Genomic DNA, 55,495 nt, shown 5'->3' with positions numbered 1-55,495 from the left:
GTCGACGACGGCCGGGTCACCGCCGTGCTGGAGTTCCACAGCGCCACGCCGCTGCCCTTCTTCGGCGTCCGCCGGGAGAAGTGGCAGGCCATCACCCGGCTGCTCGGCCACGCCCGGCGGGCCGCCCTGGCCACCTCCGCGCTGCGCGAGACCCTCGACGACCGCGCCGCCGTCACGACCGTGGTCACCCGGGTCGGCGAGGCCACCGACGAGGCCTCGGCCCTGCGGACGGCGCTGGAGAGCGTGCGCACCTCCTTCGGCTGGGCCTACGGCTCGTTCTGGGCGCTGGACGAGGCGGAGAACGTGCTGCGCTTCCGGCTCGAGTCCGGCTCGGCCGGCGAGGAGTTCCGCGAGGTCACCCTGGCCGCCAGCTTCGCCGAGGGCGTGGGCCTGTCCGGCCGCGCCTGGAAGCGGCGCGACCTGGTCTTCGTCCGCGACCTCGCGGAGGTGACCGACTGCGTGCGCCGGCCCGCCGCCCTGCGCGCCGGCGTGAAGTCCGGCGTCTGCTTCCCCGTCACCGCCGGGGGCCGGGTGATCGGGACGATGGACTTCTTCGTCACCGAGACCATCGAGCTGTCCGAGTCGCGGGCCGACGCGCTGCGCAACGTGCAGCAGCTGGTCAGCCAGCGGCTGGACACCCTGCGCCGGGCCGAGGCCGACACACAGCGCTCCCGCGAGCTGCTCGACAGCGTCGACCGGCTGCGCGAGGCCGCCGCCGCGGCCGGGCAGGTCGCCGAGAAGGCCGTGTCCCAGGCGTCGGCCATGACCGCCGAGGTCGCGGCCCTCACCGAGGCGTCGGCGTCGATCGGCGAGGTCATCCGGATCATCTCCGGCATCGCCGACCAGACCAACCTGCTCGCGCTCAACGCCACCATCGAGGCCGCGCGCGCCGGTGAGCTCGGCCGCGGCTTCGCCGTCGTCGCCAGCGAGGTCAAGGACCTGGCCCGGGAGACCGCGGCGGCCACCCAGCGGGTGTCGGACCAGATCGCCGGCATCCAGACCAGCAGTGACCAGGTCACCGCCGGCATCCACGCGACCAGCGAGGTCATCGGTCAGCTCGACGCGGTGCAGGCGCGGATCACGGACGTGCTCGAGGAGCAGGTCCGGATGGCCCGCGCGATCGAGTCGGCCACCTGAGCCGGGGTGCGGGCCGGGCACGGGGGCCGGCCCGCACCCCTCCGGTCCCCCGCCCCTCGGTCCCCCCGCCCCTCGGTCGGCCCGCCCCTCAGTCGGCCCGGCCCTCCGGCCGCCGCGCCTCGCGGAGGATCGCCGCGGCCGGCCGGGGCCGGCTCGGCGCGCTCGGGGCGGAGAAGCCCGACCGCTTGTGGCTGCCGTCGCAGAACGGCTTGATGCCGGACTTGCCGCACCGGCACAGCGCCACCGTCCTCCGGCCCGGGTCGATCTCGGCGCCGTCCTGGTCGACCAGCCGGAAGTCGCCGCGCACGATGAGCGGGCCGTCGCGGTAGGGCGTGATGGTGGCGCCGGGGGCGGCGTCCTCGTCGGTCGGGTCGGGGTCCTCGGCAGGGACGGCTGCGCTCACTCCTCCAGCGTGCCCCGCCGCGGGGTGCGGCACACCCGGCGCGATCCTGTGTCAGGTGCCGTACACACGCGTACCCTCGGCCGCGTGCCGGGTCCGGTCGAGATCGACGCACCGGCGCCGTTCGGCGTCGTGGTGCTGGCCGCCTCCGCGGGGGGCGTCCGGGCGCTGCGCACGGTCCTCGCCGGCCTCCCGCGCGACTTCCCCACCCCGGTGCTCGTGGTGCAGCACCGCGCGGCGGGCACGACCGACGTGCTGGTCCCGCTGCTGCGCGCCGCCGCGGACCTCCCCGTCCGGGCGGCCGCCGGCCCGCTCCAGGCGGGGGTGTCGGTGCTCCCGGCCGGGACCACCGGCGTCCTGGGGCCGGACGGGGACCTGGCCCTGGTCGAGCACCCCACGCTGGGCACGGCCGACCGGCTGATGGCCAGCGCCGCCGGCGCGTACGGGCCGCGGGTGCTGGCGGCCGTCCTCACCGGCCGGCTCGACGACGGCGCGGCCGGCGTCCGCGCGGTCCGCCGCGCCGGCGGCCGGGTGCTCGCCCAGGACCCGGCCGACGCCGAGGCGCCGGGGATGCCCAGCGCGGCCCTGGCCACCGGCTGCGTGGAGCACGTCCTGCCGCTGCGGCTGGTCGCCCCCGCGCTGGTCGCCTACGCCATGGCGCCCGGTGCTGCCGAGCTGCTCGCCGTACCGTTGCCGCCGTGGGCGCGGCTGGGTGCCGGCGCCCTGCCCGCCTGACGTCCCCCGAGCCCGCGGGGAGCCCCACCCGGCGCCGGAGGTGCACCGTGCCTCCTCCTGACCCTGCCCCCGACGAGGCGCGGCCGGCCCCGCAGCGGACCGGCGCGAAGGACCCGCGGCGCAACCTCATCCTGCGGGCCCTCCCCGACGCCGAGTACGAGCGCCTGCTGCCGGCCCTGCAGCCGGTGACCCTGCAGGTCCGCGACCAGCTGTACCGCCGCGACGGCGACATCGACGCGGTCTACTTCCCCGTCGACGGCGTGCTGTCCGTGGTCGCGTCGGTCGAGGGCGAGCCGGCCGTCGAGGTGGCCACCATCGGCTACGAGGGCGTCTCCGGCCTGCCGGTGTTCCTGGGGACGCCGACCAGTCCCCACGACTGCTTCTGCCAGGTGGCCGGTGACGCGCTGTGCGTCGCCACGGCCGACCTCCGCCGGTTCCTCTCCGGCGACGGCGCCCTGCACGACCTGCTGCACCGCTACACGCAGGCGATGGTCGTCCAGCTGTCGCAGAACGTGGCCTGCAACCGGCTGCACAGCACCGAGGAGCGCTGCGCCCGCTGGCTGCTGCAGACCCGCGACCGCGTCGGCGCCGACGAGTTCCAGCTCACCCAGGACTTCCTGGGCCAGATGCTCGGCGTGCGCCGGGGCACCGTCTCACTGGTGGCCGGGCTGCTGCAGCAGGCCGGCCTGATCCGGTACAGCCGGGGGCGGATCACGGTGGTCGACCCCGAGCGCCTGCACGAGGCCGCGTGCGACTGCTACGACGTCGTGCAGGCCGAGAGCCGCCGCGTCGGCCTGGTCCCCGAGCCGCCGGACGGCGACACGACCGGTCACTCCCCCGGCGACTGACCGTAGAAGACCCGCTCGACCACGGCGCGGGCGTGCCGGGTGGTGCGCCGGTAGTCGTCGAGGAACTGCCCCGGGTCGACGTCGGGGCCGTACCCGCTGGCCCGCGCCACGCCGGCCAGCTCCAGCCCGGGCCGGGGCAGCTGGTCGCCGGGCCGGCCGCGGACGAGGAAGACGGCGTTGCGCGCCCGGCTGGCCAGCTCCCACGCGTCGCGCAGCGACCCGGCCTGCTCGACGGTCAGCAGGCCGTTCCCCGACAGCTCGGCCAGCGCCCCGACGGTGGAGGGCACCCGCAGCCCGGGGACCGCCGCGGCGTGCTGCAGCTGCAGCAGCTGGACGGTCCACTCGACGTCGGCCAGGCCGCCGCGGCCGAGCTTGGTGTGGGTGGCCGGGTCGGCGCCGCGCGGCAGCCGCTCCCGCTCCACGCGCGCCTTGATCCGGCGGATCTCGGCCACCTGCTCGGCCGACAGCCCGCCCTCCGGGTAGCGCAGCGGGTCGACCAGCTCCACGAAGGCCGCGCCCAGCCCGGGGCTGCCGGCCACCGGCGCCGCGCGCAGCAGCGCCTGCACCTCCCACACCGACACCCAGCGCTCGTAGTACTCGCGGAAGGCGTCCAGGCTGCGCACCAGCGCGCCCTGCCGGCCCTCGGGGCGCAGGTCGGCGTCGACCTCGAAGGCGGGGTCGGGCGCGGGCTCGCCGAGCAGCCGGCGCAGCGTGTGCGCGACCGCGTTGGCCGCCTGGGTCGCCCTCGCCTCGTCCGCCCTGCCGTCCCCCGGCCCACCATCCCCGACGGCCCGCGGGCGGTGGACGAACAGCACGTCGGCGTCGGAGCCGTAGCCCATCTCGCCGCCGCCGAGCCGGCCCATGCCGATGACGGCGAGCTCCATCGGGACGTCGGCCGGGTCGATGCCGGCCTCGCGGGCCCACGCGCGCACGGCGACGTCCAGCCCGGCCTGCAGCGTGGCGACGGCGACGTCGGTGAGCGCCTGCCCGACCCGGACGACGTCGAGCAGGCCGAGCAGGTCGGCCGAGGCGATCCGCAGCAGCTCCTGCCGGCGCAGCCCGCGCAGCACGGTGATGCCGGCCTGCGGGTCGGCGGCGCGGCCGGCGGCGGCGCGCCAGGCCCCGGCCAGCGAGGCGGCGCTCCGCGGCTCGAGCTCGTCGTCGTCGGCGAGGATGCGCAGCGCCTCGGGGGTGCGGGTGATCAGCGCGGCCACGTACCGGCTCGACCCCAGCAGGCGGGCCAGCCGCTCGGCCACCTGGCCCTCGTCGCGCAGCAGCCGCAGGTACCACTGGTTGCCGCCGAGGGCCTCGCTGACCTGGCGGTAGGCCAGCAGCCCGGCGTCGGGGTCGGCGCAGTCGGCGAGGGTCTGCAGCACCACCGGCAGCAGGTACTTCTGCATCGACGCCGACCGGGACACCCCGCCGGTGAGCGCGCCCATGTGCCGCAGCGCGCCCTGCGGGTCGGCGAACCCGAGCGCGCGCAGCCAGTCGCCGGCGGCCTTGCTGCCCAGCTGCGCGGCCTCGGCCGGCACCCGCGCCACCGCCGACAGCAGCGGCCGGTAGAAGAGCTTCTCGTGCAGCCGGCGCACCTCGCGGGTGTGCAGCGCCATCTCCGCGCGCAGCACGTCGACGGCGGTGCCGCGGGCGTCGGGCTTGTAGCCCAGCGAGCGGGCCAGCCAGCGCAGCTGCTGCTCGTCGGTGGGAAGCAGGTGGGTGCGGCGCAGCCGCAGCAGCTGCAGCCGGTGCTCGACGGTGCGCAGGAAGCGGTAGGAGGCGATGAGCGTGTCGGCGTCGTCGCGGCCGACGTAGCCGCCGGCCCGCAGCGCCTGCAGCGCCGGCAGGGTGCCGCCGGTCCGCAGCCGGACGTCGGCCCGGCCGTGCACCAGCTGCAGCAGCTGGACGGCGAACTCGACGTCGCGCAGGCCGCCGCGGCCGAGCTTGATCTCCCGGTCGGCCTGGGCGGGCGGGATGTTGTCCTCCACCCGACGCCGCATGGCCTGCACCTCGGCGACGAAGCCGGGGCGGTCGCCGGCCTCCCACACCATCGGGAACAGCTCCTCGACGTAGCCGCGGCCGAGGTCGGGGTCGCCGGCCACCGGGCGCATCTTCAGCAGCGCCTGGAACTCCCACGTGCTCGCCCACTGCCGGTAGTAGGCGGTGTGCCCGGCCAGGGTGCGGACCAGGGCGCCGGCCTTGCCCTCCGGGCGCAGCGCGGCGTCGACCTCCCAGGCCGCCTCGCGGCAGATCCGCATGAGCGCGGCGGCCACCCGGGTGGCGCTCTGCAGGGCCGGGGCCTCGGGGTCGCTGGGGTCGACCGGCTCGGCGACGAACACCACGTCGACGTCGCTGACGTAGTTGAGCTCCCGCCCGCCGGTCTTGCCGAGCGCGATGACCGCCAGCCGGCAGGCCGCCGCGCCCTCGGGCTGCTCGGCGACGGCGAGGGCGAGGCCGGCGGTGAGCACGGCGGCGGCGACGTCGGCGAGCTCGGCGGCGACGTCCTCGGCCGACAGCCCCTCCCCCAGGTCGCGGCCGGCGAGGTCCAGCACCGCCCGCCGGTAGGCCAGCCGCAGCGCGGCGACCCGGTGCGGCGAGGCGTCCGGCGCGGCCTTCCCGAGCCGGACGCCCCACGGCGGGTCGTCGGGGTCGGCGCCGACGGCGGCGAGCATCTGCCGCTCCAGGGCGTACGCGGCGGGGCGCACCGCGCCGCGGCCGTCGGAGTCGAGGACGGTCCAGTCGTGGGGATGGGCGGCGAGGTGGTCGGCCAGGCCCGCGCTGGCGCCGAGCACCGACAGCAGCCGGCTCCGCAGCGCGCCCGAGCCGCGCAGCCGGGCGAGCAGGCCGGCGGCCGCCCCGCCCGTCTCGTCGGCGGCATCCAGGGCCTCCACCAGCCGGGTCAGCGAGCGGACGGCGAGGTCGGGGTCGCCGGCGCGGGCCAGCGCGGAGACGACCGGGCCGGCCTCGGGGTCCGCGGGCTCGTTGCGGTCGAGGTCCCACAGCCCCAGCGCCGGGTCGGACAGCAGCAGCGCGGCCTTCTCGCCGTCCTCGAAGCCGAAGCGGGCCAGCCGCACGACCGCGCGGCGGGGCACCTCCCGGGATGCGGTCACCGGCTCAGACCGCGGCGCCGCGGCCCGCGCGCACGAGGTCGGCGAAGCGGGCCGCGAACGGCGCCCAGACCTCCGCGAGGTCCGGGTGCACCGCGTCGGTCAGCCGGCAGAGCGTCTCGCGGTCGTACGGGCTCGCCGCGACGCCGACGGTGTCCCGGTCGGCCCACTCGCGGACGATCTCCGGTGTCGTCTCGACGTGGAACTGCAGCCCGTAGACGTGCCGGCCCACCCGGAAGGCCTGGTTCGCGTAGACCGGGCTGCTCGCCAGCAGGGTGGCACCGGCCGGCAGCTCGCTGATCTCGTCGTGGTGGAACTGGATGACGTCGGGCGAGAGCGGGAGCGGGCCGAACACCGGGTCCCCGGCCGCGGCGTCCCGCTTGGCCACGAGCAACGCCCCGACCTCCGGGCCCTCGATCCCCACGCGCACCCGCCCGCCGCCGGCCTGCGCCAGCAGCTGGGCGCCCAGGCAGACGGCCAGCGTCGGGACGTCGGCGGCCAGGGCGCGGGCCAGCAGCTCGCGGACCGGGCCCAGCCCGCTGGTGGCGTCGTCGTCGAGGCTGGACTGCGGGCCGCCGGTGACCAGCAGCCCGTCGAACCCGGTGAGGTCGGCCGGCACCTCGTCGCCGGCGTCGAGGTGCCGCTCGTCGAGCTCGAGGCCGGCGGCGCGCAGCCAGTCCCCGAGCCGCGCGGGCGGGGCGGTGTCGCTGGGGACGACGACGAGCAGGCGGGCGGGGGTCTCCGGCACGGTGCCGAGGTTAGTTCACGGACCTCGTCGCCCCCCGCGCCTCGCCCGCTCGGCACGTCCCCTGCGACGAGGCCGTTCCCGGCGGTTCACAGGCCGGGCAGGTAGCGCTTGAGCTCGAAGGGCGTCACGTTCTGCCGGTAGGAGTTGAACTCCTCCCACTTGTTGCGGAGGAAGAACTCGAAGACGTGCTCGCCGAGGGTCTCCGCGACCAGCTCGCTGCCCTGCATCGCGGTCAGCGCCTCACCCAGGGAGACCGGCAGGTCCTCGTAGCCGGCGGCGCGGCGCTCGGTGTCGGTGAGCGACCAGACGTCGTCCTCGGCCTCCGGCGGCAGCTCGTAGCCCTTCTCGATGCCGCGCAGCCCGGCGGCCAGCAGCACCGCGAAGGTCAGGTACGGGTTGCACGCGGAGTCCGGCGAGCGGACCTCGATCCGCGCCGACTGCCCCTTGTTCGGCTTGTAGGAGGGCAGCCGCACCAGCGCCGAGCGGTTGGCCCGGCCCCACGTGGCCGCCGTCGGCGCCTCGGTGCCGGCCAGCAGCCGCCGGTAGGAGTTGACCGTCTGGTTGGTGACGGCGGTGTACTCGCGGGCGTGGGTGAGCAGGCCCGCGATGAACTGGCGCCCGGTGGCCGACAGCCGGATCGGGTCCGAGGGGTCGTGGAAGGCGTTGCGGTCGCCCTCGAACAGCGACACGTGGGTGTGCATCGCCGAGCCCGCCAGGTCGGTGAACGGCTTGGGCATGAACGTCGCGTGCACGCCCTGGGCCAGCGCCACCTCCCGGACGACGTGCCGCAGCGTCATCACGTTGTCGGCCATCGACAGGGCGTCGGCGTAGCGCAGGTCGATCTCCTGCTGGCCGGGGGCGACCTCGTGGTGGCTGAACTCCACCGAGATGCCCATCGCCTCGAGCGCGAAGACCGCCTCGCGGCGGAAGTCGTGCGCCACGTTGTGCGTGGACAGGTCGAAGTAGCCGCCGGTGTCGGCCGGCTCCGGCGGCCGCCCGTCGGTGGGCAGGTCCTTGAGCAGGAAGAACTCGACCTCGGGGTGGGTGTAGAAGGTGAAGCCCATGTCGGCGGCCTTCGACAGCGCCCGGCGCAGCACGTGCCGCGGGTCGGCCCACGACGGCGACCCGTCGGGCAGCGTGATGTCGCAGAACATCCGCGCGGTGTCGCTGGGCTGGCCCTTGGTCGCGGGCATCACCTGGAACGTGGCCGGGTCGGGCTTGGCGAGCATGTCCGACTCGTAGACGCGCGCGAAGCCCTCGATCGCCGAGCCGTCGAACCCGATCCCCTCGGCGAAGGCCGCCTCGATCTCCGCCGGCGCCACGGCGACCGCCTTGAGGTAGCCCGAGACGTCGGTGAACCACAGCCGCACGAAGCGGATGTCGCGTTCCTCCAGGGTGCGCAGGACGAACTCCTGCTGCCGGTCCATGCTGGCCATGATCGGGTCCGCTCGTTTCGTCGCCGTGTCGTCCGTGCACAGCCTGCCCGGTCCGGGCGCCGGGCACACCGGTGGGGCGCCCCCCGTCGCCCCGTGTCGCCGGCGTCTAGGCCGGCGGTCCGACGACGAGCGACTCCAGCGGCGCGTCCGGGTCGGTGAGCGCGGCGGCCGGCACCCGCTGGCGGCTCCGGATCAGCGCCTGGAGGGGCCCGGTGACGTCCCAGACGTCCACGTTCATCGCCGCGGTGACGCGACCGTCCGACGTCCAGAAGGCGATGAACCCCCCGTCCTCCGGATCGCCGCGGCAGACCACCGTGTCCCCGGGCGCGCCCAGCCCGCAGTACTCCATCCCGAGGTCGTACTGGTCGGTGAAGAAGTAGGGCACGCGGTCGTAGCTGACGTCCCGGCCGAGCATCGACCGCGCGGCGGCCGGGCCCTGGTGGAGCGCGTTGGCCCAGTGCTCCACGCGGACGTAGCGGCCGTAGAACGGGTGGAACGCCGACGCCACGTCGCCGGCGGCGAACACGTCGGGCGCGGAGGTCCGCAGCGCGTGGTCGGTGACCACCCCGTTGTCGACCTCGAGGCCCGCGGCCGCCGCCAGTCGCGTGTCCGGCACGACACCGACGCCGACGACGACCAGGTCCGCGGACAGTCCCACGTCCCGGCCGGTGACCACCGAGGTGACCCGGCCGCCGGCTCCCCGGATCTCGCGCACGACGGTCCCGGTGAGCAGGTCGACGCCGTGCCGCCGGTGCAGGCGGGCGAAGACCTCCCCCATCCGCTGCCCCAGCACCGCGTGCAGCGGCGTGGGCTGCGGCTCGACGACGGTCACCGCGTTGCCGTGGGAACGGGCGGCCGCCGCCACCTCCAGCCCGATCCACCCGGCGCCCACGACCACGACCTGCCGTCCGCCGCCGGCCAGGTCGGCGCGCAGGCGGTCGGCGTCGGCCAGCGTCCGCAGGTACCGGACGCCGTCGAGGTCGGCGCCGGGGACGGGCAGCCGCCGGGGCGACGAGCCGGTGGCCAGCAGCAGCCGCGACCAGGCGAGCTCCTCGCCGGTGTCCAGGGTCAGCCGGTGCCCGGCGGGGTCGAGCGCGACGGCGCGCACGCCGGGCCGCAGGTCGACGTGGTGCTCCGCGTACCAGCCGGGCGGGAGCACCTGGGCCGCCTCGCGGGGTGCGGTGCCGAGCAGGTAGCCCTTCGACAGCGGCGGCCGCTCGTAGGGGACCTCGGGCTCGGCCGCGACCAGCACGACGCGGCCGTCGAAGCCCTCCGCGCGCAGGGTCTCGGCCGCCCTGGCACCGGCCAGGCCGCCGCCGACGACCACCAGGGGATCCGCAGCTGCCATCGGGACCGTCCTCGGGCCGGGACACCGATCCTCCGCCCCGGCGGCGGACCGCGGAACGGATCCGGCTCCGGAGCGACCCCGGAGCGGTTCAATGAGGGCACCGCTCGGCGGAGGTCCCGGCCACGGGCGCGACCCGCGCGCCCCGCCCGGACGCCGACGGTGGAGGACGCGATGGACGTCGTTCTCACGATCGCCCTGGTCGCGCTCGCGCTCCTGCTGGTCCTGGCGGCCGGCAGCGTGCGCGTGGTGACGCAGTACGAGCGCGGGGTGGTGCTCCGGCTGGGGCGGCTGCTCGGCGAGCCCCGGCCGCCCGGCCTCACCTTCATCCGGCCCGGCATCGACCGGCTGCACAAGGTGAACACCCAGATCGTCACGATGCCGGTGCCGGCGCAGGAGGGCATCACCCGGGACAACGTGACGGTGAAGGTCGACGCCGTCGTCTACTACCGGGTGTTCGACCCGGTGCGGGTCGTCGTCGACGTGCAGAACTACCAGGCGGCGATGGCCCAGGTCGCGCAGGCGTCGCTGCGGTCGATCATCGGCAAGAGCGAGCTGGACGACCTGCTGTCCAACCGCGAGCGGCTCAACCAGGGCCTGGAGCTGATGCTGGACACCCCGGCGATCGACTGGGGGGTGCACATCGACCGCGTCGACATCAAGGACGTCGCCCTGCCGGAGTCGATGAAGCGGTCGATGTCCCGCCAGGCGGAGGCCGAGCGGGAGCGTCGCTCCCGGGTGATCACCGCCGACGGCGAGCTCCAGGCCTCGCAGAAGCTCGCGCAGGCCGCCGGGGTCATGGCCGCGCAGCCGGCCGCGCTGCAGCTGCGCCTGCTGCAGACGATGGTCGAGGTGGCCGCGGAGAAGAACTCGACGGTCGTCCTGCCGTTCCCGGTGGAGCTGCTGCGCTTCCTGGAGCGCGCGGCGCCACCGCCGCCCCCCGCGGAGGTGCCCGCGCCGCGGCCGGCGCCGAACGGCGCGGTGGTGCCCCCCGACGGGCGCTGAGGCTCGGCCGCGGACCGGCGCGGCGCCGTCCGCACGGAGGCCGTCCGGGTCGAACACGACCTCCAGCACCACGCCCACGGGGTGTCGTGCCACTCCCGGTACCGCGCGCCCTGGGTGACGGCGACCTCGACGAGGCCGTCCTCGTGCGCCCGGCGCCAGGTCGACGCCGGTTCCTCCCCGCCGAGCACCTCGACGGGGAGCCACTCGGCCACGGCGGGAACGCCAGGCCGGTCGCCGGGCGGGGTCCACCTCCCCGTCCCCGGTCTGGCCGGTCCCGGGGGCCGGTTGTTGGATGGGACCGTGACGGTGCAGCTGAGAGTCGCGATGGCCCAGGTCGACACCCGCGTCGGCGACCTGGACGGCAACGCCGCGCTCGTCGTCGAGTGGGCGCGGAGGGCCGCCGACGACGGCGCGCACCTCGTCGTCTTCCCCGAGATGACCCTCACCGGCTACCCCGCCGAGGACCTCGTGCTGCGCGAGTCCTTCGCCCGCGCCAGCGAGCAGGCGCTCACCGGCCTCGCCGCCACGCTGGACCGGCAGGGGCTGGGCGGGCTCGCCGTCGTCGTCGGCTACCTGGCGCACACCGAGGGCCCGGTCGCGGTCGACACCGCGCCGAGCGACGAGGAGACCCTCGACGAGGAGCGCCCCGGCGACGCCAACCCCCGCCGCGTCCAGCCCCGCAACGCCGCCGCGCTGCTGCACGGCGGGCGCGTCGTGGCCCGCTACGCCAAGCGGCACCTGCCCAACTACGGCGTCTTCGACGAGGCCCGCTACTTCGTGCCGGGCTCGGAGCTCGCGGTGGTGCGGTTCCGCGGCGCCGACGTCGCGCTGACCATCTGCGAGGACCTCTGGGTCGAGGGCGGCCCGTGCGGCGTGGCCGGGCGGGCCGGCGTCGACCTCGTCGTCTCCCCCAACGCCTCCCCCTACGAGCGCGCCAAGGACGACCTGCGGCTGCCGCTGGTCCGCCGCCGGGCCGCCGAGGCCAACGCGCCGATCGTCTACTGCAACCAGGTCGGCGGGCAGGACGAGCTGGTCTTCGACGGCGACTCGCTGGCCGTCTCCGCCGACGGCGAGCTGCTCGCCCGCGCACCGCAGTTCGTCGAGCACCTGCTCTGCGTCGACCTCGACCTCGACCCGGCCCGGGTGCCCGAGCGGCGGGAGGGCCGGATCGGGCCGATGACGGTCACCCGCACCGTCCTCTCCGAGGAGCCGGTGCCGGCCTTCGCGCCGCGGCCGGGCTCCGTCGCCGAGCCGCTCTCCGACTGCGAGGAGGTCTGGCGGGCGCTGGTGCTGGGCCTGCGCGACTTCATCGACAAGAACGGCTTCCCGTCGGTGGTGTTCGGCCTGTCCGGCGGCATCGACTCGGCGCTGGTGGCCGCGCTGTCGGTGGACGCGCTCGGCGCCGGCCGGGTGCACGCCGTCGCGCTGCCCTCGCGGTGGTCCACGGAGCACTCGCTGGCCGACGCCGAGGACAGCGCCCGGCGGCTGGGCCTGCACTTCTCCACCGTGCCGATCGCGCCGATGGTGGACGCCTTCGAGTCGCAGGTCGAGCTGTCCGGGACGGCGGCGGAGAACCTGCAGGCGCGCATCCGCGGCACGCTGCTCATGGGGCTGTCCAACCAGCACGGCCACCTGCTGCTGGCCACCAGCAACAAGAGCGAGGTCGCCGTCGGCTACTCGACGCTCTACGGCGACGCCGCCGGCGGGTTCGCCCCGATCAAGGACGTGCCCAAGACCCTGGTGTGGGAGCTGGCCCGCTGGCGCAACGCGCACGCCCGCGACCGCGGCGAGACCGAGCCGATCCCGCAGAACTCGATCGACAAGCCGCCGTCGGCGGAGCTCGCGCCCGGCCAGAAGGACAGCGACTCGCTGCCCTCCTACGAGGAGCTCGACGCCGTCATCGCCGACTACGTCGACCGCGACCTGGGGATGGCCGCGCTGCTCGACCGCGGCCACGACCCGGAGGTCGTGGCGCGGGTGCTGCGACTGGTCGACGTCGCGGAGTTCAAGCGCCGCCAGTCCGCGCCCGGGACGAAGATCAGCCTCAAGGCGTTCGGCCGCGACCGGCGGCTGCCCATCACCAACCGCTGGCGGGAGAGCCTGCCCAGCGTCCGCGAAGGAGCCCAGGCGTGAACGAGCTCGCGAGTTCGACGGGGAGCACGGCATGAGCGAGTCGGTCCTCTACGGCGGGACGTCGACCGCCCGGGTGCGCATCCACCACCTGCAGCAGGCCAAGGAGCGCGGCGAGCGGTGGGCGATGCTCACCGCCTACGACACCTACAGCGCGCAGGTGTTCGAGGAGGCCGGCATCCCGGTGATGCTGGTCGGCGACTCGGCCGGCAACGTCGTGCTCGGCCACTCCTCGACCGTGCCGGTCACCGTCGAGGACCTGCTGCTGATGACCAAGGCGGTCACCCGCTCGACGAAGCGGTCGCTGATCGTGGCCGACCTGCCCTTCGGCTCCTACGAGGCCTCGCCGCAGCAGGCGTTCGCCACCTCCGTGCGGATGATGAAGGAGGGCGGCGCGCAGGCGGTGAAGCTCGAGGGCGGGGTGCGGGTCGCGCCGCAGATCCGGATGCTCACCGAGAACGGCATCCCGGTGATGGCGCACGTCGGCTTCACGCCGCAGAGCGAGCACGCCCTGGGCGGGTTCCGGGTGCAGGGCCGCGGCGCGGGCGCCGAGCAGCTGCTGGCCGACGCGCACGCCGTCCAGGAGGCCGGCGCGTTCGCCGTCGTCCTGGAGATGGTGCCCGCCGCGATCGCGGGTCAGGTCACCAAGGAGCTGTCCATCCCGACGATCGGCATCGGCGCGGGGCCCGACTGCGACGCCCAGGTGCTGGTGTGGCCGGACATGGCCGGGCTCAACGGCGGCCGGGTGCCGAAGTTCGTGAAGAAGTACGCCGACCTGCGGGCCGAGCTGCTGCGCGCGGCCCGCGAGTACGCCGACGAGGTGCACAGCGGCGTCTTCCCCGGCCCGGAGCACTCCTTCGACTGATCAGGCCCGGCGGCCGCCGACCGTGCGCCGGGCCCGCGCCAGGAGCAGCCCGTAGCCGACGGCGTTGAGGCCCAGCGCGACGGTGTAGACGCCGGCCTGGACGCCGGCGGAGCGCACGTCCAGGCCGAGCGGGCCGAACAGCACGTGGCCCAGGAAGCCGTCTGCGTAGGGCGCGGCGCCGGCCCGCTCCCGCAGCGCGAGCTCCAGCGTGGTGAGCGGGCACGGCGCGCCGGCCAGGTTGACCGCCAGGACGCCGAGCGCCACCGGGGCGTGCAGCCACACCAGCCGGGGCCACCGGAGCGCGAGCAGCGCGCCGGTGAGCATGAACAGGACGACGGCCGCGTGCAGGACCGCCACCGCGCTCGCGAGCAGCACCGCCCCATCCTCGCCGCCGGCCGGGCGCGGCGGAACGCCTTCCGCGCCGCGGCGGGCGGGGCCAGCCTGACCGCATGCGCGTGCTGGTCGTCGCCTCCCCGCTGACCGGCCACGTCCTGCCGCTGGTCCCGCTCGCCCTGGCCCTGCGCGACGCCGGCGCGGAGGTGGTCGTGGCCACGGCCGGGGACGCGGTCGCGAGCTGCCCGCCGGAGCTGTCCCCGGTCGACGTCGCGCCCGGGCTGCGGCTGGGCCCGCTGTTCGGGCGGATCATGCTGCGCCGGCCGCGGCTGGCCCGCCGCGAGCTGGCCGGGCGGGGCGGGACCGAGGCGGTCGGGCTGCTGTTCGGCACCCTCGGCGCCCGGACGGCCGACGGGGTCCTCGCCGCGGCCGCCCGGCACCGTCCCGACCTGGTGGTGCACGAGTCGCTGGCCCCGGCCGGGGCGGAGGCCGCCGCCCGCCAGGGGGTGCCGTCGGTGCTGGTGGAGGGCAACCTGTTCGACGCCGGGCGGCTGCTCGCCGCGGCGCTCGGGACCCACCGCCCGGCCCGTGGGCTCGGCGAGCTGCCGCCGCCGCGGCAGGTGCTCACCTCCTCCCCGCCGAGCGTGGTCGGCCCGCGCTCCGGCACGCCGCTGCGGTTCGTGCCGTGGACGCCGGACCGGCCCGTCGACGCGGAGCTCACCCGCCCCGGCGCCCGGCCGCGGGTGCTGGTCAGCCGCAGCACGGTCGCCACCCCCGGCCCCGACCGGCTGATGCGCGACGCCGCGGCCGCCGCGGCGGGCACCGGCCTCGACGTCGTCCTGGTCCGGCCCGACCGCCGGGCCACCCGCCGGCCGCTGCCGGCGGAGGTGCGGACGGCGGGCTGGCTGCCGTTCCCCCGGGTGGTGCCGGCCGCTGCCGGGGTGGTGCACCACGGCGGCGCGGGCACCGTCCTGACCGCGCTGGCCGCGGGCGTGCCGCAGCTGGTGGTCCGCGGCGCCGGCGACCGCCGCACCAACGCCGACCTGGTGGCCGCGCGCGGCGCCGGCCTCGCCGTCGAGCCGGGCGGGATCACCCCGGCGCTGCTGGAGCGGCTGGTGGCCGACCCCGCCCTGGCCGCGGCCGCCCGCGAGGTGGCCGCCGAGATCGCCGCGATGCCCGCACCGGCCGACGTCGTCCCGGACCTGCTGGCGCCGGCCGGGCGGTGAGCGCGCTCAGACGTCGGTGACGCGGACCCCGGCGTGCGCCTTGTACCGGCGGTTGACCGAGACCAGGTTGATCGTCAGCGCCTCGACCTGGCGGGCGTTGCGCAGCCGGCCGGCGTAGATCCCGCGCATCCCGGGCAGCCGCCCGGCCAGCGCCTGCACCTGGTCGGTGGCCGCCCGCACGTCGCCGACGACCATGACGTCGCCGTCCAGGGTGGGCCGCGACAGGTCCTCGAGCAGCACCGCCGACAGGTGGTGGAACGCGCCGACGACGTGCGAGTCGGGCAGCAGCGCCGCCGCCTGCTGGGTCACGCTGCCCTCCTCGACGTCGAGCACGTAGGCGCCGAGCTCGTCGAAGCCCATCGGCACCACGCAGTCGACGACGACCTTCCCAGCCAGCGGGCGCGCCAGCTCGGCGAGCGTGGCGGCGTGCCCGGCGTAGGGGACGGCGACGATCACCAGGTCGGCGGCGCCGGCGACGTCGAGGTTCGACCCGCCCTGCACCGAGACCTCGCCCCCGCCGGCGGCCGCGGCCCGCTCGGCCACCTGCGCGGCCACCTCGCGGGCGCGGTCGGCGTCCCGGGACCCGAGCAGCACCCGCTGCCCGACGGCGGCCAGCCGGACGGCGAGCCCGCGCCCCTGCGGGCCGGTCCCGCCCAGCACCCCGACGACCAGCTCCTCGACGGGACGGCTCTCCGCTGCGGTGGTCACGCTGCCTCCTCCCGGGCACCGGCGGGTCCGGCGCACCGGGCCCGATCATGCCGGGCCGGTCGGGAGCGGCCGGTCAGCAGGGGGCGGTCAGCCAGGGCCGGTCAGCGGCCCTCCCACTCGCGGTCCTCCTGGTCCAGGCGCTCGTTGCGCTCGGCCACCGACTGCAGCGCGTGCTCGGCCTCCTCGCGCGTGGCGTAGGGCCCGAGGCGGTGCCGCTCGGCGCAGCCGTCCCGGGTCTCCACGGTGTGGTGCTTCAGGCAGTAGAACCACGGTCCCTCGGCCACGTGCGCCTCCTGTCAGCCGGTCCCCGCGTGCAGGGGACACCCGATCACGACATTCCCCCGAACGGGGCCGCCATGCTCGCCGCGGCCGTCACTCCTCGACCATCACCTGGTCGTGCCGCGCGTAGAAGGCGGTCATCTCCTCCGGGGACGGCCGCAGCCCGCTCCGGCGCATCTCCGCCATCTCGGCGAAGAACGACTCCCGCGCGATGCCGGGGGTGAACAGGATGAGGAAGGACGCCGGCTCGTCGGAGTCGTTGCGGAAGCCGTGCACGCCCCGCTCGTGGGCCAGCGCGAAGTCGCCGGGCCGGCACGGCTGCCAGCGCCCGCCGGCGTAGAGCGTCAGCTCGCCGGAGAGCACGTAGAAGGACTCGGAGAACGTCTGGTGGTAGTGCGGCGCCGCGCCCGCCGACCGGGGGCCGAGCCGGTACTCGACCAGCCCGAACCGGCCGGCGGTGGCCGCGCCCGGCGCGACCATGCGCAGGGCGGCCGGGCCGGCCTCGGCGAGCGGGTGGTCGGCCAGCGGGCGGACGTCGACGAGGCCGGGATCCGGGTGCGACATGCGGGCAGCCTGCCAGCGACGGCGCCGCGCCGCCGCCCTGCGCCGCACCCCCGGTCCCCCCGGGTGGTGGGGCGCCGCGCCGCGGACCTCCCGCGATGCCGCCCCGTGCGGCATCCTGCGCCGGTGACCTCCGTCCGGCCGCCCGACCGCGACGCCCCGACGTCGGACGACGTGCTGGGGCCCGGCGGTCCCGAGAACCGGGTCGCCGCGCTGCTGCTCGCCGTCCTGCTCGTCGTCGGGGGCCTCACGGGCCTGGTCAACCTGGCCCTCGACGGCGTCGTCCGCGAGGGCGCCACGGGCGTGACCTACGGCGCCACGATGGCCGCCTGTGTGCTCGCCGCGGTGCCGCTGATCGTGCGCCGCCGCGTCGGGCTGTGGCACACCTTCGGCCTGGTGCTGCTCGGCGACCTCGTCTACGCCGTCGTCGCGCTGTGCATCGAGGACCCCGTCCGGTACGCGACGCCGCTGATGCTGCTGTTCCCCTCGGTGGTGGCCGCGTGGTTCCTACGGCCGTGGATGCTCGGCGTGCACATGGCCGTCACGCCGGTCGCCGTCGCGGTGGCGGTGCAGCACAGCTACGCGAGCACGGTCGGGTTCGCCGTCCAGGTGGCCGTCTCCGCCGGGATGCTCGACCTCGTGGCGGTCGGCGTGCACCTGCTGCGCCGCCGCGAGCGGCGGCTGCTGGCGGCCACCGAGGCGCAGTCCCGGCGCGACCCGCTCACCGGGCTGGCCAACCGCCGGCACCTGGTCGAGGAGGCCTCCCGGATCTGGCGGCAGGCCCGCCGCGAAGGGCTGCGGGTCGCCGCGATGGTCATCGACCTCGACCACTTCAAGCAGGTCAACGACCGGCACGGGCACGCCGCCGGCGACACCGTGCTGCAGGCCGTCGCCGAGGCGCTGGCCGACACCGTGCGGCCCAGCGACGTGCTCGCCCGCATCGGCGGGGAGGAGCTGGTGGTCCTCGGCCTGGTCGGCGACCCCGGCGAGGCCGCGCACCTGGCCGAGCGGCTCCGGCTCGCGGTGCGGGCCACCCGGGACCGGCACGGGCACGCGGTGACCGCCTCGATCGGCGTCGCGCTGACCCGGCCGGCCGACGGCGAGGACGCCCCCGGCGCGCTGTGGCGGCTGGTCGACCGGGCCGACGCGGCCATGTACCGGGCCAAGCAGGCCGGCCGGGACCGGGTGGCCACCGTCGCGCCGCCGCTGCCGCGGCCCGCCCCGCCCGGCGAGCGGCTGGACCCGCCGACGGTCCCGGGGGCCGCGCGGCCCGGCGCGGCGCCCACCGGGGCCTGACCTCCCGTTCCACCGGGTGCGGGCGGCGGTTCTCTGCTTCCCTGTCCCCATGACGCTGGTCGTCCCGGACCCGACGCGGACGGTGCCGTTGCCGCGGCGCGAGCAGGCCGACGTCCGCGACCGGTGGCTGACCCAGCGGCTGCTCGACCTCCTGCCCGGCCTGATGGACCGCACCGGCATCGACCTGTGGCTGGTCGTCGGCCGCGAGGGCGGCGAGGACCCGGTGCTGCCGACCCTGCTGCCGGCCAGCTGGCTGTCGGCCCGGCGGCTGGTCGTCCTGGTCCTGCACCGCAGCGACGACGGCGTCACGCCGGTCGCGGTCTCCCGCTACCCGGTCGGCCAGTTCCTGCCCGGCTGGGCCCCGGGGGACGACGGCGGTGCCGGGGACGGGGGCGACGACGAGGACGCCCAGTGGGCCGCGGTGCGGCGGATCGTCGCCCAGGCGGCGCCGCGGCGGATCGGCGTCGACGTCTCGGCCGGGTGCCCGCTGGCCGACGGGCTGTCGGTGGCCGAGCACCGGCGGCTCACCGCGGCGCTCGGCGACCTCGCCGGCCGGCTGGTGTCCGCGGAGGACCTCGTCGTCGGCTGGCTGGAGACCCGGCTGCCCGAGGAGGTCGCCGCCCTCGACGCCCTGGCCCGGTACACCGACCGGGTGCTGGCCGAGGTCCTCTCCCCCGCCGTGCTCGTCCCCGGCGTCAGCACCGCGGCGGACCTGGCGTGGGAGGTGCACGAGCGCATGGCCGGCCGGGGGGTGCCGCCGTGGTTCCACCCCGGGGTCACCGTGCAGCGGGCCGGCGTGCCGCTGCTCGCCGACGGCGGGGTCGAGCTGCCGGCCGTGCCGCAGGACGCCGTCCTGGAGCCGGGTGACCTGGTGACCTGCGACGCCGGGCTGAGCAGCCTCGGCCTGGTCACCGACCTGCAGCGCAGCGCCTACCTGCTGCGCCCCGGGGAGGACGGCCCGCCGGCGGGGCTGCGGCGGGCGTGGGCGGCGGGGCGCCGCGCGCAGGAGCTCACCGCCGCGGCGCTGGTGCCGGGGCGCACCGGCAACGAGGTGCTCGCCGCCGCCCGGGCGGCGCTGGCCGCCGAGGGCCTGGAGGCCGACGTCTACTCCCACCCGGTGGGCGTGCACGGCCACGGCGCCGGGCCGGTGGTCGGCCGGTGGGACGACCAGCGGGGCGTGCCCGGCGAGGGAAACCGGGTGCTGCACCCGGACACCGTGTTCGCCCTGGAGCTCGCCGTCCGGGTGACGGTGCCCGAGTGGGGCGGCCAGTGCCTGCGGCTGGCGCTGGAGGAGGAGGTCGTCCTCACGTCCGCGGGCGCGGCGCCGCTCGGCTCCCCGCAGCGCGAGCTGTGGGTCGTCCCCGCGGGCTGAGCCGGCGCCTAGCTCTCGCGCGCCTTCGCCGTCGCCCGGTCGCTGGCCTTCCGGATCGCGTCGACCAGCTCGTCCTTGGTCATCGACGAGCGGCCGTGGACGTCCAGGCGCTTCGCGACGTCCATGAGGTGCTCCTTGGTGGCGTTGGCGTCGACGCCGCCCTCGGTCTCCCGGTCGGTGCCCGCGCCGCCCTCGGCCCGGGAGTCGCTCGGGCCCTTGTGGTCCTTGGGCTCCCAGTGGTCGCCGACCTTCTCGTGGGTGTGCTTGACCGCCGCCCACGCCACCCGGTTGGCCCGCTGCTCGTCGCCGTCGTAGTTCTCGACGGCGGAGTCGTGCGCCTTGGCGAAGGTGCGCTGCGCCTTCTCGTCCGAGCGCTGCAGCGTGCTGGGGATCTCGTCGGCCTTCGCGTCTCCGCTCTTCGTCGTCTTGGGCATGCCGGCGCAGGTACCCGCAGGTGGGGCGGTCAGTCGTCGGGGCCGAGCCAGGTGACGCCGTGCTCCCGCGAGGCCCGCCGGTAGGCCTCGTCGGACGAGCTGCCGGTGGCGCTGGCCTCGGCGAGGGTGCGGAAGAAGCCCTCGAAGCCGGCCGGGGAGGTCATGCACAGCAGCCGGCCCTCACCGGGCACCACCCGCCGGTGGGAGTGCGGGACGCCGCGCGGGAGGAACAGCGTCCCGCCCGGGCCGACGGGGAACTCCCGCTCGCCGCACACGAAGACGTGCTCGCCCTCGATCACGTAGTACAGCTCGTCGGTGTCCCGGTGCACGTGCCGGGACGTGTCGAGGAGCGGGGTCTCCTCCTCGAACAGGGTGAAGGCCCCGGCCGTGGTGTCCGCGGACGCGCGGACGACGATCGTCGTCCCCCAGAACACCAGCCGCTCCCCGCCGTCGTGGTCCCGGGCGAAGGGCGGCGCGGCGGTCTCGGCCATGGCGGGACGCTACGCCGGGAGCCACCCGGCGTCAGCGGTCCGCGGCGTCCCCCGGTCGGGGAACCAGCCAGCGCGACCAGTGCGCCCGCTGCGCCTCGGTCAGCGGCGCCGAGGCGTCGGCGGCGTAGTCGAAGTTGACCAGCACCATCTCCGCCCGCAGGGCCACCTGCCCGTCCTGGGTGAGCTCCTGGCACATGCCGATGGAGCTGCGGCCCAGCCGGGTGATCGAGGTCGACACCGTCAGGTGCTCCCCGATCCGGTAGTGCACCTGCCGCAGGTAGTCGACCTCCAGCCGGGCGAGGATGATCCCCCCGCCCGGCGTGGGGTCGACCATGGCCAGCCGGGCGTCCTCGAGCAGGCCGAGGACGCGGGCGTGGTTGACGTGCCCGTAGACGTCGGTGTCCGACCAGCGCAGCTGGACCGGGTGCTCGTGCCGCTCGCTCAGGGCAGGTCCGCCGTCTCCGCGGACTGGCGGTGGGCGCCCTGGGCGTCGTCCGGGTCGGGGTGCACGGTGCGCTCCTCCGACTCGGCGAGGATCACCTCGGCGGCCACCTCCTCCATGCCGCTGCCCTTCATGCCGGCCTCCTCGGGGAGCAGGTCGGCGCGGGTCTCGACGTTGTGCTCGGTGACGTTGGCCAGGGCCTCCGGGCTCGGCTCCTTGTTCGTGGTCACGCGGACCTCCTCAGAAGCGCTGCTGCTCGGTGCCGATGCCCAGCGCGCGGGCGACGTCCTGGACGTTCTCGAACGTCTGCCCGGCGGGGAGCCGGCGCAGGTCGGCGAGCACGCGGTCCTCGGCGTTGGACTCCTCGGCGCGGGCCACGAGCGCGTCGCGGTCGGCCGGCCACACCTCCTTGCCGAGCGTCTCGGCGATCGCGGCGCGGCGGTCGACGTCGGCCGGGCTGGTGCCGGCCGGGGTGCCCTCCTGGTGCGGGTCGCTCATCGGGTCAGCCTCCGTCACTGGGGGGTCGGGGTGGAGTCGTCGGTGTAGCGGAGGATCGCCGCGACGGGGATGTCGCCGGGCATGGCGGCCCGCGGCACGACGACGACGCCGGCGGTGCTCGCCACGGCGGCCGCCAGCAGCGCGCGCTCGGCGGGGACCGACTGCGCCTCCTGCACGCCGAGGGCGTCCATGTCGGCCCGGTCGATGCCGAGCTCCAGCGGCGAGGCGCCCACGAGCAGCTGCTCGTCGTCGGCGGGGTCGGCGAGGACGAGCGTCTCCACCTGGGCCTTGCGCAGCGCCTCGACGACGTTCGCCGTCCCGGTCACCGCCAGGCCGTGGGCGCCGGCGGAGCTGATCTTCTCGACGGTGTCGGCCTCGTCCCGCGCCTCGTGCTCGGCGACGAGCTCGGCGGCCTTCCGCTCGACCGGCTCGCGGTCGGCGCCGGCGGCCCGGCCGCCCTCGTCGATGGACACGATCAGGTCCGACCACAGCCCGCTGGCCCGGTCGGTGAGGATCTGGCGGGCGCGCATGTCTCCGGCGAGCAGCACGAACCGCGGCTGGTGGCGCCGGACCACCGAGGCGACGTGCTCGGCGACGTCGTCGGCGTTGTGCACCCACTTGTTCTCGGCGTTGTGCTGGTACCGGTGGTGGGCCCAGCCGCCGCCCTGGAACTTGCGGATCTGGAAGGTGTCGCCCTTCACCGTCTCCTCCTCCTCGGCGTGGCCGGGGAGGCTCGCGACGGTGAGGTCGGCGCCGGTGCGGTCGGTGAGGACGACGACGTGCGGGACGCGCCCGGGCAGCGCGCGCAGCACCGGCAGCAGGTCCGGCTGCGGCGACCACTCGGCGAGCTCCTGGCGCGGCACGTCGGCGAGCTGGGAGTCGAAGACGACGGTGCCGTCCGCGGCGACGACGACCGCGCGACCGCGGATGGTGCCCGCCTCGCCGCCGTCGTTGCCCTCCAGCAGCCGGCCGCGGACCGCCTCGACGACCGCCTCCGGCGCACCCTGCTCGGCGAGCTTCTCGGCGACCGCGCGGACGCGGAGGTCGAGCTCGGTGTCGGCGTTCTCGGTGGTGTGCGTGACGTCGGCGGTCACGGTGGCGAAGGGACCTGCGGCCTGGAAGACCGGTGCCAGGAAGGACACGTCCATGAGGTGGGGACCACTTCCTCTGTGCTGATCGGTGGCGGTTCGGCGCCCGCGACGGGACGCGCTCCGCTCGCCGCCTACCCACCGACCCGAGTGCCACACACCGTGTCGGATCCGGGAGGCGCGGGTAGGCGGTCCCGCATGACCGAGCACGACCAGCTGCCGCTGCCCGACTACGACCACCTGCCGGTGGAGGGACTGATCTCGCGCATCCGCACGCTGGACGCCACCGGCCTGCAGACCGTGCTCGACTACGAGCGCGCCCACGCCGACCGGCTGCGGGTGGTCACGGCCATGGAGAACCGGCTGCGGTCGCTGCACGAGGGCGCCCAGCCCTCCGGCGGCGACCCGGCGTCCCCGGCGGCCGACGACCCGGTGCACGCCTCCGCGGGCTCCAAGGTGTCCGAGGCCACGACCGGCCCGGCGATGAACCCGCCGTCGCAGGGCGACCCGACCAACCCGGCCCAGCCCCGCTCGACCGGCTGACCTCCCTCCGATCCGGCGGCGGCCGCGCACCCCACCGGGGGCGCGGCCGCCGCGGCGCTCAGCTGAAGGCGTCGACGATGTCCATGGCGGCCGGGCCCAGCAGCACGACGAACAGGACCGGCAGGATGCACAGCATCAGCGGGAAGATGACCTTGACCGGGATCTGCATGGCCTTCTCCTCGGCCCGCTGCCGGCGCTTGAGCCGCATCTCCTGCGCCTGCGTGCGCAGCACGTCGGCGATCGAGACGCCGTAGACGTCGGCCTGCACGACGGCCCGGATGAACCGTCGCAGGTCCTCCACGCCGGTGCGCTCGGCCAGGGCGAGGTAGGCCTCCCGGCGGGGCTGGCCCACGCCGATGTCCTGCAGCGTGCGCACCAGCTCCTCGGCGAGCGGGCCGCGCCCGTTCCGCCCGGCCCGGGCCATCGCGGCCTCGAACCCGAGACCGGCCTCCACGGCGATGGTCATCTGGTCGAGGGTGTCGGCCAGCTCCAGCCCGATGGCCTGCTGGCGCTCCTGGCCCCGGCTGTACAGCAGCAGCTCCGGGACGACGTAGGCGACGACCGTCGTGGCGAGGGCCATGAGCACGGTGAGCGGCCCCGGACGGCTGCTCACGACCAGCAGCCCGAGCGCCGCGGCGATCGCGGCCAGCACCAGCTTGGCGGCGACCAGCCGGGGGACGGGCCAGGCCGCCGGCCGCCCGGCCGCACCGGCCATCCGGTCCAGCCGGGCCACCGTGCCCGCCGGTGTCAGCACCGAGACCAGGCGGCCGAGCGGTCCCGGGCGGGTCCGGGCGGCCCGCGGGCCGGCGCCGGCCACGTCGAGCCCGCGGGTGAGGTTGGCGCGGGACCGGGCGGCGGCGTCCTCCGGACGCGCGACCAGCGCCCAGCCGAGCAGGGGCACGCCGAGGGCCACGGCCAGCGTGGCGGCGAGGACGGGAGCGGGGACGGTGGTCATCAGAACCGGATCGCCACGGTCTTCTTGAGCCACAGCCCGCCGACGACCAGCAGGACCACCGACACGGCGATCATCACCCAGCCGGCCAGGGACTCGGTGAACGCGGAGAGGTAGACCGGGTTGGTCACCGTCAGGAAGGCGACGATGCCGACCGGCAGGGCCATGAGCACCCAGGCCGACAGCCGGCCCTCGGCCGACAGGGCCTTCACCTGACGGCGGATGGCGTTGCGCTCGCGGATCGTGTGGCCGACGGTGTCGAGCACCTCGGCCAGGTTGCCGCCGACCTCCCGGTGGATGGCGATGGCCTGGGCGGTCCAGCGGAAGTCGTCGCTGTCGACCCGCGCGGCCACCTCGTCGAGCGCGACGCCGAGGTCCCGGCCCACCCGGGTCTCGTTGACGATCCGGGCGAACTCCTCGCCGATCGGGGCCGGCGCCTGCTCGGCCACCGCGTCCACGGCGCGCAGCAGGCTGTGCCCGGCCCGCAGGCTGCTGGCCATCAGCTGCAGCGCGTCGTCGAGCTGGTCGGCGAACCGGGCCTGCCGCCGGCCGGTCCGCAGCCGGACCAGCACCCGCGCGCCCAGCGGGGCGAGCAGCGCGAGCAGCAGCCCGGCGAGCACGCCGCCGAGCAGCCACCCGAGCGCACCGAGCACGAGCGTGGCCAGGCCGGTGAGCAGCACGACCTCCGCCAGGCCCGTCGCGATGCCGGCCCGCTCCAGGGCGGCCGTCCCGGCCGCGACCCCGCCGCGCCGCGCGATCACCTGCTCGACACCGCCGGAGGCCTGCGCGGCCACCTTCGACAGCAGGGTCGGTGGCGGCGCGACCGACGGGTCCAGCCGGGCCAGGGGCACCCGGCGCGGGCCGGCGGGCACGACGCCGAGCGCCAGGACGGCCAGCCCACCGGTCACCAGCACCAGCCCGAGCAGCAGCAGCGCCGGGGACATCAGGCCCACCGCCGTGCGTGCACCGGCTCGGGCGTCCCGAACACCGCCGGGGAGACCCGGATCCCGAGCTCCTCGAAGCGGTCGGTGAACCGCGGCCGCACCCCGGTCGCGACCGGCTTGCCGAGGAACCGGCCCGAGGGGTCGACGCCGGCCGAGTAGTCGAACAGGAACGCGTCCTGCAGGGTCACCGTCTCGCCCTCCATGCCCTGCACCTCGGTCACGTGGGTGACCCGGCGGGTGCCGTCACGCAGGCGGGTGAGCTGGACGACGACGTCGACGGCCGAGGCGATCTGCTCGCGGATGGCCCGCAGCGGCAGGTCCATGCCGGCCATGAGCACCAGGGTCTCCAGGCGCGCGATGGCGTCGCGCGGCGAGTTGGCGTGCACCGTCGACAGCGAGCCGTCGTGGCCGGTGTTCATCGCCTGCAGCATGTCCAGCGACTCACCGCCGCGGCACTCCCCGACCACGATGCGGTCGGGGCGCATCCGCAGGCTGTTGCGGACCAGGTCGCGGATGGTGATCGCGCCCTTGCCCTCGATGTTGGGCGGGCGCGACTCCAGGCGGACGACGTGCTCCTGCTGCAGCTGCAGCTCGACGGCGTCCTCGATGGTGACGATCCGCTCGCCCTCCGGGATGAAGGAGGACAGCACGTTGAGCAGCGTCGTCTTCCCGGTGCCGGTACCGCCCGAGACGATGATGTTGAGCCGGGCCTCGACGCAGGCGTGCAGCAGCTCGGCCATCTCCGGGCTGAGCGTGCCGAAGCCGATGAGGTCGTCGACGCCGAACGGGTCCTTCGAGAACTTGCGGATGGTCAGCGTCGACCCGGAGAAGGCGAGCGGCGGGATGATCGCGTTGACCCGCGAGCCGTCGGCCAGGCGCGCGTCGACCATGGGCGAGGACTCGTCGATCCGGCGTCCCACCTTGGAGACGATCCGGTCGATCACCCGGCGCAGGTGCTCCTCGGAGGTGAACCGGGCGGCGCTGCGCACCAGCTTGCCGCCCTGCTCGACGTAGACCATCTCCGGGCCGTTGCACATGATCTCGGTGACCGTGGCGTCGTCGAGCAGCTTCTGCAGCGGGCCGAAACCGAGCACGTCGTCGGCCAGCTCCGCGGTCAGGCGGGCCCGCTCGTCGGGCGAGAGCGGCACCTTCTCCTCGTCGACGACGGTGTCCAGCTCGCCGAGGACGATGCCGCGCAGCGCGTCCTCCGACAGGGACGGGTCGTTGAGCCGCGCCCCCATGCGCTCGAACAGCGCCTTGGCGACGCGGTCCTTGAGCCGGGTGAGGGCGTCGGTCGGCGGCGCCGGGGCGACCGGGGCCGCGGGCCGGGGCGCCGGGACGGCCGGCGGCGTCGCCGCTGCGGGCGCCGGCTTCTGCAGCGCGACCGGCGCGGGCGCCGGCTCCGCCGGGCGGCCCTTGGCGGCGGCGAGGCGGGAGGCGAGGTTCACGACGCCGCCCGGTGCTTGGCGCGGTAGCGGCCCGGCTTGACCAGCGGGGTGGCGGCGAACCGGGAGACCAGCCGGCGCAGCTCCTTGGCCGCCGCGTCCTTGCCGTTGCTGGCGAGGATCGGCACGCCCTGGTTGGTCGACGCCGGGACCGCGGGCGACCGCGGGACGACGACGTCGACCCCGGTGCCGATCGCCGACTCGACGTCGCGCTGCGACAGCCCGTTCTTCGGGTCGGCCATGTTCATGACCACGTGCCGCCCGGCCGGGATCATGCCGAGCTCGCCGAGCACCTGCACCTCCTTGCGCAGACCGCGGACGCCGGGCACGTCCATGCTGCTGAGCAGGACCACGTCGGTGGCCCCGTCGATGGCGGCCAGCGTCTGCTCCGACAGCCCCGGCGCGGTGTCGACGACGACGTAGCGGAACTCGCGGGCCAGGGCGTGGAGCAGCCGGCTCACGTCCTCGGCGGTCACCGTGTCGCCGGCGGCCGGCGACTCCGACCCGCAGACGGCGAACAGCCCACTGGGGTGCTGGGTGAGGAAGGTCTTGAGGACCATCGTGTCCTGGCTGGCCGGGCCGTGGACGGCGTCGGGCAGCGTGTACTCGGGCACCAGGCCGAGCGCGGAGGCGACGTCGCCGAACTGCACGTCGAGGTCCACCAGCACGGTGCCCTGCGGCGCCGCGGTGGCCAGGCCGACGGCGAGGTTGGTCGCCACCGTGGTCTTGCCGACGCCGCCCTTGGGCGAGGCGACCGTGATGACCCGGCCGGTGAACCGGGCGGTCTCCTCCAGCGGCCGCAGCACCCGCCGCCGGTCGGCGGCGGCCGCGCCGGCGCGCTCGACGGCCGCGGCGAGGTCACCCGACTCGGCGCGCGGTGGCACCAGGTCGCGGATGCCGGCCCGCATCGCCGCCTGCCACAGCTCCGGCGTGGGCTCGGCGACGAGGACGACGCTGATGCCGGGGCACTGCACGTCCAGCCGGCCGGCCAGGGTCAGCACCTCGTGCAGCGGCGCCAGCGGGCCCACGAGCAGGACGTCGGGCAGCTCGCCGTCGGTGAGCAGCTCGAACAGCCGGCCGGGGTCGCCGGGCAGCCGGCCGGGCGGCAGGACCTGGACGTCGCCGTCCACGGCGACCTCGACCCGGGACCGGAGGTCGTCGTCGGCGCCGGCGAGCACGACGCGGCTCATTCGGTCGCCTCCGCGGCCACGGCGCCGAGGGCGGCCAGCAGGTCGCCGTAGACGTTGCCCTGGGTGACCACGCGGGTGCCGGAGGTGTCGGTGCCCTCGCGCTCGAGCGCCAGCCAGACGGTGGCGTGCTCCATGCCGAACACGACCCGCTCGGCGTCCCGGGCCGGCAGGGCCATGGTCACCATCACGTTGCCGGTCGGGGCGACGGTGGTGGCCGAGGCGGTCTCCACGTCCCCGTCCTCGGTGCCGGCGGGCGCCGGGGCGCCCTGGACCTGGGTGACGAGGACGCCGTGCAGGGTGGCGTGCGTGGTGCCGATCTGCTCCTCGTCGGGGTCGGCGTCGATGTTGCCCTGCAGCTCCATCGAGATGTAGACGCCGATCTCGTCGCCGGCGGCCAGCCGGCCCCCGACCGCGCGCTGCGGCTCGAGGACCACGCTCACCTCCGACAGCCCCTCGGGCACCGGCACGGTGCCGGGCGCCTGCAGGTCGGCGGGCGCGGCGAACCGGCCGGCCAGCAGCTGCTCGCCGGGCTCGAGGTCCGCGGTGGCGACCTGGCCGGTGAGCTGGTCGAGGTCGGTGACCCGCCCCTCGACCGCCGCCTTGGCGGGCAGCACCTCGGTGCGCACCAGGTCGGCGACCTCCTCGGCCGGGGTGCCCTCGGGGATCGGCTGGTCGACCACGAGCACCTCGACCGTGCGCACCCCCGCGAGGGCGCGGGCGTCGGCGCCGCGCACGTAGGCCAGCAGCACCACGGTGCCGGCGGCCACGAGGACCAGCGCCGCGACGGCGGCGAGCAGTCGGCGTCTCACGGAAGGGCCCCTAACGGATCAGTCGGAGGATGGACGCGCCCAGGTCCGGGGCGTCGGTGCTGGTGTCGAAGGCGCCGGAGGCGTCGACGAAGCGGGTGAAGTAGCCGCGGATGCAGCGCTCCTCGCCCTTGCAGGGCTCACCGGAGTCGAAGAGCCCGCCGAAGTGGTAGCCGGTGATCGTGAAGGCGGCGTAGCCGTAGACCTGGTACCAGGCGCCGCTGCCGGTGCCGCCGGACTCGTCGAAGATCGGCAGCAGCACGGTCCGGCCGACCAGGGCCGCGACGTCGCCGACCGAGCAGCCCTGCGAGGGGTTGTTGCCCGGCTCGGAGTCGAAGCGGTTGCCCATCCGAGTGGTCGCCTTGCAGGAGTTGCCGCCGTCGGACTGCAGCCAGCCGAAGCCGCCGGGCACGAACATGCGCGAGGGTCCGGTGCAGCCGGTGTCGGACTTCTTGGGCAGCACGATGGTGCGTTCCGTGGTGCCCGAGGGCGTGCCGCCGCCGGTCTGGGCCTGCCACTCGCACCAGGAGAAGATCAGCGGCAGCATCGCCGTCCCGCCGCTGGGCGCACCCCAGGTGACCGTCGCCGTCGCCGAGACGGAACTCGCGTCGTGGCCGATGACCGGGGCGAACCAGTGCTCGCGGGGGGCGCTGCCGGTGACCGTCACGCGGGTGGGCCCGCTCTGCAGCACCGGCGGGGCCGCGGTGGCCGCGCCGGCGCCGGCGGCGGCCTCGTCGTTGGCGTCGACCAGCTCCTGGGCGGTGGCCTGCATGTCGCCGCAGGCGCCGCGGGCGCAGTCCCGGGCCACCGCGAGGGCGGCGGCGTCGGCGGCGACCTGGAGGCGGGCCTTGTCGGCGTAGAGGGCGCCGACGTCGACGGCGATCGCGGTGAAGCCGAGCAGCGGGACGAGCAGGACGGACAGCAGCACGGCCACCGCGCCGTGCTCGCCGGCCAGCCGGCGCCGGACGCGGGCCCGCAGCGGGCGGATCAGCCGTTGCACCGCATGACCCCCGTCCCGGTCAGGTCGACGTCGGCGCCGAAGAAGCCGGTCAGGAAGGGCATCGGGTAGCTGATGGTGACCTGCACGTTGGCCGTGGTCGTCGCGGTCATCGGGCACGCGGCGGGCGTGATGGCGATCTGGGCGTCGGTGATCGCCGGGTCGAGGCTGGGGGCGGCGTCGCGGACGGCGGCGCGGGCCGCGGCCGGGTTGCTCTGCAGCGCCATGACCCGGGCGCCCTCGCGGGCCGCCGCGGACAGGGTCCCCTGGACCTGGAAGGCGTGGCCGAACTCGACGATCCCGAGGACCAGGATCATCAGCAGGGGCACGATCAGCGCGAACTCGACGACGCTGGCGCCGCGCTCGCGGTGCAACCGCTTCCTCATGTCAGCCTCCTCCCTGGACGCTGCGGCCGGGCGTCGTGGCGACTCGTCGTCGCCACGACGCCCGGAGCCCGGTGTGTGGATCAGCCCTGCGCGTTGGCGTCCTGGAGGCCGCCCAGCACCGTGGTGAAGAGCTGGTCCAGCTGGGGGCCGAGCAGGAGCAGGGTCGCGATGATCGCGACGGCGATCAGGCCGACGAGCAGGCCGTACTCGACGGCGGTGGCGCCCTTCTCCTCCCGCTCCACGCGGTCCTTGGCGAGGGAGACGAGGGTGACGAGGGCGGCGAGCGGGTTCAGCACGGTTCTCTCCTGTGGGGGTGGGCCGCCGGTCCGGATCGGTCGACCCGGCCAGTCACGGCGCTGCGGACACCGTCGGGCAGGAGATGCGGAGACTTGAGGGTTCTTCACCCCGTCTGAGGAGGTGGTTCATCCTCCCGGTGCGCTGAGCACACAAACGGTCACGCTGCGTATCTGACTTTCGTCAGGTGACGAGCGGGGCCAGGACCACCAGTCCGGTGCCCAGCAGCAGCGCCGGGCCGAAGGGCAGCTCCGTGCGCAGTCCCGCGCGGCGGACCGCCATCAGCCCCAGAGCGAGCACCGCCTGGACTGCGAACCCGGCGAACAGGCCGAGCACGACGTGCGGCCAGCCGAGCCACCCGAGGTACAGCCCGAGGACGGCGCCGAGCTTGACGTCGCCCATCCCCATGCCGGCCGGCGAGACCAGTGCCATGACCAGCAGGACACCGAACACGGCCGCGGCCGCGAGCACCGCGCGCAGCAGCGCCGGCCACTCCCCCGTGACCGCCGCCGCGCCGGCGAGCAGGACGGTGCCCGCGACGAGGGTGGGCAGCACGACCCGGTTGGGCAACAGCGAGTGCTGCCGGTCGATCGCGGCCAGCAGCACCCCCGCGACGGCCAGCAGGAGGTAGGCGGGCAGCACGGCGGAGACGCCGAAGCGCCACGCGGTCAGCGCGCAGAGCGCGGCGGTCAGGAGGACCAGGACCGGCCGTGCCGCCGGCCGCTCCCCCGCTCGCGCGTCCTGCGCCGGGAGCGACGCCCCGCCGGCGGGCACCCGGGCGTCCCGGCGCCGCGTCCCCGGTCGCCGTGCGGGCCAGGGGAAGGACGCCGCAGCCCGGTCGACCGCCACGCCTGCGGCCAGACCGAGGAGCGTGACGACCCCGGTGGCGACGGCGGTGGCGGACACGGCCGTCACGATGACACGGCGCGACTCGCGGCCCCGTGAGCGAAATGCGCCCCCTTCGGGTGAGATCCCCGGCGTCGACGCGGTGGCAGGATCTGGGGTGGCGATGGCGACGGCGGCTTCCGGTCGCGGCTCGGCGTCGCGCTGCTCGGCGTCGCCGGGCTCGTCGCATTCGCCGGCGGGTCGCTGCTCGCCCGCCGGGACGGCGGACGTCCGGGCGTTCCCGGGCATGGCGCCCGAGACGGACCAGGTCCCGGCCGGTGGTTCGCTCGGGCTGTTGGGCGTGTTCCTGTTCGTCTGCGTGCCGCCCGCCGTCATCGGGCTGTTCCTCGTCGGCTGAGCCTGCCGGACCGTCGTCCCCGTCCGGCAGGCTGCGCGCGTGCCCTTCGACGCGACGCTCGTGCGGTGGCCCGGTGCCGGCGGCTGGGTCTTCGCGCCCGTGCCGGCGGAGCACGCGCCGGAGACCGCCGGTCCCTTCGGCCGGGTTCCCGTGACGGCGACCGTCGACGGGCGCACGTGGTCGACCAGCGTCTGGCGTGACCGAGCAGCGGGCTGGCTGCTCCCCGTGCCCGCGCGGATCCGTCGGGGCAAGGACGACGGCGACGTCGTCACCGTCGACGTCGAGGTGGACCCCGTCCGTTTATGAGAACCCGCCGCTGACCTGCGGGAACTGTCGTACCCCCGCCGTAGCGTGCGGGGTGTGGAGGAGGTCGCCGGCTACGTCTCGCCGGTCGAGCGCGCGCTCGCCGGCTGGCTGCTCCAGCGGCCGGTGTCGATCCCCCGGCTGCCGGTGGCGCTGCTGACCCGGGAGCAGAAGGCGGCCGAGCTGGCGCGCGTCGCGGCGATGGAGGCGATGACCGCCGCGTACAAGGCCGAGCTGGTCCTCGGCCTCGCGGACGACTCCCCCGATGACGACGACCCCGCACCGGGGACGCCCGGTGCCCGCTCCGGGTCGTGGAAGCCGGACACGGAACTACCGGGTGTCTCGGAGTTCTTCACCGCCGAGCTGGCGGTGGTGCTCAACGTCGGCCGCGGCACCGCCTCCCACCTGGCCCACCGGGCGTGGACGTACCGCAGCCACCTGCCGGCGACCTGGGCGGCGCTGGCCGCCGGCACGCTGGACGAGGCGCGTGCCAAGGCGCTGGTCGACGTGCTGGAGCACACCACCGCCGCCACCGCCCGGGCGATCGAGGCCCGGCTGCTGCCCGAGGCCACCGACCTGACGGTCGGCAAGCTGAAGAAGAAGGCGCTGACGCTGCTGCAGGAGGCCGACGCCGACGCCATCGACGGCCGCCGCACGCAGGCCGAACGGCACGCCGACGTGCGGCTGTTCGACGGCCCGTTCGACGGCATGGCCACCCTCGCCGCCGACCTGCCCGCCGACGTCGCCGCCGCCTGCCACGCGTTCGTCGACGCCCTCGCCCGGATGCTCAAGGCCGACGGCGACCCCCGCCCGATCGGGCAGCTGCGCACCCTGGTCTACGCCGACCTGCTGCAACGCCCGTGGGAGACCGGCCACCCGCCGGTCACCGCGCACCTGCAGGTCATCGCCACCCTCAGCGCGCTGGCCGGGCGCAGCGCCGAGGCCGGTGCGGTGAACGGGTTGCCGATCACCGCCGCCCACCTGCGGGAGCTGCTCATCCGGCTCGACGCCCTGGGCCTGCGCGTTCCGGAGGGCGGATCAGTGACCCTCGCCCTGGGCGACGACGACGGCACCCTCCGCGCCACCACCACGCTGGACCAGCTCCGGCGGCTCGCCCGCGTCGGCTGCCCCGACCACTCGGACACCGACTGTGACTGCGCGGTGCTGGGCCGGCCCGAACCGACCGACCGCTACGCGCCCTCCGCGCCGCAGCAACGGTTCGTACACACCCGCGACCGCACCTGCCGCTTCCCCACCTGCGGCCAGCGCGTCGGGTGGGCCGACGCCGACCACGTCATCCCGCACGCCCACGGCGGCCCCACCGACTGCGCCAACCTCTGCTGCCTGTGCCGCAGCCACCACCGCCTCAAGACCCTCGCCAAGGGGTGGCGCTTCCAGATGACCCCGGACGGGGTGCTGACGGTGACGACCCCCTCCGGGATCACCAGGACGACCCGCCCACCGGGCATGAGCCCGCCATCGGCCGACCCCGACCCACCGCCCGACGATCCCGGACCACCTCCAACGGCCGACCCGGGCGACGAGCCTCCACCGTTCTGACCGAGCCGGCGGGCGTCGGCTCGTGCACGTGCGCCGAGCCGACGCCCGTCCTCACCGCACCGCAGCGTCGCAGCCGCCGCCTCCCTGCCGGGGTGCCCGCTGCCCTGCCGCGTGCCCACGTCAGCGGCCGTACCGGACGTGCAGCAGGCCGTCGTCGGTCTCGGCCAGCCGCCCGCCCGCCGCGGCCATCGCCTCCGCCGCCCGCGCGAGCCGCTCGTAGGCGGCCGCCGCGTCGGGCAGCGTCGCCGCCCGGTCGGCCGCGTGCCGGAAGGTCAGGAACTCGACCGTCCGGACGAGGACGCCACCGACGACCGCGTGCACCCGCAGGGCGCTGCCCTCGGCAACCAGGTCGCGGCCGGGCCCGACCCGGGCCTCGACGACCACCCAGCGCCGGGAGCCGAGCTCCGCCGGCGGCACCTGCCGGATGAGTTCCGTGAGCACCTCGCGGGGCAGGTCTGGCCCGCCCACCTGCACCGCGCCTCCCCCGCCGCGGGCCACGACCGGGCTGCCGGGGACGGCGCCGACGGACAGCACGTCGTCCCCGGGGAGGGGTGGCTCGTCGACCACCCGGACCCGCCAGCGCAGGACGGGGGCGACGCCGGGTGCCGGCAGCGGCACCGGCGCCGGGGACGAGTGGGCGCGCTGCCGCCGGGACGGGCGGGTCGCGAGCAGGTGGCCGTCGCGCATCGGCTGGGTCAGCGTCCAGCCGGCGGCGTGCGCGGCGCGGAGCTCGGCGGCCAGCGCGCGGACCCGCGCGGCGGCGTCGGCCAGCGAGACGACGTCGTCGAGGCCCCAGCGGTGCTCGGTCTCGTGGCGGGAGCCCGGCCAGGGCGACGGCGGGCGGGAGAGCTGCGTGGTCATGTCGGTCCTCGCGCGGACGGGACGCCGCGGGGCGGGGAGCCGGCGGGGACCGCCGGGCCGGCGCCACGGGGACGGACCGTCTCGCGGGTCGGGGCCGGCGGGTGTCCCCGCGCGGGGTCCGGCGCCGACCGGCCGATCATGGCACGGGCGCGGCCGGGCGTCAGTCCCCGTCCTCGACGTCCACGCCGTGCCGGACGGCGAGCGCCGCGAGGTCGTCGTCGTACCCCTGGCCCACCGCTCGCCACCGCCACGAGCCGTTGCGCAGGTAGAGGGTCGCGAGCACCAAGCTGCGCTCGGTGGTCGCCGCGTCGAGGGTGGCGCGGGCGATCGGCGCTCCCTCCCCGTCGCGGAGGACCAGCTCGACGGCGCCCACGTCGCCGAAGGTGGTCTCGCCGTCGACGGCGGCGGCCAGCAGGACGCGCCGCTGCGGCGCCGGGAGCGAGCCGGGACGGAGTGCACACAGCGCCTCCCCCGGTGTCCCGACGGTCATGGCGACCGCGCCGGAGGGGTGCTCCGGCGCGTTGAAGAAGACGAGGTCCTCGTCCACGGCGACCTGCTCGTCGGCGTCCACGACGAGGGCGACGACGTCCACGTCGAACCGGACGGCGGCGTGCCGCCCGGGGACCGCCCACCGCACCTCGGCCAGCCAGTCGGAGCCGGCGGGCAGGTCCATGACCTCACCGCGGACGAGCACCCGCGCCGGCGGCGCCTCCACCCGTTCGATGGGAGCCTCGGCAGGGGCGGCCGGCGCTTCGGCCCCACCCTCCGGATCCGCCTCCGGCCACGCCACGGGAACGAGGGACTCCGCGTCGAGGAGGGACACCTCGAGCGCCCGGGCCCTGGCCTCACGCGGGTCCGTGCCCGGGCTGCCGAGCAGGACGACTCCGGTGACCGAACTCGTGAGGTTGACGGCCACGCTCGCGCCCGCGGCGAGCAGACGGGCCCGCACGGCCGTCGCCGCCTCGTGCTGCCCACCGAGGACGAGGACGCGCCGCCCCGCCAGCGGCCCGGTGGCCTCGGGCGTGCGAGGGGCAGGGGCCACGGGCGGCGCGACGGCGACCGTCTCCACCTGCTTCGGCACCCCGGGCTCGACCGCCGCGAGCAGTCGCAGGAACTCGGCCTCGGTGACCACCGGCGTGCCGTGCTGCCGGGCCCGAGCGGCCTTCCCGGTCTGCTCGTCGGCCCGGTTGCAGACGAGGACGTGGGTGCGCCCGCTGACGGTGTTCATGACGTCCAGTCCGGCAGCGGTGCAGCGCCGCACGAGGAGCTCCCGCGGCGTGCCGGTCGCCCCGGTGACCACCACCTTCATGCCCTGCACGAGCGGGGTGCCGGGTGCCCAGGCGCCGGGCGCCCGCCACGGGCACGGTGTCCGGGGCGCCTTGGCCGGCCGGGCCTCCACGACGCCGTCGGCGCAGGCGGTGACCGGGAGGTCGACGTCGTGCCGGGCGGCCGCGACGAGCGAGTGGCGGAGCACCTCGGTCAGCACCCGGACGTCGTCGACCGCGTCGTGGGCACGCCGGGGACGGACGCCCCAGTAGCCGGCGACCGACGCCAGCTTGAAGTCGACCACGGGGAGGTCGAGCCGCCGGGTCAGGGCCAGGGTGCACAGCCGCTGCTCGACCGGCAGCCGTCGTCCGGCGCGCGCCGACTCCGCGGAGAGGAACCGGTGGTCGAAGGCGGCGTTGTGCGCGACGACGATCCGCCCCGCGACCAGACGGTGGACGTCGTCCACGACGTCGGCGAACTGCGGGGAGCCGCGCAGCTTCGCCCGGGTCAGCCCGTGGACGTGCGTCGGCCCTGGGTCGCAGCCGGGGTCGAGCAGCGTGGACCACGTCGACTCGACCGAGCCGTCCGCCGCCATCTGCGCGACGGCGACCTGGAGGACCCGGTCACTGGCCGCGTGCAGGCCCGAGGTCTCGACGTCGACCAGCGCATAGCCGTACGGGTAGCGGCGCGCGACGTCGGCGGGCAGGACCGGTGAGCTGAGGACCCCCGTCATGCGGCGGAACGTAACCCCGGGTACCGACACGGCCCGGTTCCGTGACGGGCGTGTCGTCGCTCCCCCGGGTCACTCCCCCAGGGCGAAGGTCGCCTCGACGACGGCGCGGACGACGACGTCCTGCGGGTCCAGCTCCAGCGCGGGACCGCCGCCGCGGGCCATGACCGCCATGGCCTCCGGGGCGCCCGGCACCGCGGAGGACAGCCCCGGGTCGGCCAGCTCCAGCAGCGGCCCGAGCGGGCGGCCGACGGCGTCGGCGAGGTCGGTGGCGGCCTCGCGGGCGGCGGCGACGGCGGCCCGGCGGACGGCGCGGCGCGCGGCGGCGGCGTCGTCGAGGTCCCAGGAGACGCCGCCGATCCCGGCGCCCGCCGCGGCCACGACCTCCGCCAGCTCCGGGACGGCGCCCGCGTCGGCCTGCACGGTGCCGCCCACGGTCGCCTCCCACCCGGCCCGCTCGGCGGTGCCGGTGTCCCAGACGAACCGCTCGTGCACCGACACGCGCGACAGCACCACGGCCCGGACCCCGGCGGCCCCGGCGAGCGCGGCGCGCAGGCCGGCGGCGACCTCCGACGCCAGCGCCAGCGCCGCGGCCCGGCCGTCCGGGGAGACCTCGCGGACGTGCACCGCGACCGTCGCGCAGTCGGGCGCGTGGTCGGCGGAGGCCTCCCCGCGCACGCGGACGACGGCCGGCGGCAGCGTCACGCGGGCGTCAGCCGACCGCAGGCGCGGGCCGCGCGGTGAGCTCGGCGACCACCGACTCGTAGCAGCCGTGCAGCAGGTCCAGCCGCTCGACGAGCCGGTCGACCCACGCCGCGGACGTGCTCACCGGCACCGGCTCGAACATCAGCGACCAGAACAGCCGGTCCACGTGCGCGGTGCGCACGAACCGCCGCTCGTCCACCGACAGGGTCGACCCGACGGCCGCGGCGAACCGCCGCGCGGCCTCCCTCCGCAGCCGCCCCGGCGCCGCGGGGACGGCCAGGCCGATCGCCCGGCCCAGCAGCGGGACCAGGCGCGGGCGGTCGGCGTCGGAGAGCACGTCGTTGGCGTGCCGCAGGACGGCGGCCAGCTCCGCGTCGACGCACGCCGGGGCGTCGCTGAACGGCTCACCGGCCAGCAGGGCCGTGTACTCGAGGAAGCACGCGCCGCGTACGGGCGTGCGGTGCCGTCCCCGGCTCAGGACGGGCAGGAAGTCAGGGCTCCGCGTCATGGTCACCGCCCCTCCGGGCCGCCTCCGGCCCTCGGCGCGACGAGCGTAGGTCGGCGGGGCCGCTCAGCGCAGTCCCTCGGGCACGGCGAGACCGCGCCGCGACCACCCGGCCACGGCGAGCCCGCAGCGGGAGCCCTCGACGGCGCCGCACGACGTCGGCCACGGTGGGCGGACGCCGACCCGAGGAGCCCCGCGCGATGACCCGGCTGTCCACCGCGATCGAGATCGACGCGCCGCCCGAGCGGGTGTGGGCCGAGCTCACGGACCTGGGCGCCTATCCCGAGTGGAACCCGTTCATCGTCCGCGCCGAGGGCGACGTCGTCCCCGGCGCCCGGCTGTCGCTGCGGATGCAGCCGGTGGGCGGGCGGGTGCTGACCATCCGCCCGCGCCTGCGCGAGGTCGCCCCGGCCCGCGAGCTGCGGTGGCTCGGCCGGCTCGGCGTCCCGGGCCTGTTCGACGGCGAGCACGCCTTCCGCCTCGAGCCCGCCGGGGCGGGCACCCGGCTGGTCCAGGAGGAGACCTTCCGCGGTGTGCTCGTCCCGCTGCTGGCGCGGTCGCTGCGGCGGAGCACGCTGCCCGCCTTCGAGGCCATGAACCGGGCGCTCAAGGAGCGCGCGGAGCGGACCCCCTGAACCGCCCTCCCGGGCACACGGACGGTCGGTAGCGTCCGGCCGTGACCGTCCTGAGCAGGCTGGGCGCCCTGGCCGCGGACCTCGCGCTGGGGCTGCGCCCCACCGCCGGCACGTACACCGTCGAGCGGGACCTGGCCGTCCCCGTGCCGGACGGCGTCGCGCTGGTGGGCGACCTGTGGCGCCCCGCCGGCGCGCGCGGACCGCAGCCGGTCGTCCTCGTCCGCACGCCTTACGGCCGGGCGGGTGCGGGCGGGCAGCTGTTCGCCGCACCACTGGCCCGGCGCGGGCTGACGGTCTTCCTGCAGGCGACCCGCGGCACGTTCGGCTCGGGCGGGCACTTCCGCCCGTTCACCACCGAGCACGAGGACGGCCTGGCCACCGTCGCCTGGCTGCGCGCCCAGCCGTGGTGCGACGGCCGGGTGGCCACCACCGGCGGCAGCTACTCCGGGCACACGCAGTGGGCGGTGGCGCCCTACGCCGACCCGCCGCTCACCTCGGTGTCGCCGCACATCACGTCGGCCGACGTCAGCGGCACGATGTTCTTCCAGAACGGCGCGCCCGCGGTGCACACGGCGCTCGCCTGGTCGGCGTACATCGGCCGGCAGGAGCGCGGCGGGCTGCTCGGCGGCCTGCCGGACCCGCGGCTGCGCAGGCGCGTCCGCCGGGCGCTCGGGCAGCTGCCGCTGCAGGCCGCCGACGTCGCGGTCGCCGGCGGGCCGGTGCCGTTCTGGCGCGACTACGTGGCGCACTCCGAGCCCGGCGACCCCTTCTGGTCCGCAGCCGACCACGGCGGCGCGGACCTGACCCGCCTGCCCCCGGTCACCATGGTCACCGGCTGGTGGGACCTGTTCGCCGCCGGGCAGATGGCCGACGTCACCGCCCTGCAGGCCGCCGGCGTCCCGGTGCGGATCACCGTCGGGCCCTGGCTGCACGGCGAGCTGGGTGAGCTGCGGGCGATCGTGCGCAGCGACGTCGCCTGGCACCGCCACCACCTGCTCGGCGGCCCGGTGCCCGAGGGCGCCGCCGTCCGGGTGTTCCTGCAGCAGGCCGGCCGCTGGCTGGACCTCGACCAGTGGCCGCCGGCGCGGGCCCGCGACGAGGTCCTGCACCTGCGCGCCGGCGGCCGCCTCGGGGGCACCCCGGAGGACGAGGCGCCCAGCCGGTTCACCTACGACCCGGCCGACCCGACGCCGACCGTCGGCGGGCCGCTGCTGCAGCCGCCGGGCAAGCAGGCCGACAACCGGGAGGTCGAGGCCCGCGACGACGTCCTGGTGTTCACCGGTCCCCCGCTGCCCGCCGACCTCGACGTCGTCGGGCCGGTGCGGGCGCGGGTGCACGTGCGCACCGAGCTGCCGCACGCCGACGTCTTCGTCCGCGTCTGCGACGTCGACCCCGCGGGCGTCTCGCGCAACGTCGTCGACGGGATCCGCCGGCTCGACCCGCGCACCGTCCCGGCCGACGACGTCGCGGTCGCGGGCGACGGCACGCTCGCCGTCGACGTCGCGCTGTTCCCCACCGCCTACCGGTTCCGGGCCGGCCACCGGGTGCGGGTGCAGGTCAGCGGCGGCGCGTTCCCGCGGTTCGCGCGCAACCCCGGCACCGGCGAGCCGCTGGGCACGGCGACGGAGCTGCGGGCCAACCGGTTCGAGGTGCGGCACGACGCCGCGCACCCCTCGTGCGTGGTGCTGCCGGTCCTCCCCTGACCGTCAGGGGACGACGTCGGGGACGAAGCGCTGGGTGTCGATGAGCGGGCGCACGTACTCCTCGTCGTTCGGCGGCCGCGGCGGCAGCACCGGCGGCTCGGGGGTGAGGTCCTCGTAGGGCACCTGGCCGAGCAGGTGGCTGATGACGTTGAGGCGGGCGCGCGTCTTCACGTCGGCCTCGACCACCCACCACGGCGCCTCGGGGATGTCCGTGGCCGCGAACATGGCGTCCTTGGCCTTGGAGAAGTCGACCCAGCGGTTGCGCGCCTCGAGGTCCATCGGGCTGAGCTTCCAGCGCTTGGCCGGGTCGCGCAGCCGCGCCTGGAACCGCTTCTCCTGCTCGGTGTCGCTCACCGAGAACCAGTACTTGAGCACGGTGATCCCGCTGCGGACGAGCATCCGCTCGAACTCGGGGCAGGAGCGCAGGAACTCCTCGTACTCGTGGTCGGTGCAGAAGCCCATGACCCGCTCGACGCCCGCGCGGTTGTACCAGGACCGGTCGAACAGGACCATCTCGCCGCGGGTGGGCAGGTGCTCCACGTAGCGCTGGAAGTACCACTGCCCGCGCTCGCGCTCGGTCGGCGCCGGCAGGGCCACCACCCGGGTGGCCCGCGGGTTGACCGACTCGGTGATGCGCTGGATCGCGCCGCCCTTGCCGGCGGCGTCGCGGCCCTCGAACAGGACGACGACCCGCAGGCCCGTCGCGCGGATGTACTCCTGCTGCTTGACCAGCTCGATCTGGAGGCGGGCCATCTCCTTCTCGTAGTACGCGGGGTCGACCTTGCGGGTGGATCTGGGTGCCTCCTCGACGGAGGGGCCGGACCGCTTCTTGGACGCCATGCCGCAGCATCGACCCGCCGCGCCCGGTGGGACAAGGGACGGGAGGATGCCGGGGTGCTCACGGCCGGGGACGGGGATCCGCCCGGTCGCCGTCGGCGACGTCGACCCGTACCTGGCGCTGCGCGGGGACGCCGCGACGATGCGCGACCTCGGCGGCCCGCTGCCGGCGCCGGGAGCTCGACCTGCGCGGTCAGGTGCCGCAGAACGTGACGAACGGGCCCTCGGGGCCGGGCGCGGCGTAGCGCTCCAGCCCGGGCCGCTCGTCGAACGGGCGCCGGACCACCTCGACCAGCCGCTCCACCGGGCCGAGGTCGCCGGCGGTGGCCGCGGCCAGCGCCTCCTCGACCAGGTGGTTGCGCGGGACGTACACGGGGTTGACCCGGTCCATGGCGTCCGCGTCGGGTGCCAGCGCCCGCCACCGCCCGAGCCAGGCGTCGATCCCGGCCAGGTCGAGGACCAGCTCGCGGACCGGCTCGGCGTCGCCGCGCGCGGCCGCCGACAGCGTCCGCACCGAGGAGGTCAGGTCGACCCGGTTCGCCTGCAGCAGCGCCAGCCAGCCGTCGACCAGGGACCGGGCGACCTCGTCGTCCAGCCCGGCGGGCAGGCCGAGCTTGGCCCGCCAGCCGGCCAGCAGCGCCGCCTCGTACCGCGGGCGGAAGCCGCCGAGCGCCTCGACGGCCAGCGCGACCGCCTGCTCCTGCTCGTCGGCGAACAGCGGCAGCAGCGCCTCGGCCAGCCGGGCGAGGTCCCACTCGGCGGCGAGCGGCTGGTTGCCGTACCGGTAGCGCCCGCCCTCGTCCACCGAGCTGAACCAGGTGTCGGGGTCGTAGGCCTCGAGGAACGCGCACGGCCCGTAGTCGACGGTCTCGCCGGACAGCGTCACGTTGTCGGTGTTCATCACGCCGTGCACGAAGCCGACGAGCGCCCAGCGCGCCACCAGGTCCGCCTGGACGGCGACGACGGCCTCGTACAGCGCGAGGTACCGGTTGCCGGCGTCGGCCGCGGCCGGATGGTGGCGGTCGATCGCCTCGTCGGCGAGCCGGCGCAGCAGGTCGTCGTCGCCGGTGGCGCGGGCGTACTGCGCGCTGCCGACCCGCAGGTGGCTGGCGGCCACCCGGGCGAGGACGGCGCCGGGCAGCAGGGTCTCCCGGCGCACCGGCCGCCCGGTGGCGACGACGGCGAGCGCGCGGGTGGTGGGGATGCCGAGGGCGTGCATCGCCTCGCTGACGACGTACTCGCGCAGCATCGGCCCGACGGCGGCCAGCCCGTCGCCGCCGCGGGAGAACGGCGTGGCGCCCGAGCCCTTGAGGTGCAGGTCGACCGGCCGGCCGTCGGCGCCGGGGAGCTCGCCCAGCAGCAGCGCCCGGCCGTCGCCCAGCCGCGGGTTGTAGTAGCCGAACTGGTGGCCGGCGTAGGCCTGCGCCACCGGCCGGGCGCCCTCGGGCACGACGGTGCCGGTGAGCAGCCCGACGCCCGCGGGACCGCGCAGCGCCTCGGGGTCCAGGCCGAGCTCCGCGGCCAGCGGCTCGTTGAGCACCAGCAGCCGCGGGTCGGGCGTCTCCACGGCCTGCCACGGCACCGCCATCTCCGGCAGGGCGGTGGCGAAGCGGGTGCCGAGGGCGACGGAGACGCCGGGGGTGACGGTCACCCCCTCGAATGTACGGACGGCGCCGGGATCAGGCCTCGAGCCGGCAGTGGACGCCGGCCCCGCGGGCGCCGGCCTCGCGTGCCAGGCCGGCGAGGAGACGCAGCCCGTCGACCAGGTCCTCCGGGTCGCTGCCGGCGAGTTCCTCCGTCCGCGCCCACTGCGGGGCCACCTGGTGCAGCCGGGCCTCGGGAGCGTCGGCGAGTGCCCTCGTGAGCGGTGCGGAGACCCGGAACACCGCCCCGGCGCTCCCCCGCCCGACCTCCGCGGCCGCGGCGTCCAGCACCGCGTCGTCGGCCGGCCGGTCGGTGAGCAGCTCCTCGGGCGTCGCCAGCACCACGACCGGCTCCGGCCCGGGCAGGTCGACCGTCAGGAACGGGTCCCCGGGTCCACCGGGCCGGGCGGCCGTCCCCGCCGCCTCGTCGTCCCGCACGAGGAAGCAGGTGCAGGTCAGGGACACCCGTCAGCCGCGCCCGGGCAGGCGCTCAGCCACCCGCGCGGCGAGGGTGCGCAGGCGTCCGGCCGCGGTCGGACGCGGCGCCTCGAGCCGCGACTCGACGGCGGCCAGCCGCGTCTCCAGGTCGGTGACCGGAGCCGGGGCCGCCGGGGCGGGCGGCGGCGTCACCGCGAGCTCGGCGAGGCCCTCGGTCAGCCCGGACACCAGGCCGGCCACCTCGTCGGGCCGGAGCTTGACGGTGCCGACGCACGCGTCGTCCCGCCAGATGCTCAGGTTGACCAGGCCCTGCGCCGGGTGCGCGGAGACGCGGACCGCGCGGGTCCGGTCGCGTGCGTCCCACACCCAGCGGGCCCGTGCCGGCATCGCGGTGACCGTCATCACGCCATGATCGCCGCCGGAGCCGCCTCTGGCCAGCAGGAACGGGTCGGACGTCGGCGGGCACCCCGGGTGCGCGTCACTGCGCGCCGGCGACCTGCCGACGCGGTCCCGTCGCGTGCGCGAGCGCCCAGTCGAGGGACTCGTCGGCGATCGCTTCCCAGCCCGGCGAGGCGGGCAGCAGGTGGGGGTAACCGGGGTACTCGCGCACCTCGGTCACCGTGTCGGCGCGGTAGTGCGCCGCGTTCGACCGCTGCACCGACGGCGGCATGAGGTGGTCCTCGCCGCCGGAGACGAACAGCAGCGGCGGCCGCGCCTCGTTGCCGTAGTCGACGTGCGCGTCCTGCGGGCCGGGCATGAGGTTGGCCAGCACGGAGCTCCACAGGATCCGGCCCGACGCCGGGATGTGGTACCGCCGGTACAGCGCCCGCGACTCGTCCTCGGGGAACGTGTTCGCGAAGGCGTAGTGCCACTGCTCCTCGGTCAGCCCGACGGCGCGGTGCCGGTTGGCGGGGTTCCTGAGCACCGTCCAGGTGGAGCGCAGCTGCGACAGCGGCACCACCTTCACGCCCTCGGTCGGCGCGGAGTTGAACACCACGCCGACCGCGCCCAGGCCGCGGTCGAGCAGCAGCTGCACGAGCGTCCCGCCGGCGGAGTGGCCCATGAGCACCGGCGGGCGGTCCAGCCCGCGGACCAGCGCGGACAGGTGCTCGACGATCGCCGGCAGCGTGACCTCGGCGATCGGCGTCGGGTCGGCGGTGAGCGCCTCCACCTCGCCCTCGAAGCCGGGGTAGGTCGGGGTGAGCACACGGAAGCCGCGCTGCTCGTAGTGCGTCCTCCAGTTCTCCCAGCTGCGCGGGGTCACCCAGAAGCCGTGGATCAGGACGACGGTGTCCGGTGCGGTGGTGCCCTGTGCGGTGGTGCCCTGTGCGGTGGTGCTCGGTGCGGTGCGAGGTGCCGGTGGCGTGGTCACGGTCGCTCCCTCGGGGTGGTGGCCGGTCAGCGCGAGCCTGGCAGCGGACCCGGCCGGCGAACGGTCCCTGCGTGCACGGCTGCGGTCCCTGCCTGCATCCGTGCGGGTTCCGGGAGCGGCCCGGCTCTGCCAGGCTCGGCGTCCACGGGGGACGTCCGCTGCCGACGCCCAGGGACGGCGCGATGCTGCTCTTCGACACCACCCCGCTCCCCCGCGCCGACCGCGCCGAGGCCTTCCGCGTCGCCGTGCAGGAGGCGTCGGCGGCCTGCCGCGTCGAGCACCGCGAGGACCCCGCGGAGGTGCAGGCGCGCGTGCACGCGTTCCCGTACGGGACGGCGGTGCTGCTGGCCACCGACGCGACCCGCTTCCGCATGGTGCGCACGCGGCGGCACGTCGCCCGCGACGACGTCCCGCTGGTGGCGCTGGCCTTCCAGCACCGCGGCCGCGGCGAGTTCGACCAGCTGGGCCACGAGCAGCTGGTCGAGGGCGGGGACCTGATGCTGGTGGACATGACCGCGCCCTACGGGTTCGCCTGCGCGACCGGTGGCGGGTCCCGCGCGCTGCTGGTCCCCCTCGACCGGCTCGGCCTGCCGGTCGAGGTCGTCCGCCGGGCGGCGCCGCGGCTGCGGGCCAGCGCGCTGCACGGGCTGGTGCGCGCGCACCTGCAGCGGATCGCCGACGACGCCGCGGCGCTGTCGGCCGACCCCGGGGCCGCCGCGCTCGGGACGGCCACGGTCGAGCTGGTCCGCGCGCTCGTGGTGTCCGCCGCCGGCGACGACCGGCACGGCCCGCCGGTGCGCGAGGACACGCTGGTGACCCGGGTGCGGGCGTACGTCGCCCGGCACCTCACCGACCCGGGCCTCACCCCGGCCGCCGTCGCCCGGGCGCACGGCGTCTCGGTCCGGCAGCTCTACAAGGCCTTCGCCGCGGCCGGCGCCAGCCTCGAGCAGGAGGTCATCGCCCGGCGGCTGGAGGCGGCGCGGGCCCGGCTGGTCTCACCCGCCGGGCGGCAGCGGTCCATCGCCGCGACCGCCCGCGCCTGCGGCTTCGCCGACCCCAGCCACTTCGCCCGCCGGTTCCGCGAGGCCTTCGGGATGAGTCCGCGGGAGTGGCAGCGGGCGTCCGCCGCCCGCTGAGCGCCGGCCGGCGTCGACCTCGGTGCGCGGGCCGCCGCGGGCGAGGAACGCGGCGACGCCGGGCGGGCGGTAGCGCTCGTCCTGCAGGTACCGGCGGACGGCGGTCGAGGCCAGGCTCTCGGTGCGCGGGTGGCCCACGCCGATCGCCCGGTGGTACCGCGGCAGCAGCCGGTAGAGGCCGGTGCGGGAGTCGCGCAGCTCGCCGAGCGGGTCGGGCACCGGACGCGGCCGGTTGTCGTCCGGGGCCCCGCCGGGCGGGGGCGGCGCGAAGGCGTCGCGGTGGAACGCCAGGCCGCACTCGCGGGCCCGGTCCACCATCCACAGCAGCGCGACGTCGGACAGCGAGGTGTCGCGGTAGCCGCCGCCGACGCCGCAGTGCACGCCGGAGAACCAGACCTGCTCCAGCCGCTGGCCCTCCGGGCGGGCGTCGCCCTCGCGCGGCTCCCACAGCGTGGGCCGGAAGGCGCGGCGGGTCTCGTCCACGGCCAGCGCCTGGAAGGCGTTGCGCACCTTCGAGCTCAGCGTCGTGTCGTGGAACGCCCACCGCCGGTTGACGAAGCCGAGCCCGCGCACCGGCAGCCCGAGCGCGCCCACGGTGTCCCAGACGCCGATGAAGTGGACGTCGGGCTCGTGCGAGTAGGAACGCCGGAACAGCTCGGCCTCGGTGCCGCGGGGATGGGCCTCCCGGCACCGGTACAGCTCGTAGGCCTCGTCGAGCCGGCCGGCGTGGCGGCGCTCCAGCACCCCGGCGGTGCGGACGAAGCCGGCGGTGCTGCGGGCGGTGAACGCGCCGCGGCTGAACCCGAAGAACCACAGCTCGTCGCCGGGGTCGTAGTTGTCGACGATCGTCCGGTAGGCGTCCTTGACGGCGCGGGACAGCCCCACGCCGAACGCGCCGCCGCGGTACCGCTCGCCGCGGGCGGTGCCGACGCCGCGCAGGTAGTAGACGCACTGCCGCAGCCCGTCGTCGCCGGCCGGGGCGACCTCCAGGGCGAGCTTGGTGACGTTGGTCGGGCACGGCCGGCCCTCGGCCACCTGGTCCGGGGTGTTCCAGGTGCCGTCGCAGCACACGACCAGTCGCTTCGGCATCGCGCCTCCCGCGTCGCTCCCCGTCACGGTGCTCGCCGGCGGTCCCCGCCGACAAGGGCTCGCGCTCCGCTCTGCGCGACCGGTGCCGCAGCGGGACCCTCGGTGCGCCGACGAAGGGGGACCCATGACCGGTGACGGGCACTCGATCTGGCGGCGCATGCCGGTCGACCGGATGGAGGACCTCGAGGAGCACAGCGCGGGCGGCCGGCTCACCCGCAGCCTCGGGCTGTGGCAGCTGACCGCGATCGGGGTCGGCGGCATCATCGGCGTCGGGATCTTCTCCCTCGCGGGGCTCGTGGCCGCCGGCGACGCCGACAACGAGCCCGTCGGGCCGGCCGTGCTCGTCGCCTTCCTGATCGCGGGCCTGGCCTCCGCGGCAGCGGCGCTGTCCTACGCCGAGTTCGCCGGCATGATCCCGCGGGCCGGGTCCGCCTACACCTACGGCTACGTGGCCCTCGGCGAGGTCATCGGGTGGTTCATCGGCTGGGACCTGCTCCTGGAGTACATCGCCATCGTCGCCGTCGTGGCGATCGGCATCTCCGGCTACCTCGGGGAACTGCTCGACAACCTCGGGCTCGCCCTGCCGACGTCGCTCACCGCCTCCGCCGAGGAGGGCGGCGTCGTCAACGTCCCCGCGGTCCTGATCTGCCTGCTGGTGACGTTCATCCTCAGCCGCGGCACGAGGACCTTCGGCCGGTTCGAGCTGGTGGCCGTGGGGATCAAGATCCTGCTGATCCTCGGCATCATCGGGCTGGGCGTCTTCTACGTCGAGGCGGGGAACTACGACCCCTTCCTGCCGTCCGGCTTCGGCCCGGTGCTCACCGGCGCGGCCACCGTCTTCTTCGCCGTCTTCGGCTACGACGCCATGAGCACCGCCGCCGAGGAGGCCGAGGACGGCACGCGGCACATGCCGAAGGCGATCATCCTGTCGCTGGTCATCGCGATGGTGCTCTACGTCGCCGCGACGCTGGTGCTCACCGGGATGCAGGACTACCGGGACATCGACCCGACCGCCGGCTTCGCCTCGGCCTTCGAGAGCGTGGGCCTGCCGGTGGTCGCCAGTCTCATCTCCGTCTTCGCCGTGCTGTCCATCCTGACCGTGATGCTGACCTTCCTGCTCGGCGTCACCCGCGTGTGGTTCTCGATGAGCCGGGACGGGCTGCTCCCGCCGTGGTTCGCGAAGGTCGACCGCACCGGTACGCCGCAACGGGTCACCTGGATCGCCGGCGCGGGGGCGGCCGTGCTGGCCGGCGTCTTCCCGATCCGCGCCGTCGCGGACCTGACGAACATCGGCATCCTGTCGGCGTTCATCGTGGTCTGCGTCGCCGTCATCCTGTTCCGCTACACGCGGCCGGACACGCCGCGGCCGTTCCGGTTGCCGCTCATGCCCGTCGTCCCGGCGTTCGGGGTGCTCGCGTCGCTGTTCCTCATCTGGCAGCTGCCATGGGAGACCTGGGCCCGCTTCGGGGTCTGGCTGCTCATCGGGCTGGTCGTCTACTTCGCCTACGGGCGGAAGCACTCGCTCCTGGCCCCGGACAGCCCGAGCCACCGCCGGTCGGTCGACGACTGAGCGGCGCCACGGCGGTCGGGGTCTCCTGCCCCTGCCGCCGTCCGCGGTCGCCCGACCGCGGCCCGGTACCGGGGCGTTGGGCCCTGTCCCGCACGCGGCGGGCGGGCCACCGTGGACGGACGACCGCCCGACCGACGACGCCCACCGGAGGCAGCCGTGCCGACGACGCGGAGGACGACCGGCCACCTGCGAGCGGCGGTGCTGGTGACCGGCGTGGTCGCCCTGACCGTCACGACCGTCCCGTCCGCGGCGGCGTCCTGGCCGGAGGTGATCGTCCTGCCGGGCGCGACCTCGGCCGAGGGCATCGCGGCGGGCGGGGGTGACACGTTCTACGCGGGCGACCTGTTCGCCGGCGACGTCTTCCGCGGCGACCTGGAGGCGGGGACCGCCGAGCTGTTCATCGACGCTCCGGAGGGTCGGTGGGCGGTCGGCATGGACACCGACCTCCGACACGGCCTGCTCTACGTGGCGGGGGGCTTCACCGGCCAGGCGTACGTGTACGACCTGCACACCGGGAAGACGGTCGCGGAGTACCGGTTCGCGCCGCCGTCCCCCATGGACGCCACGATCCCCACCACGCTGGTCAATGACGTCGTCGTCACCCGGACGGGCGCGTGGTTCACCGACAGCAGGCACGGGGTCCTGTACCACGTGCCGATCGACCACCACGGGAACCCGGGCGGGTTCCGCACACTGCCCCTGCGGGGACCGGCGGCGGACACGAGCGGCGAGTTCAACCTCAACGGCATCGCCGCCGTCCGGGGTGGCAGGACGCTCGTCGTCGCCCACTCGGCCAACGGCGAGCTGTACACGGTGGACCCGGCGACCGGCGACAGCGCCCCGGTCGCGGGGGTGACCGTGCCCGGGGTCGACGGCATCGAGGTGCAGGGCCGGCGGCTGTGGGCAGTGCAGGGCAGCACCGAGGAGAACCCTCTCGGCCAGGTGACCGAGGTGCGGCTGAGCGGGGACCTGACGTCAGGGTCGGTCCGGGACGTCGTCACCAGCGACCTCTTCCGGATCCCGGCGACCGCCATCCGGTACGACGGCCGGCTCGCCGTCGTGAACACGCACTTCGACACCGGACTGCCGCCCACCGCGGACCAGTACGAGGTCGTCCTCGTCGACGACTGACCGGGCCGGGCTCAGGCCGGCCCTCCCGGCGGCTCGTCGAACAGGGCGACGACCATCGGGAGGAGCCAGTCCAGGCGGTCGAGGACGCCGCTGCCCGGCGGCATGAAGTGGGTGGTCCCCGGCAGGATCGCCAGGCGCGCCCGCGGGAGGCCGGCCAGGTCGCCCATCGCGCCGCCGCCGAGGAGGCGGAAGAGCTCGACCGCGGACTCGACGCGGACGGCGTCGGCGTCCCCGGCGACGACCAGGGTGGGCGCGGTGATCCCGCGGATGTCCTCGGCGGGCCAGTCGAAGGGAGTCTCGTCGAGCGTCTTGAGCTTCCGGACGAGGACCGGGAAGTGGTCGGGGTCGGGCGCGAGCGCCCGGTAGCCCTCCTCCATCGGGGTGCCGGCGAACGCCTCCGGCGTGATGGTCGGGATCATCGCCAGCAGCTCCGGCTGCATCCCGTCGCTGGAGTGCGACGCCGACACGACGACCAGCGTCCGGACCACGCCCGGGTGGCGGACGGCCACCTGCAGCGCCGCGGCGCCGCCCATGCTGAAGCCCAGGACGTCGGCGCGCTCGATGCCGAGGTGGGCGAGCAGGGCCGCGGCGTCGTCAGCCAGGCCCTCGTAGGTGATCGGGCGGTCGACGTCCGCCGTCCGGCCGTGCGCCTGCAGGTCCGGGACGACGACCTCGCGGGTGGCGGCCAGGGCGCTCACCAGCGGCCCGAGGTCGCCGGCCGACATGTACGCGCCGTGCAGGAGGAGGACCGGGCCGGCGGCCGGCTCCCCTGCGGGCCCGTGGACCTCGACGTACATCTCCAGCCCGTTGACCGGGGCGTAGCCGGTCCTCGTCACGGCAGCGGTGTCGGTCATGGCGCCCCTCCTCGGCGGTCCGGAGTCGGCGATCGTCGCGCGACCGGCACGGCGGCGGGAACCCCCGACGGCCCCGGCGGACGTGGCAGCGTGGCCGCGTGGACCGCGCCGGGGTGATGCAGTGGGTGGCCGGGTACGAGCGCGCGTGGCGGGAGGGGGACGTGGCCGGGGTCGCCCGGCTGTTCACCGACGACGCCCGGTACCGGCGCTCCCCCTACGAGCCGTCTGAGGTCGGCCACGCGGCGATCCGGGCGTTCTGGCGGGAGGACGAGGGCCGGGCGTTCACGGTGACCGCCGAGCCGGTCGCCGTGGAGGGGCGGGACGCGGTGGTCCGGCTGGAGGTGCGCTACACCGACCCGGTCCAGGAGTACCGGGACCTGTGGGTGCTGCGCTTCGCCGACGACGGCCGGGTCGAGGACTTCGAGGAGTGGGCGTACTGGCCGGGCCGCCCGTACACCGCGGAGGGCGACACGGCGGTCTGAGCAGTCGCGCGCGGCGGAGCAGCGCCCGGGGCCGCGTGCCGTCCCGGCCTACGCTCGTCCGGCATGGCGACGGTCTTCGCCGGGATGGCGGCCAGCCTGGACGGCTTCATCCAGTCGAGGTCCGGGGACCTCGCGTGGCTCAACGACGCCATGGCCCCCGGTGAGGACTACGGCTTCGCGGAGACCGAGGCCCGCACCGGGGCCTACGTCGTCGGCGCGAACACGTACCGGGAGATGGGCACCGCCGGGATCGGTGCCGTGCCGACCTGGGTGGTCACCCACGACGCCGACCTGCCGACCGGCCGGAACACGCGCGCGTACGCCGGCGACCTGACCGAGCTGATCGACACCGTGCGGTCCCGGATCGACCCCGGGAAGGACATCTGCGTCTTCGGTGGCGGGCGGCTGGTCACCCAGCTGCTGGAGCTCGGCCTCGTCGACGAGCTGGGCGTCTCGGTCGTCCCCGTCGTCCTCGGGGACGGCGTGCCCTTCTTCGGCACGATGACCGCGAGCACGAAGCTGCGGTTGATCCAGTGCCGGCCCTTCCCCTCCGGGATCGTGCTGCTGAACTACCGGGTCGTCCGGCCCCCGTCCTGACCTCGAGGGAGCTTGACGGAGCGGGCCACCGTGCACGTGCCGGAACCCCGCGCCACCCGGTGGTGGCGCGGGGCTCCGGTCGCGTCCCGGCGGGCGGATCAGCCGGCCCGGCGCAGCTCCACGCCCTCGGCGGGGTCCCAGCCCTGGTACAGCGGGTCCCAGACGGCGGCGTCGAGGAGCAGGTAGGTCTCCAGGCGCAGCAGCCCCGAGGCCCGGAAGACGGAGACGTCCCGCTGCTCGGTGCCGGCCGGCTCGGTCTCGACCGCGGCGACGGCGTCGGCCGGGTCGGCGAGGACCCACTCCCGCACGGTCTCGCGGACGACGACGGAGCCGCCGCCGTCGCGCTCCCACGTGAAGGTGTGTGCCGCCAGCTCCCAGCCGCCGTCCTCGGCGGGGGACAGGTCGAAGCGGTCCTCGTACCGGCGGACGGCACCGGACGGCAACTCGACCTCGATGCCCTGGACCGTGGCGTGCTTGAACGGGTTCACGACTGCGTCGCCTTCCTCCTGGCCGGCGCGGGGTGCGGCGGCTCACGGCTCCTGTCGGCCGACCGGGACCTCGACTGCAGCAGATCCACGCGACGGGGGCCCGGTCTCACCCGGACGGGTGGGACCGGGCCCCCCGCAGCCCGTCAGCGGATGACGGCCCAGCTCTGGACGATCATCTGTCTGTGGTTCCCCGCTGCGGTGGGTGAGCCGGCGGTGTCGTGGGCGTAGACACGCGCGACGATCGACCGGTCCCCGCCGGTCGAGCACGTGGACGCCTCGGGACACACGAAGACGGTGAGGAAGAAGACCGTCCCGCCGGGCCCGTATCCGGGCGAGTCGTCGGGGATCTCGATCACCGGGCCCGAGTAGCTGATCGACCCGGTCTCCTTGAGCCAGAGGACACGGGAGATCACGCCGAAGCGCAGCACCTGCTCGGTGATGTTGCTCAGCGCGATGTCGATGGGCGCCAGCGGCGTGTACGTCGTGCCCTGGATGTAGAAGCGGCCGGAGTAGGACTCCGGCGTCGAGATGACCGCGCACTGGCCGCCCGACCCGCCGGTGTAGACGGCGGCGATGCACCCGCTCTGCGCCCGGAAGGCGGGCTGCGTGTACGTCAGGTCCAGGTAGACGGCGTCGATCGACTCCGTCCCGGGGTCTCCGAGCCTGGACTTGTAGGACAGGGCGAGACCGGTCAGGCCACCCGAGTGCACCGTGGCGGCCAGCCCCGCGGTCAGGTCCACGGTCTGCGTCCCCGCGGGCAGGGCCGCGCCGCTCGGGGAGACGTCGAAGGGGGTCCCGGCCGCCGCCCCGGACGACGGCGTGACGGTCACCGTCCTCGTCGCCTTCACGGAGGCGCCGTACACGATCCGGAGCCTCGCGGAGTCGAGGATCGAGCCGGCCGGGATGGCCGGCGCCGGGAGGAGGTTCGACAGCTGCAGGGTCCCGGTGTCGTTCCTCGCCCCGGTCCAGGACACGGCGGTGCCCCCGGTGGTGGCGAGTGCCGACCTCAGGTCGCCCCCCGGGACGGTGTACCCGGTGGCGGTCACCGTCTGGGCCACCGCGTCCGGGACGACGGTCTGGGTGGCGGACCCCGACTTCACCCCGTACACCGCCAGCGGGGGCTTGGTGGCCGAGTAGGTGCCGCAGATCTCGACGTCGGCGTCGTTGGCCACCCGCAACCGGCTGTCCCCGCCGAAGATGAACTGCACTCCCTGGGCGGACGTCGAGGTGATGGGGTTCTGACACGCCCCCGGGACGGACATCGGGTTGACGGGGGTGGTCATCGGGGAGCCGGCCGCGTCGACCGGCGTACCGGCGATGAGCTGGCCGTCCCTGATCAACCACTCGTCGGTCGACCCGCCCATGCCCGGGACGGCCCCCGAGGCGTTCTTGAAGTCGAAGTAGTACACGCCGGGCTTGAACCACCAGACGCTGTCCTTGCACGCGCCGTTGCCGCTCATGAGGTCGGACAGCGCGTAGGCGTCGTCGTAGTAGCCGGGCTGGAAGGTGACCACCTTGCCGGGACAGTTGCTCGCCACGTTGGTCGGCACCGTGCGGTACGTGGGGACGGTCGTGGTGTCGGGCGCGTAGTTCGGGTCGCCCGGGAGGCCGCCGCGGGGGCACTGCACCGGCGGGTTGCTGACGATGGTGCCGGTGCAGGTGGTGCCGCCGTAGGCGTAGGTCGTCGTCTGGAGCGACCCGTTGGTCACGGCGATGCTCGAGTTCGAGATGATCCCGCCCTTGACGCTGAAGGGGATCGAGGTGCTGTTCGCCTGCACCTGCAGGCCGACCTCGGCCGGGTTGGTGCTCAGCGTCAGGATGGCGTTGCCGGGCCTGTTGGCGGCGGTGATCGGGACGAGGTCGCCGGACGCGCCGGTCGACTTGTCGATGCTGCACTCGACGCGCGCCGAGTTGGCCGGCTTGCCCGTGCTGCCGGGCACGAGGTCGGAGAAGACGCGGCTGGCCTCGGACCAGGCGCCGTCGGCTGCCTGGAAGCACTGGGCGGCGGTGGTGGCGTTGTTGCTGCCGCTCGTCCGCAGCTCGTTGATCGCCGCCTGCGCCGCTCCGTCCGCCGTGGCGGCGGCCGCGGCCTGGTCACGGAGGCCGACCGTCGCGCGCACGCTCGTGTCGGCGAAGGTCAGCAACCCGCTGACCAGGACGGCGACGGCGGTGACGATGACGAGGGCCAGCACGAGCGTGGCCCCCGAGTCGTCGGAGACGGCGGGTCGGCGCCGCCGGGGGGTGGTCACGACTGCCTCCGGTGGCCGGTCAGGGTGACGGCGTAGGTGGTGCCCGGCCGGCTGTTGGGGTCACGGACGGTGAACGTCAGGGTGATGGTGCTGGGCACGGCGCTGCCCGCTCCCTCGCACGAGGCGAGCGGCGTACCGGCGGGGTCGGCGCAGCTCAGGGCCCACTGGTCGACGCCGAGCGCGGCGGCCGTGGCGGGGTCGACGAGGTTGTGCGCGACGACCGTGTCCGACACGGGGGCGGCCGAGGTCGTGCAGACGATCCGGTGCAGCTCCGTGCCCTCCACGACGTAGGAGACCCGCGTCTGGCCGGTCGGGGTGGCCGCCCCGGCCGACGGGAAGACGTCCCAGGCCAGCCGCAGGACGGCGTCGGGCGTGCCGGCGACCCCGCAGGGGAAGTCACCGCCGGTCGCGGCGACGTTCGTCTGCACCGACCGCTTGAGGGAGAAGGGGGCAGCGCGGGTACCGAAGGCGCCGTAGTCGCGCACCCCGACCGCCTGGACGTCCTGCGCGAAGTAGGCCGCGGCGATCTGCGCGTCGTGCGACTCGTTCATCCGGGCGGCCGTGACGCCGGTGGTCTTGAAGTAGCCGATGACGACGTTCGCCAGGGGCACGGCGACGATGCCGAGGAGGACGATCGCCATCAGCAGCTCGACGAGCGTGAAGCCCGCTTCGGCGTCCCGCCTCGTCCTCAGCATGCCGAACCGGCCCCGCACGCCTTGCGGACCACGATGACCAGCCGCTCGGTGGCTCTCCCGTCGCTGCTGGAGACCTGGAGGGTCACCCGCTCCATGCCGGCCGAGGAGCAGCCGGCGGTGAACGTCCGGCTCGTCGGGTTCCAGTACTGGACCGCGGACACGCTCGCCGAGTAGCCGGCCGGGGCGGCGTAGCCCACGGAGACCGGCTGGTAGGGGGACGAGGCCCCGGCAGCTGCACACTCCGCGTAGTGGGCGTCGCTGGCCGCGACGTGGCGGCTGAGGCTCTCGGCGTAGTCCTTGACCGCGGCGCCGGCAGTGGCCTGCTTGCGGTGCGTGTCCGAGACCGTGACCGTGGTCATGAGACCGCTCAGGACCGCCACCGCCGTGATCCCGAGGATCACCGTGGCGATGAGGATCTCGAGGAGGGTCTCGCCCCGGTCGTCGGTGCTGATGGACACCTCAGACCCCCACCTGGCCGTAGACGCCGTACATCGCCGACACCAGGGCCACCGCGACGAAGCCCACGACGAGCCCCATGGCGACGAGGACGGCCGGCTCGAAGAGTGAGGTCAGCTTGTCGATCTTGAAGGTCAGCTCGCCCTCGTAGTACTCGGCCGTGGCCTCCAGCTGCGCGTCGAGCGTCCCGGTCTCCTCGCCGACCCGGATCATCTGGGTCGCCGTGCCCGGGAACCGTCCCGTGGCCGCCAGCGGACCGGCCAGGCCCTCGCCGCGGAGCATGGCCTCGCCGACCGAGGACAGGGACCGGATGTAGACCCTGTTGCGCAGGGAGTCCGACGCCACCCGCAGCGCCTCGGGGAGGGACACCCCGGCGCCGACCATCGCCGAGAGGATCCGGCAGAAGCGCTCGACGAGGACGAACTGGACGGTGTTGCCCAGCACCGGGACGGAGAGGAGCAGCCGGTCCCTGCCGTACTTGCCCCGCTGGGTCCGCAGGACGAGGACGACGACCAGGACCAGCGCCACCAGCCCGCCGAGCAGCGCCCACCAGTACCCCAGGAGGAAGTCGGTGACCGCGAGCAGCATGCGGGTGGGCAGCGGCAGCTCCGCGTCCAGCGACGTGAAGAAGTCCTTGAACTTGGGGAGCACCCAGCCGGCCAGGATCGCCACGGTGACGACGGCCATCCCGGCGATGACGGAGGGGTAGAGCGCCGCGGACTTGATCTTGCGCCGGGTGGCCAGGTCCTTGTCCAGGTACTCGGCCAGCTGGCTGAGCACGGTGTCGAGCCGGCCGGTGAGCTCGGCGGACCGCAGGATCCCCCGGTAGAACTCCGGGAAGACCTTGGGGTGGCGGTCGAAGCAGTCCGACAGCGTGTCGCCGCCGCGCAGCCCGACCTCGACCTCGGTCAT

At 75.7% G+C, this 55,495-nt stretch carries 58 protein-coding genes and 1 pseudogene (2 of these 59 only partly in view); 19 read left to right on the top strand and 40 right to left on the bottom strand.

What is annotated here, in order from left to right:
* On the top strand, positions 1–1,137 hold the 3' portion of the coding sequence (locus ACI79L_RS09385) for a methyl-accepting chemotaxis protein (protein ID WP_456936526.1). 423 nt of this gene lie to the left of the window's left edge; 1,137 of the gene's 1,560 nt are visible here — the last part of the coding sequence; its start codon lies beyond the left edge, outside the window; the stop codon is at positions 1,135–1,137.
* Between the two features lie 88 nt (positions 1,138–1,225).
* Here the strand turns inward: ACI79L_RS09385 and ACI79L_RS09380 are convergent, their stop codons facing one another.
* Positions 1,226–1,540 carry a CDGSH iron-sulfur domain-containing protein gene (locus tag ACI79L_RS09380; protein WP_456936525.1) on the bottom strand — a complete coding sequence of 105 codons (315 nt, stop codon included), beginning with the start codon at positions 1,538–1,540 and terminating at the stop codon, positions 1,226–1,228.
* 84 nt (positions 1,541–1,624) lie between these two features.
* Between ACI79L_RS09380 and ACI79L_RS09375 the strand changes: the two genes are divergently transcribed.
* Together ACI79L_RS09375 and ACI79L_RS09370 are read left to right on the top strand one after the other, a co-directional pair.
* A complete protein-coding gene (locus tag ACI79L_RS09375) occupies positions 1,625–2,272 on the top strand; it encodes a chemotaxis protein CheB (protein WP_456936524.1) in 648 nt (215 codons plus the stop codon).
* A gap of 47 nt (positions 2,273–2,319) precedes the next feature.
* Positions 2,320–3,120, top strand: coding sequence for a Crp/Fnr family transcriptional regulator (locus ACI79L_RS09370; protein WP_456936523.1), 801 nt, complete (start codon positions 2,320–2,322; stop codon positions 3,118–3,120).
* Here the strand turns inward: ACI79L_RS09370 and ACI79L_RS09365 are convergent.
* From ACI79L_RS09365 to ACI79L_RS09350, 4 genes are all read right to left on the bottom strand, one after another.
* Complete coding sequence (locus ACI79L_RS09365; protein ID WP_456936522.1) at positions 3,102–6,224, bottom strand: bifunctional [glutamine synthetase] adenylyltransferase/[glutamine synthetase]-adenylyl-L-tyrosine phosphorylase; 3,123 nt, start codon at positions 6,222–6,224, stop codon at positions 3,102–3,104. The genes ACI79L_RS09370 and ACI79L_RS09365 overlap by 19 nt on opposite strands.
* 4 nt (positions 6,225–6,228) lie before the next feature.
* Positions 6,229–6,969, bottom strand: a complete 741-nt coding sequence (locus tag ACI79L_RS09360) for a type 1 glutamine amidotransferase (protein WP_456936521.1) — start codon at positions 6,967–6,969, stop codon at positions 6,229–6,231.
* An 86-nt stretch (positions 6,970–7,055) separates the two neighbouring features.
* Positions 7,056–8,396 carry a type I glutamate--ammonia ligase gene (gene glnA, locus ACI79L_RS09355; protein ID WP_456936520.1) on the bottom strand — a complete coding sequence of 447 codons (1,341 nt, stop codon included), beginning with the start codon at positions 8,394–8,396 and terminating at the stop codon, positions 7,056–7,058.
* Positions 8,397–8,511: 115 nt separating this feature from the next.
* Complete coding sequence (locus ACI79L_RS09350) at positions 8,512–9,753, bottom strand: NAD(P)/FAD-dependent oxidoreductase (RefSeq protein WP_456936519.1); 1,242 nt, start codon at positions 9,751–9,753, stop codon at positions 8,512–8,514.
* 171 nt (positions 9,754–9,924) lie between these two features.
* On the opposite strand from ACI79L_RS09350, the gene ACI79L_RS09345 reads away from it, so the two are divergent.
* The 3 genes from ACI79L_RS09345 (at position 9,925) to panB (ending at position 13,750) form a co-directional block, all read left to right on the top strand.
* Positions 9,925–10,755 carry a slipin family protein gene (locus tag ACI79L_RS09345; RefSeq protein WP_456936518.1) on the top strand — a complete coding sequence of 277 codons (831 nt, stop codon included), beginning with the start codon at positions 9,925–9,927 and terminating at the stop codon, positions 10,753–10,755.
* A 300-nt stretch (positions 10,756–11,055) separates the two neighbouring features.
* The gene (locus tag ACI79L_RS09340) at positions 11,056–12,888 is read left to right on the top strand and encodes an NAD+ synthase (RefSeq protein ID WP_456936517.1); all 1,833 of its coding nucleotides are present in this window, start codon (positions 11,056–11,058) and stop codon (positions 12,886–12,888) included.
* A 31-nt stretch (positions 12,889–12,919) separates the two neighbouring features.
* Positions 12,920–13,750: a 3-methyl-2-oxobutanoate hydroxymethyltransferase gene (panB, locus tag ACI79L_RS09335; protein ID WP_456936516.1), complete on the top strand. Its 831-nt coding sequence runs from the start codon at positions 12,920–12,922 to the stop codon at positions 13,748–13,750.
* Here the strand turns inward: panB and ACI79L_RS09330 are convergent, their stop codons facing one another.
* Positions 13,751–14,125 (bottom strand): DUF2784 domain-containing protein, encoded by a 375-nt coding sequence (locus tag ACI79L_RS09330; RefSeq protein WP_456936515.1) that lies wholly within the window; start codon positions 14,123–14,125, stop codon positions 13,751–13,753. It abuts the gene before it with no gap.
* A 74-nt stretch (positions 14,126–14,199) separates the two neighbouring features.
* Here ACI79L_RS09330 and ACI79L_RS09325 point away from each other — a divergent pair, with 74 nt between their 5' ends.
* Entirely contained in the window at positions 14,200–15,309 is a 1,110-nt protein-coding gene (locus ACI79L_RS09325) for a glycosyltransferase (RefSeq protein ID WP_456936514.1), read from the top strand.
* Between the two features lie 6 nt (positions 15,310–15,315).
* Here ACI79L_RS09325 and npdG read toward each other — a convergent pair whose 3' ends face one another.
* The 3 genes from npdG to ACI79L_RS09310 all read right to left on the bottom strand — a co-directional run bounded on the left by npdG (position 15,316) and on the right by ACI79L_RS09310 (position 16,860).
* On the bottom strand, positions 15,316–16,017 hold the full coding sequence (gene npdG, locus ACI79L_RS09320; protein ID WP_456936513.1) for an NADPH-dependent F420 reductase: 702 nt from the start codon (positions 16,015–16,017) through the stop codon (positions 15,316–15,318).
* A gap of 101 nt (positions 16,018–16,118) precedes the next feature.
* Entirely contained in the window at positions 16,119–16,301 is a 183-nt protein-coding gene (locus ACI79L_RS09315) for a hypothetical protein (RefSeq protein WP_387989058.1), read from the bottom strand.
* A gap of 88 nt (positions 16,302–16,389) precedes the next feature.
* Positions 16,390–16,860: a cupin domain-containing protein gene (locus tag ACI79L_RS09310; protein WP_456936512.1), complete on the bottom strand. Its 471-nt coding sequence runs from the start codon at positions 16,858–16,860 to the stop codon at positions 16,390–16,392.
* A gap of 123 nt (positions 16,861–16,983) precedes the next feature.
* On the opposite strand from ACI79L_RS09310, the gene ACI79L_RS09305 reads away from it, so the two are divergent.
* Positions 16,984–18,153, top strand: coding sequence for a diguanylate cyclase (locus ACI79L_RS09305; protein ID WP_456936511.1), 1,170 nt, complete (start codon positions 16,984–16,986; stop codon positions 18,151–18,153).
* A 49-nt stretch (positions 18,154–18,202) separates the two neighbouring features.
* The gene (locus tag ACI79L_RS09300; RefSeq protein WP_456936510.1) at positions 18,203–19,525 is read left to right on the top strand and encodes a M24 family metallopeptidase; all 1,323 of its coding nucleotides are present in this window, start codon (positions 18,203–18,205) and stop codon (positions 19,523–19,525) included.
* A gap of 8 nt (positions 19,526–19,533) precedes the next feature.
* Here the strand turns inward: ACI79L_RS09300 and ACI79L_RS09295 are convergent, their stop codons facing one another.
* From ACI79L_RS09295 to ACI79L_RS09270, 6 genes are read right to left on the bottom strand one after another with little or no spacing between them, the layout of a single operon-like run.
* The gene (locus ACI79L_RS09295) at positions 19,534–19,959 is read right to left on the bottom strand and encodes a ChaB family protein (protein ID WP_456936509.1); all 426 of its coding nucleotides are present in this window, start codon (positions 19,957–19,959) and stop codon (positions 19,534–19,536) included.
* A 29-nt stretch (positions 19,960–19,988) separates the two neighbouring features.
* Complete coding sequence (locus ACI79L_RS09290) at positions 19,989–20,450, bottom strand: cupin domain-containing protein (protein WP_456936508.1); 462 nt, start codon at positions 20,448–20,450, stop codon at positions 19,989–19,991.
* Between the two features lie 31 nt (positions 20,451–20,481).
* Positions 20,482–20,865, bottom strand: coding sequence for an acyl-CoA thioesterase (locus tag ACI79L_RS09285; protein WP_456936562.1), 384 nt, complete (start codon positions 20,863–20,865; stop codon positions 20,482–20,484).
* 26 nt (positions 20,866–20,891) lie between these two features.
* The gene (locus ACI79L_RS09280) at positions 20,892–21,122 is read right to left on the bottom strand and encodes a hypothetical protein (RefSeq protein WP_456936507.1); all 231 of its coding nucleotides are present in this window, start codon (positions 21,120–21,122) and stop codon (positions 20,892–20,894) included.
* 10 nt (positions 21,123–21,132) lie between these two features.
* Positions 21,133–21,390: a DUF2795 domain-containing protein gene (locus ACI79L_RS09275; RefSeq protein ID WP_456930362.1), complete on the bottom strand. Its 258-nt coding sequence runs from the start codon at positions 21,388–21,390 to the stop codon at positions 21,133–21,135.
* 14 nt (positions 21,391–21,404) lie between these two features.
* The gene (locus ACI79L_RS09270) at positions 21,405–22,538 is read right to left on the bottom strand and encodes a baeRF2 domain-containing protein (RefSeq protein ID WP_456936506.1); all 1,134 of its coding nucleotides are present in this window, start codon (positions 22,536–22,538) and stop codon (positions 21,405–21,407) included.
* Positions 22,539–22,676: 138 nt separating this feature from the next.
* Here ACI79L_RS09270 and ACI79L_RS09265 point away from each other — a divergent pair, with 138 nt between their 5' ends.
* Positions 22,677–23,021, top strand: a complete 345-nt coding sequence (locus tag ACI79L_RS09265) for a hypothetical protein (RefSeq protein WP_456936505.1) — start codon at positions 22,677–22,679, stop codon at positions 23,019–23,021.
* A gap of 58 nt (positions 23,022–23,079) precedes the next feature.
* On the opposite strand, the gene ACI79L_RS09260 is transcribed toward ACI79L_RS09265, so the two are convergent.
* The 9 genes from ACI79L_RS09260 to ACI79L_RS09220 all read right to left on the bottom strand — a co-directional run bounded on the left by ACI79L_RS09260 (position 23,080) and on the right by ACI79L_RS09220 (position 30,941).
* Positions 23,080–23,976, bottom strand: a complete 897-nt coding sequence (locus ACI79L_RS09260) for a type II secretion system F family protein (protein ID WP_456936504.1) — start codon at positions 23,974–23,976, stop codon at positions 23,080–23,082.
* Positions 23,976–24,917, bottom strand: a complete 942-nt coding sequence (locus ACI79L_RS09255; protein ID WP_456936503.1) for a type II secretion system F family protein — start codon at positions 24,915–24,917, stop codon at positions 23,976–23,978. The genes ACI79L_RS09260 and ACI79L_RS09255 overlap by 1 nt, the downstream gene beginning before the upstream one ends.
* Complete coding sequence (locus tag ACI79L_RS09250; protein ID WP_456936502.1) at positions 24,917–26,365, bottom strand: CpaF family protein; 1,449 nt, start codon at positions 26,363–26,365, stop codon at positions 24,917–24,919. The genes ACI79L_RS09255 and ACI79L_RS09250 overlap by 1 nt, the downstream gene beginning before the upstream one ends.
* Positions 26,362–27,552 (bottom strand): AAA family ATPase, encoded by a 1,191-nt coding sequence (locus ACI79L_RS09245; protein WP_456936501.1) that lies wholly within the window; start codon positions 27,550–27,552, stop codon positions 26,362–26,364. The genes ACI79L_RS09250 and ACI79L_RS09245 overlap by 4 nt, the downstream gene beginning before the upstream one ends.
* Entirely contained in the window at positions 27,549–28,361 is an 813-nt protein-coding gene (gene cpaB / locus ACI79L_RS09240; RefSeq protein WP_456936500.1) for a Flp pilus assembly protein CpaB, read from the bottom strand. Before cpaB ends, ACI79L_RS09245 begins: the two co-directional genes overlap by 4 nt.
* A gap of 10 nt (positions 28,362–28,371) precedes the next feature.
* Positions 28,372–29,358, bottom strand: a complete 987-nt coding sequence (locus ACI79L_RS09235) for a pilus assembly protein TadG-related protein (protein WP_456936499.1) — start codon at positions 29,356–29,358, stop codon at positions 28,372–28,374.
* Positions 29,346–29,741: a TadE/TadG family type IV pilus assembly protein gene (locus ACI79L_RS09230; RefSeq protein ID WP_456936498.1), complete on the bottom strand. Its 396-nt coding sequence runs from the start codon at positions 29,739–29,741 to the stop codon at positions 29,346–29,348. Before ACI79L_RS09230 ends, ACI79L_RS09235 begins: the two co-directional genes overlap by 13 nt.
* 80 nt (positions 29,742–29,821) lie before the next feature.
* On the bottom strand, positions 29,822–30,037 hold the full coding sequence (locus ACI79L_RS09225; RefSeq protein WP_456936497.1) for a Flp family type IVb pilin: 216 nt from the start codon (positions 30,035–30,037) through the stop codon (positions 29,822–29,824).
* A gap of 181 nt (positions 30,038–30,218) precedes the next feature.
* Complete coding sequence (locus ACI79L_RS09220) at positions 30,219–30,941, bottom strand: prepilin peptidase (protein WP_456936496.1); 723 nt, start codon at positions 30,939–30,941, stop codon at positions 30,219–30,221.
* A gap of 376 nt (positions 30,942–31,317) precedes the next feature.
* On the opposite strand from ACI79L_RS09220, the gene ACI79L_RS09215 reads away from it, so the two are divergent.
* A complete protein-coding gene (locus tag ACI79L_RS09215; RefSeq protein WP_456936495.1) occupies positions 31,318–31,584 on the top strand; it encodes a DUF1905 domain-containing protein in 267 nt (88 codons plus the stop codon).
* A gap of 54 nt (positions 31,585–31,638) precedes the next feature.
* On the top strand, positions 31,639–33,141 hold the full coding sequence (locus ACI79L_RS09210) for a DUF222 domain-containing protein (RefSeq protein WP_456936494.1): 1,503 nt from the start codon (positions 31,639–31,641) through the stop codon (positions 33,139–33,141).
* Positions 33,142–33,261: 120 nt separating this feature from the next.
* Here ACI79L_RS09210 and ACI79L_RS09205 read toward each other — a convergent pair whose 3' ends face one another.
* The 4 genes from ACI79L_RS09205 to ACI79L_RS09190 form a co-directional block, all read right to left on the bottom strand.
* Positions 33,262–34,002: a hypothetical protein gene (locus tag ACI79L_RS09205; RefSeq protein WP_456936493.1), complete on the bottom strand. Its 741-nt coding sequence runs from the start codon at positions 34,000–34,002 to the stop codon at positions 33,262–33,264.
* A 160-nt stretch (positions 34,003–34,162) separates the two neighbouring features.
* On the bottom strand, positions 34,163–36,001 hold the full coding sequence (locus ACI79L_RS09200; RefSeq protein WP_456936492.1) for a TerD family protein: 1,839 nt from the start codon (positions 35,999–36,001) through the stop codon (positions 34,163–34,165).
* A gap of 69 nt (positions 36,002–36,070) precedes the next feature.
* Positions 36,071–36,703 (bottom strand): SIMPL domain-containing protein, encoded by a 633-nt coding sequence (locus tag ACI79L_RS09195; protein ID WP_456936491.1) that lies wholly within the window; start codon positions 36,701–36,703, stop codon positions 36,071–36,073.
* 7 nt (positions 36,704–36,710) lie between these two features.
* Complete coding sequence (locus tag ACI79L_RS09190) at positions 36,711–37,211, bottom strand: hypothetical protein (RefSeq protein ID WP_456936490.1); 501 nt, start codon at positions 37,209–37,211, stop codon at positions 36,711–36,713.
* Between the two features lie 197 nt (positions 37,212–37,408).
* Here ACI79L_RS09190 and ACI79L_RS09185 point away from each other — a divergent pair, with 197 nt between their 5' ends.
* Together ACI79L_RS09185 and ACI79L_RS09180 are read left to right on the top strand one after the other, a co-directional pair.
* Positions 37,409–37,843 (top strand): SRPBCC family protein, encoded by a 435-nt coding sequence (locus ACI79L_RS09185; protein ID WP_456936489.1) that lies wholly within the window; start codon positions 37,409–37,411, stop codon positions 37,841–37,843.
* A gap of 41 nt (positions 37,844–37,884) precedes the next feature.
* A complete protein-coding gene (locus ACI79L_RS09180) occupies positions 37,885–39,546 on the top strand; it encodes a CocE/NonD family hydrolase (RefSeq protein WP_456936488.1) in 1,662 nt (553 codons plus the stop codon).
* Between the two features lie 3 nt (positions 39,547–39,549).
* Here the strand turns inward: ACI79L_RS09180 and ppk2 are convergent, their stop codons facing one another.
* The 5 genes from ppk2 to ACI79L_RS09155 form a co-directional block, all read right to left on the bottom strand.
* Positions 39,550–40,386, bottom strand: coding sequence for a polyphosphate kinase 2 (ppk2, locus tag ACI79L_RS09175; RefSeq protein ID WP_456936487.1), 837 nt, complete (start codon positions 40,384–40,386; stop codon positions 39,550–39,552).
* 190 nt (positions 40,387–40,576) lie between these two features.
* The gene (locus ACI79L_RS09170; protein ID WP_456936486.1) at positions 40,577–42,034 is read right to left on the bottom strand and encodes a protein adenylyltransferase SelO; all 1,458 of its coding nucleotides are present in this window, start codon (positions 42,032–42,034) and stop codon (positions 40,577–40,579) included.
* 28 nt (positions 42,035–42,062) lie between these two features.
* The gene (locus tag ACI79L_RS09165) at positions 42,063–42,491 is read right to left on the bottom strand and encodes a hypothetical protein (protein ID WP_456936485.1); all 429 of its coding nucleotides are present in this window, start codon (positions 42,489–42,491) and stop codon (positions 42,063–42,065) included.
* Between the two features lie 3 nt (positions 42,492–42,494).
* Positions 42,495–42,866, bottom strand: coding sequence for a hypothetical protein (locus ACI79L_RS09160; protein ID WP_456936484.1), 372 nt, complete (start codon positions 42,864–42,866; stop codon positions 42,495–42,497).
* A gap of 76 nt (positions 42,867–42,942) precedes the next feature.
* Entirely contained in the window at positions 42,943–43,836 is an 894-nt protein-coding gene (locus tag ACI79L_RS09155; RefSeq protein ID WP_456936483.1) for an alpha/beta hydrolase, read from the bottom strand.
* Positions 43,837–44,018: 182 nt separating this feature from the next.
* Here ACI79L_RS09155 and ACI79L_RS09150 point away from each other — a divergent pair.
* Positions 44,019–44,906, top strand: a pseudogene (locus ACI79L_RS09150) (AraC-like ligand-binding domain-containing protein); the annotation flags it as partial.
* On the opposite strand, the gene ACI79L_RS09145 reads toward ACI79L_RS09150, so the two are convergent.
* A complete protein-coding gene (locus ACI79L_RS09145) occupies positions 44,832–46,061 on the bottom strand; it encodes a DUF2235 domain-containing protein (protein WP_456936482.1) in 1,230 nt (409 codons plus the stop codon). The pseudogene ACI79L_RS09150 and the gene ACI79L_RS09145 sit on opposite strands and share 75 nt — an antisense overlap.
* 124 nt (positions 46,062–46,185) lie before the next feature.
* On the opposite strand from ACI79L_RS09145, the gene ACI79L_RS09140 reads away from it, so the two are divergent.
* On the top strand, positions 46,186–47,631 hold the full coding sequence (locus ACI79L_RS09140) for an amino acid permease (protein ID WP_456936481.1): 1,446 nt from the start codon (positions 46,186–46,188) through the stop codon (positions 47,629–47,631).
* A gap of 156 nt (positions 47,632–47,787) precedes the next feature.
* A complete protein-coding gene (locus ACI79L_RS09135) occupies positions 47,788–48,762 on the top strand; it encodes a hypothetical protein (RefSeq protein WP_456936480.1) in 975 nt (324 codons plus the stop codon).
* An 11-nt stretch (positions 48,763–48,773) separates the two neighbouring features.
* On the opposite strand, the gene ACI79L_RS09130 is transcribed toward ACI79L_RS09135, so the two are convergent.
* Positions 48,774–49,616 carry an alpha/beta fold hydrolase gene (locus ACI79L_RS09130; RefSeq protein ID WP_456936479.1) on the bottom strand — a complete coding sequence of 281 codons (843 nt, stop codon included), beginning with the start codon at positions 49,614–49,616 and terminating at the stop codon, positions 48,774–48,776.
* Positions 49,617–49,714: 98 nt separating this feature from the next.
* On the opposite strand from ACI79L_RS09130, the gene ACI79L_RS09125 reads away from it, so the two are divergent.
* Both ACI79L_RS09125 and ACI79L_RS09120 read left to right on the top strand, forming a co-directional pair.
* Complete coding sequence (locus tag ACI79L_RS09125; protein ID WP_456936478.1) at positions 49,715–50,098, top strand: YybH family protein; 384 nt, start codon at positions 49,715–49,717, stop codon at positions 50,096–50,098.
* Positions 50,099–50,161: 63 nt separating this feature from the next.
* On the top strand, positions 50,162–50,695 hold the full coding sequence (locus ACI79L_RS09120) for a dihydrofolate reductase family protein (RefSeq protein WP_456936477.1): 534 nt from the start codon (positions 50,162–50,164) through the stop codon (positions 50,693–50,695).
* A 98-nt stretch (positions 50,696–50,793) separates the two neighbouring features.
* Here ACI79L_RS09120 and ACI79L_RS09115 read toward each other — a convergent pair whose 3' ends face one another.
* The 5 genes from ACI79L_RS09115 to ACI79L_RS09095 form a co-directional block, all read right to left on the bottom strand.
* Positions 50,794–51,183, bottom strand: a complete 390-nt coding sequence (locus ACI79L_RS09115) for a hypothetical protein (RefSeq protein ID WP_456936476.1) — start codon at positions 51,181–51,183, stop codon at positions 50,794–50,796.
* 143 nt (positions 51,184–51,326) lie between these two features.
* Positions 51,327–53,432: a hypothetical protein gene (locus ACI79L_RS09110; RefSeq protein WP_456936475.1), complete on the bottom strand. Its 2,106-nt coding sequence runs from the start codon at positions 53,430–53,432 to the stop codon at positions 51,327–51,329.
* On the bottom strand, positions 53,429–54,127 hold the full coding sequence (locus ACI79L_RS09105; protein WP_456936474.1) for a PulJ/GspJ family protein: 699 nt from the start codon (positions 54,125–54,127) through the stop codon (positions 53,429–53,431). Before ACI79L_RS09105 ends, ACI79L_RS09110 begins: the two co-directional genes overlap by 4 nt.
* A complete protein-coding gene (locus ACI79L_RS09100; RefSeq protein ID WP_456936473.1) occupies positions 54,121–54,585 on the bottom strand; it encodes a type IV pilus modification PilV family protein in 465 nt (154 codons plus the stop codon). Before ACI79L_RS09100 ends, ACI79L_RS09105 begins: the two co-directional genes overlap by 7 nt.
* A 1-nt stretch (position 54,586) precedes the next feature.
* Positions 54,587–55,495 carry the 3' portion of a type II secretion system F family protein gene (locus ACI79L_RS09095; RefSeq protein ID WP_456936472.1) on the bottom strand. 297 nt of this gene lie beyond the right edge of the window, so 909 of the gene's 1,206 nt are visible here — the last part of the coding sequence; the start codon falls outside the window, past its right edge; the stop codon is at positions 54,587–54,589.

The organism is Geodermatophilus sp. SYSU D00684 (assembly GCF_054050455.1).
This window is presented reverse-complemented; position numbering and strand designations above follow the sequence as displayed.

Excerpts from the sequence above, each read along its gene's own strand:
- panB (WP_456936516.1), top strand. The coding sequence starts at position 12,920 with ATGAGCGAGTCGGTCCTCTACGGCGGGACGTCGACCGCCCGGGTGCGC.
- ACI79L_RS09350 (WP_456936519.1), bottom strand. The coding sequence starts at position 9,753 with ATGGCAGCTGCGGATCCCCTGGTGGTCGTCGGCGGCGGCCTGGCCGGT.
- ACI79L_RS09200 (WP_456936492.1), bottom strand. The coding sequence starts at position 36,001 with ATGACGGGGGTCCTCAGCTCACCGGTCCTGCCCGCCGACGTCGCGCGC.
- ACI79L_RS09275 (WP_456930362.1), bottom strand. The coding sequence starts at position 21,390 with ATGAGCGACCCGCACCAGGAGGGCACCCCGGCCGGCACCAGCCCGGCC.
- ACI79L_RS09140 (WP_456936481.1), top strand. The coding sequence starts at position 46,186 with ATGACCGGTGACGGGCACTCGATCTGGCGGCGCATGCCGGTCGACCGG.
- ACI79L_RS09300 (WP_456936510.1), top strand. The coding sequence starts at position 18,203 with ATGACGCTGGTCGTCCCGGACCCGACGCGGACGGTGCCGTTGCCGCGG.
- ACI79L_RS09230 (WP_456936498.1), bottom strand. The coding sequence starts at position 29,741 with ATGAGGAAGCGGTTGCACCGCGAGCGCGGCGCCAGCGTCGTCGAGTTC.
- ACI79L_RS09245 (WP_456936501.1), bottom strand. The coding sequence starts at position 27,552 with ATGAGCCGCGTCGTGCTCGCCGGCGCCGACGACGACCTCCGGTCCCGG.
- ACI79L_RS09295 (WP_456936509.1), bottom strand. The coding sequence starts at position 19,959 with ATGCCCAAGACGACGAAGAGCGGAGACGCGAAGGCCGACGAGATCCCC.
- ACI79L_RS09270 (WP_456936506.1), bottom strand. The coding sequence starts at position 22,538 with ATGGACGTGTCCTTCCTGGCACCGGTCTTCCAGGCCGCAGGTCCCTTC.
- ACI79L_RS09290 (WP_456936508.1), bottom strand. The coding sequence starts at position 20,450 with ATGGCCGAGACCGCCGCGCCGCCCTTCGCCCGGGACCACGACGGCGGG.
- ppk2 (WP_456936487.1), bottom strand. The coding sequence starts at position 40,386 with ATGGCGTCCAAGAAGCGGTCCGGCCCCTCCGTCGAGGAGGCACCCAGA.
- ACI79L_RS09120 (WP_456936477.1), top strand. The coding sequence starts at position 50,162 with ATGGCGACGGTCTTCGCCGGGATGGCGGCCAGCCTGGACGGCTTCATC.
- ACI79L_RS09130 (WP_456936479.1), bottom strand. The coding sequence starts at position 49,616 with ATGACCGACACCGCTGCCGTGACGAGGACCGGCTACGCCCCGGTCAAC.
- ACI79L_RS09310 (WP_456936512.1), bottom strand. The coding sequence starts at position 16,860 with ATGTCGCACCCGGATCCCGGCCTCGTCGACGTCCGCCCGCTGGCCGAC.
- ACI79L_RS09105 (WP_456936474.1), bottom strand. The coding sequence starts at position 54,127 with ATGCTGAGGACGAGGCGGGACGCCGAAGCGGGCTTCACGCTCGTCGAG.
- ACI79L_RS09255 (WP_456936503.1), bottom strand. The coding sequence starts at position 24,917 with ATGTCCCCGGCGCTGCTGCTGCTCGGGCTGGTGCTGGTGACCGGTGGG.
- glnA (WP_456936520.1), bottom strand. The coding sequence starts at position 8,396 with ATGGACCGGCAGCAGGAGTTCGTCCTGCGCACCCTGGAGGAACGCGAC.
- ACI79L_RS09190 (WP_456936490.1), bottom strand. The coding sequence starts at position 37,211 with ATGACGCGGAGCCCTGACTTCCTGCCCGTCCTGAGCCGGGGACGGCAC.
- ACI79L_RS09185 (WP_456936489.1), top strand. The coding sequence starts at position 37,409 with ATGACCCGGCTGTCCACCGCGATCGAGATCGACGCGCCGCCCGAGCGG.
- ACI79L_RS09205 (WP_456936493.1), bottom strand. The coding sequence starts at position 34,002 with ATGACCACGCAGCTCTCCCGCCCGCCGTCGCCCTGGCCGGGCTCCCGC.
- ACI79L_RS09145 (WP_456936482.1), bottom strand. The coding sequence starts at position 46,061 with ATGCCGAAGCGACTGGTCGTGTGCTGCGACGGCACCTGGAACACCCCG.
- ACI79L_RS09260 (WP_456936504.1), bottom strand. The coding sequence starts at position 23,976 with ATGACCACCGTCCCCGCTCCCGTCCTCGCCGCCACGCTGGCCGTGGCC.
- ACI79L_RS09265 (WP_456936505.1), top strand. The coding sequence starts at position 22,677 with ATGACCGAGCACGACCAGCTGCCGCTGCCCGACTACGACCACCTGCCG.
- ACI79L_RS09325 (WP_456936514.1), top strand. The coding sequence starts at position 14,200 with ATGCGCGTGCTGGTCGTCGCCTCCCCGCTGACCGGCCACGTCCTGCCG.
- ACI79L_RS09345 (WP_456936518.1), top strand. The coding sequence starts at position 9,925 with ATGGACGTCGTTCTCACGATCGCCCTGGTCGCGCTCGCGCTCCTGCTG.
- ACI79L_RS09160 (WP_456936484.1), bottom strand. The coding sequence starts at position 42,866 with ATGACGGTCACCGCGATGCCGGCACGGGCCCGCTGGGTGTGGGACGCA.